A 56,788-nucleotide genomic window follows, 5' to 3' on the forward strand; every position below is an offset into this window, starting at 1 on the left:
GCCCCCCGCCCCCCCCACCAGCCGCGCTGCGCCCCCACGCCACCTCTTGATCATCTTTGGGCCATAGATGAGTTGATCTTGGATTGGAGATTTGAGCGTCACTCCCCGTAGAGAGAGGAACGCTCAAATGAAGCGAACGATCATTGGGACGGTGGCGCTCGGTCTGACGGGTCTCGTCCTGAGCGGGACACCGGCGCAGGCGGCGTCGTCGTACGTGTCGTACAAGAACAGCGCGACGCACAAGTGCCTGAGCGTCAACGGCAAGCGCCAGGCCTACGTCGCCCGCTGCACCAACGGCCGCGCCCAGAAGTGGACCCGCCTGGCCTTTCCGGGCGGTCACGCGATCCGCAACCAGGCGACCGGCTACTGCCTGACCATGGTCGACTCACGCGCGAAGACCAGGGCCGTGGTGGTCCGCCCGTGCGAGCACTTCACCTACCAGTACTGGGCGCCGAACGCCTCGCACGGGCAGCAGATCATGAACGAGTGGGGACCCGGCGGATACCTGCGCGCGACGGCGAAGGGCGCCGTGTACGTCGGCGGGTCCTCGACGGTGGCCCAGCGGAGCTGGACCCTCAGGTGAGGCCCCCGCAGCCCTGAGATCCGGTCGGAGCCGCCGCGGGCAGTCGGCCGCGTAGACGATCGGCGGCCACGCTCGCGCCAAGGTGACTGGTGGGCGTGGCCGTGGACGCGGTGGCTCCTCCGGACCGGGCACCACGGGCCCCGGCGAGCCGCTCAAGGAACGGATCTACGCGGCATCACCAGGCTTGCCGTGGTGGTCAGCTTAGAGAGTCTCGGTCACGGGACGGCGGCCGCCAAGGTGGGCGGGAACAGAGGTGAGCGCCGCCACCACGAGCACGGTTGCGAGCACCAGCCCGATCAGCTGCCAGGGCACGGGAAGCGTGGCCTTGTCGCTGTCGCCGCCGGTGATCGTGTTGATGGCGGCGAACAGCAGGAAGCCTCCCGGGAAGACACCCATGACGGCGCCAAGGAGCGCGGGCAGCACCTGCGCGGTCGCCAGGGCGACGGTCACTTCACGAGGGGTTGCGCCGAGGGCGCGTGCCAGCGCCGACGCATGCCGGTTGTCGAGCACCGTCGCCCAGGTGATGACGATGGCGTTGACCGCCGCCAGGGAGAGCAGGATGACCGTCCAGACGAGGAGCACGTGCCGCAGCACCGCCACCTGAGTTTCGGTGTATGCGCCGGTGCCTGGCTGGTCGCCGAGGAAGGCGTTGAGCACCATCAAGACGTAGTTCCCGCTGACCGTGATCGCGATGCTGACCACACCCAGTGCCACCCGTCGCGGCCGGCGGGCGGCGACCCGCAGAGCGAGCAGCAGCGGGACGGGCAGTCGCGCCGAGAGAGTGATCAGCCAACCGGTGCGGCGAGGTGGGCGTGCCGCGTCGGCCAGCGCGCTGACGGTGCTGGAGCGGGCCGCGCGCACGGCCGGAACAGCGGTCGCCACCACGGCGACGCCGAGTGCCACGGCGGTCACCAGACCGATCGTGGACCAGGTCAACGACGCCGTCCCCGCGCTGCCGACGAGGCCCGCGCTCGACTCGGTGAGCAACGGAGCGGTCAGCGCTCCGATCGTCAGCCCGGCCGCGGCCGCGACGACGGCCACCAGGAGATACTCCGCCAGCAGCACGGCAGCGACCAGACCCGGTGTGCCACCGACTGCCTTGAGGAGTCCGACGCGTCGAGTCTGATCGGCCATCCGGCCGCCGACCAGCACCGAAAGACTGGCCACAGCGAGCAGGCCGAGCAGCCAGGCGCCGATCAGCAACAGGATCTGGGAGTCCCGGGCCAGGTCGGTGGCGTCGGCGAGGATGCTCTCCCAGCTCTGCATCGGCATGGCGCCGCCATGATCGCCGCCGGTCCGGTCGACGAATGCCTGGGCTTTGTCCGGGTTGGCCAGCTTCAGGTTCATCACGTAGGACAGGGAGCTTCGGTCCGAGGCGAGGCTCCGCACATCCGCCTGGGTGAGCCAGACCAGCCCGGGATTGTGCAGCAACCCCGCCGGCAGGTCCCGGTCGTCGGGGATGGCGCCGTTGATGCAGCCGGCGGAGACGATGCAGGACGCGCCGGGATAGGGCGGCATGGCGGCGGTGACGGCGACGCCGACGACCTTGAACGACCTACCGCCCAGGGTGACCGAGTCGCCGACGCCCACATCGAGTGAGTCGGCGAAGGCGGCCTCGAGCACCACGCCGCCGTCGCTGACCCAACTGCCCTGCGTCACCTCGGGCTGGTCGACCGCCGCGATAGTGGCGTCACGCCCTTCGACCTGCACGTCCGACGTCCGGTCGGATACCTCGAGCTTCCCCGCGATGACGGAGTACGGTCCGCTGTGCTCGGTGACGCCGGAGGCGGTGGCCAGTTTCTCGAGGTCGGCGAGGTCGGTGACCCGGCCGACGTTGGCGACCACGTCAGGTCCCTTGGTCGCCGCCCGGGTGCTCTCGTACGGGTCGCTGGCCGCGTCGCGCAGGACGAGCCCGAGCGTCAGCGTCGTGGTGGCGGCCAGGATGGCGAGCAGCAGAAGCGCGGCCTCGGTGCGACGCCGCCGAAGGTCTCGCAGGGCGAGACGGAGCACGAGGAGGATGCTGCCCATTCGGTCAGTCCTCCAGCCCGGCGAGCGCGCCGTCGCGCATCGAGAACTTCCGGTCCGCGGTGGCCGCGATCCGCGCGTCGTGGGTGACGATGATCAGTGTCTGCCCGGCATCGTGCAGGTCCTTGAAGAGCTGGAGGACGTCCAGGGTGGCGGCGCTGTCCAGATTTCCGGTCGGTTCGTCGGCGAGGACGACCAGCGGCTCATTGCTCAGCGCCCGGGCGACCGCGACCCGCTGCCGCTGGCCGCCCGACAGCGCGGAGGGCAGGAACCGCGATCGGCCGGCGAGCCCGAGCTGATCCAGCAGCTCCTCCGCTCGCCGCCGGGCGGCCCGGGGCGAGCGTCCGGCCAGCAGCGCCGACAGCTCGACGTTCTCCACGGCGGTGAGCTCCTCCATCAGGTGGAAGGACTGGAAGACGTAGCTGACGTCGGTCCGCCGCATCCGGGCCAGGGCCTTCTCGCTGATGTCGTCGATGCGCCGGCCGTTCAGCCGCACCTCTCCACCCGAGGGCCGGTCCAGCCCGCCGAGCAGGTGCAGCAGCGTGGACTTTCCGCAGCCGCTCGGCCCCGTGATCGCCACCGTCTCTCCGTTGACGACGTCGAGATCGACCCCGTCGACGGCGCGCACCAATCCTTCCCCCTTGCCGTACTCCTTCCGCAGCCCGAGGGCACGAAGCACGGGCGTGTCGGCGGCGTTGCTCACGATCCACTCCTTCGATAGGTCCAGTTCTGCTTACGTGTCTCGAGCCGGCGCAGGTCCGCCTGAAGCCGGAACGATGCGCTCCGGCAACAGCGCTGCGGCCGAGCGGTCCGGCTCGGCCATGGCGGCGCGCCGGGTGTCGGCGAGGGTGAGGGGGCGGCCAGCCCGGCCGCTGCGGCAAGCGCGTCAAACAAGCGCAAGCGCCTTGGCCACGCCCGGGTCACGCCCGATGGCCAGGTCGAGCGCGGTCATGGGTGCATAGTGGTCGACCGGCACGCCGATCGTGTCGATGATTTCGCGGTCGGGCTGCGGGGTCGAGCTGCGATCCGCCCCGCTGGGCCGACACGCCCACGATGCCCGTTCCGGTTGACCCGCCCTCCGGCGGTGGCCCCGTGCTGGTGGTGCAGCCCCCGCCTGGGGTGGTGGCCGATGGGGACGCCGGCTTCGGCTGGGGCTTCGGGGCCGATGCAAGCGCGGACGCGGGTGCGGACATGGAGCAGGCCGTCGCCAGGGCGGCGGCGCAGAGGGCTTTGATCATGGCCGCCAGCGTGGCCTGAAGCGGGTTGCAGGATCGTGAACGGATCCGTTAACGCCGTTGTTACGCCGGTTCGGGTACGAACGTCGGCATGCGGGTTCTGGTGGCCGAAGACGAACGCGACCTGGCCGATCTCGTGGCGGTGGGGTTGCGCCGCCATGCCATGGCCGTTGACGTGGTGTACGACGGGGCCGCCGCGGTGGAGCGGCTGGCGGTGCACGACTACGACGTTCTCGTGCTGGATCGGGACCTGCCCGAGATGCACGGCGACCTCGTGTGCCGTGAGCTGGTGGCGCGCGGAAGCCGTACGCGGATCCTGATGATGACGGCGGCGGCGTCGGTGCCGGAGCGAGTCGCGGGTCTCGGGATGGGGGCCGACGACTACCTGCCCAAACCGTTCGACTACACCGAGCTGGTCGCACGGGTGCAGGCGCTGGGGCGGCGCAGCCAGTCGCAGGTACCGCCGGTGCTGACGCGTCACGGAATCGTGCTCGACACTCACCGGCTGCAAGCCTCGCGGGACGGGCGGCACCTGCGCCTGTCGCTCAAGGAGTTCGCCGTCCTTGAGGTGCTGATGAGGGCCGACGGCGCGGTCGTGAGCTCCGAACGGCTGCTTGAAGAGGCATGGGACGAGAACGCCGATCCGTTCACCACGGTGGTGCGGGTCCTGGTCAGCCGCCTGCGGGCCAAGCTGGGCGCCCCGCCGTGCATTCAGACGGTTCCCGGTGCGGGATACCTGCTGTGACGACGATCCGGGTACGGCTCACGCTGATCTACTCCGGACTGTTCCTGCTGACCTCGGTCGTGTTGCTGGTCACGGTCAACCTCCTGCTGCGCCAGACGCTGGACGCGCGGATCGCCCGGCTGCCAGGGGGAGCGGTGGCGCCGACGCGGGGGGTGCCGGGCGATCGGCCGCCGCCGCTGCCGCAGCTGCCCGAGCTAGTGAACGACGTGATCGGCTACCAGTGGCAGGTGACCGCGTTGACGGTCGGGATCCTGGCGCTGGTCTCGTTGGTCGTCGGATGGCTGGTCGCCGGGCGAATTCTGAGGCCCATCCACCGGATCACCGCCACCGCGCAGCGGCTGTCCCTGTCGACCCTGCACGAACGGATCGCGCTCGCCGGACCGAAGGACGAGCTGAAGGAACTGGCCGACACCTTCGACGCGATGCTCGACCGGCTCGAACGCTCCGTCGCGGGGCAGCGGCGGTTCATCGCGAACGCATCCCACGAGTTGCGGACCCCGCTGGCCGTCCAGCGGGCGGCGATCGAGATCGGGCTCCCCGAGGACGTCGGCGAGATCCGCGGCACGCTCCTGCTTCACAACCGCCGCGCGGAGAACCTCATCGACGCCTTGCTGGTCCTGGCCCAGGCGGAACACGGCCTGGACAACAGGAGTCCGGTGGCCTTGGACCAGGTGGTACGGCTCGTCCTGGCGGAGAGGGGTTCGGACGGCGTCACCGTGACACAGCGGGCAGAGCCGTTCGTCGTCGATGGGGACCCTGTCCTGCTGAATCGGCTCGTCACCAACCTCCTCGACAACGCGGTTCGCTACAACCATCCCGGCGGAACCGTTGGGGTAACGCTCTCCCGTGGAGTGTTGACGGTCCGTAACACCGGCCCGCACGTGCCCCAGGAACGTTTCGGCGATCTCTTCGAGCCCTTCCGGCGGCTGCAAACGACCCGTGGACAGGGCGCCGGCCTCGGGTTGTCGATCGTCGCGGCGATCGCGAAGGCTCACGGGGCCGACGTGCGAGCGAACCCCCACCCGGGTGGCGGGTTGGAGCTCGTCGTGGTTTTCCCGGGAGCTGACGATGCGGTGGATGCGGTGCCTGCACCGACGACCGTGGCCGGTGCTGATCCCCGAGCGCGAGCCTGATGATCGGGCAGTGTGGGGTGCCTGACTCGATCTCGGCCCACGGTCGGCGTGGCCGCGGAGCAAGAACCGGACGGCGCGGACCAAGCCGACCGGTCTGCCGGGCGTGGCCGTGACGCAGCGGCTCGCCCGGCTCTCCGGAGCGGAGTTCGACGCCTGCTGGGCGTCGGTCGAGACGCTGGATCCGCTGTGCTCGTTCGACCGGGCGCGGCGTACGAAGTTGAAAATTCCCTGAGAAGCCGAGCAACCTTGACGGCCCATCGAGCATCTCCACTCATGAGGCCAACGATCATGAGTGCTCACCGCGCTCATCGGAGCTCGGGGAGAGCCGATGGAGACCAAGAACCGGCACCGGTTGCCCGTACTGATCGCCGGGGCGGTCGTCGTGGGCGGCGTCGCCGTCGGCGTGACCGCCGTCGCGCCCTCCAGCCCCACGTCCACCGCCACGGCCGCCGCCGCTTCGAAGGTGACCGCCGCGGCACCGTCGCCGCGGCCGGCCGCCGTGAACGTGCCCGTCGTCCCGGCGAGAAACGCACCGGTGAGCGCCGGCCGCGACGCGCGGCTCTGCGCGTCCAAGCATGGCGAGTACCACGGCGCGGTGCTGAGGACCTTCCCCGTCGTCGGTGACATGGGGGCGTCGCGGGGCGAGCGCGGCGGCACCCTCACCGTCATGTGGTCCCGCGTGTGCCGCACCGCGTGGGTCCAGGTGACGAAGGACGCGCGGCACGACGGGCGGGCGTACGGCACCAACGCCTGGATCGCCACGTACGCCACAGCGCCCACGGATCACTCGAAGCAGGCCGAGGACTACCGAGAGGCCACCACCCGCGCGGTGCTCTCCACGAAGGCGGTGCCCCTCCTCGCGCACGGCCGGATCGAGGCAGAGGCCGGGTGGGCCGGGAACGACTTCAGCTTCAACACCGTCCACACCATCCTCTACTGACGCCGGAGGGCGGCCAACTCCCGTACGACGTGGGCGAAGCCGTGGACCAGCGGGTTGTCCGTGGCATCGGGCCAGGCGAGGGCGACCCGGAGCGGTTCGACGTCGGTGAGCGGCACCCAGGCCAGGTCGGGGCGGGCGTAGTAGCGGGCCATGCTGGCGGGCGCGAAGCAGATCGCGGCGCCCTCAGCGACCTGTTCCAGCATCTCCTCGACGTTGTCGTTGGTCGGTCCCCAGCGCGGGACCGAGCCGTCCGGCCTGGGGTTGACCGCCCACCAGTCGACCCACGCGCGCGGCGCGCGTTCGGTCCACATCAGCGGCTCGTCCTTGACGTCGAGGATCGACATCCCCGTACGGTCGGCGAGCGGGTGGCCGACGGGCAGGCCGACCACGCGGGCCTCGGTGTGGACGATCTCGCTGCGCATCCCGGACAGGTCGGCGGGCAGCCAGACGAACGCCACGTCGACGCGGCCGTCCCGCAGCGCCACCGCCTCCTCGCCCCAGTCGAACCGTTTGGGCTCGACCCGTACGCCGGGGTGGCGGCGGGCGAACTCCGCGCGAGCGCGCGTGGTCAGCTCACCCGCGCCGCTGGCCTCGAAGCCCACCCGCAGCACCCCGGTCGCGCCTCGGCGGTGGCGTTCGGCGGCGGCGGTGACGCGTTCGGCCTGCTGGAGCGTACGGCGGGCCTCGGTGATGATGTCGCGGCCGGCGGGGGTGGCGGTGACGCCCCCGGCGTGCCGGTCGAACAGCCGCACGCCGAACTCCGCCTCCAGGCTCTTGAGGGCGTACGAGAGGGCGGGCTGGCTGACGTACAGCCGCTCGGCGGTACGGCCGAGGTTCCCCTCGTCGTCGATCGCCACCAGGTAGCGCAACTGGCGTAGCTCCACGCTGCGATGATAAACGCTCTTTATGGCTCAAACGATCTTCTGTCTTGGACGGCCCGCGTCCCCCGCTGGCATAACGGAGGCATCCCACCTCGACAGGAGTTCGTGAGATGAGCATTGAGAGCACACGTACGGCGAGCGGCCGGGTCTGGTTGATCACCGGGGCCTCCTCCGGCTTCGGCCGGGCGATCGCCGAGGCGGCGCTGGCGGCCGGTGACACCGTCGTGGCCGCCGCCCGCAGGCCCGAATCGCTGGACGACCTGGTCGCCGCCCACCCCGACCGGGTGAACGCCGTCCGGCTGGACGTCACGGACACGGCGCGGGTCTCCGCCGTCGTCGCGGAGGTGATGCTCTGGTACGGCCGGATCGACGTCCTGGTCAACAACGCCGGCCGGGGCCTGGTCGGGGCCGCCGAGGAGACCACCGACACCGAACTGCGCGACCTGATGGACCTGCACTTCTTCGGCCCGGCGGCGCTCACCCGGGCGGTGCTGCCGCACATGCGCGACCAGGGGGCGGGCGCCATCGTGCAGATGAGCAGCATGGGCGGCCGGATGTCGTTCGCCGGCGTGCCCGCCTACTCGGCGACCAAGTTCGCGCTCGAGGGATTCACCGAGGCCCTCGCCCAGGAGGTCGCTCCGTTCGGCATCAAGACGATGATCGTCGAGCCGGGTGCGTTCCGGACCGCCTTCTCCGGCAGCGGCACGCTCCAGGAGTCGGCGGCCCTGCCCGCGTACGCCGACATCGTCGGCCCCGTCCGCAAGCTCCAGGCCGACCTCGACGGCCGGCAGCCGGGCGACCCCGCGAAGGCCGCCGCAGCCATTCTCGCCGCGCTCGACGCCGAGCAGACCCCGCTCCGCCTCGCGCTGGGCAACGACGCGGCCGACGCGATCACTGCCTCGCTCGACGCCGCCCGCGCGGAGTTCCTCGCATGGGAGCAGGTTTCGCGCGGCACCGACTTCGACGACGCCTGATCGCTCGTTGTCGACCTTGGGAGAATCGCCCTTCATCCGCCGGCGGAAACGGCGATTCTCCCAAGGTCAACACGCTCCTTCGCCGATGAGTTTCGGGTGGTCGGTGGGTCTGCATGTGAGGGGTCGTCCGTGCGGCGGCCTCGCACCGACCGAGCGAAGGAGTCTCGATGAGCCAGATGATCGACCTCGGGCCCGCCGCGAAGCGGATGTCCGAGCTGCTCGCGGCCGTTCCCGGCGACCGGCTGACCGCGCCGACGCCGTGCGCGGACTACACGCTCGCCGACCTGATCGACCATGTCGGCGGCCTGTCCATCGGCCTGGCTGCCAGCGCCCGCAAGGATCTCGGTCCGCTGACGTCCGGCGGCGGTTCCGGGGACGCGGCGCGGCTCGGCGCGGACTGGCGTGCCCGCATCCCCGAGGATCTCGCCGCCCTCGCCGAGGCGTGGCGGGACCCGGACGCGTGGCAGGGCATGACCCAGGCCGGCGGCGTGACGCTCCCGGCTGACGTCATGGGCGGCGTCGTCCTGGACGAACTCGTCGTCCACGGCTGGGACGTCGCGCGGTCGATCGGGCGACCGTACGACTGCGACGACCGGGAGGTCGACGCGTGCCTGCGGTTCGTCTCGACGGTCGCCACACCGGATCCGATCGCCGCGGCCAAGGGCCCGTTCGGGCCGGTCGCCGAGGTCCCGGCCGACGCTTCGCCGCTCGACCGTCTCCTCGGGCTGACCGGCCGCGACCCCTCATGGCGGTCGCCGGTGCATTAGCCGCCGGGCGGATGGGGACCGCGTCGGTCAGAACAGCGAGGGCGTCAGCATCCACAACAGCTCGGCGTCCTCGTCCGCAGACGGGTTGCGCCAGCTCTTCACGTTCTCCCGTCCGGTGAAGGTCAGGGAGTCCCCGGCCCTCAGCAGGAAGACCTCGCCGTCGAGGGTGATCTCGAACTCCCCCCGCGTGACGTGGATGAACTGCGCGTCCGAACGGGTGCGGTAGGGCGGATCCCCGTCGTCTTCGCTGTTCCCGCCCGGTGCCACGGTCGACTGAAGGACCTGGATGCTCCGGTTCGCGCGGGGGGTGAGCAGGAAGTCCCGCACTCCCGTGCCGCCGAAGTGCATCGCGGGCCTGTCGGCGGCCGGCACCAGCCCGGACTCCTCGTCGTCGAACAGGTCTCCCACCCGGACGCCGAGCACCTCGCAGATCCGCAGCAGCGAGGCGACCGACACGTTGGCCCGATCGCGCTCGACCTGGGACAGGAATCCCTTGGTCAGCCCGGTGGCCTGGGCGAGCTGTTCGATCGTCAGCTCCCGTCGCCGTCGCTCACGCCGCAACCGGGCTCCGATCCGCGGTCGGACGTCGGAGGCCGACCCGGAGTCACGGTCGCCGCGCGGCTCGGATTCGTCGGTGGCCATCACACCCCCAGAGATTTCTATTGGCAAACTTAGTTTAGTCACGACATACTTCCCCGGACGGTCCGCCGTCTCGTTCGGAGACGCCATGCTCTCGCAGACCACCCCGTCGCCACCGACGTGGAGCGTGGCGTGGCCGGACCGCCGCGCAGGCCGACCGATGTGAGACCCCGAGAAGGGAAGAGACATGGCACCGCGAACCACCCCCGAGGTCCGGATCGAGCCGTGGGGCGAGAGCGACCTCGACCTGCTCCGGTGCCTCAACGCGCCCGAGATGACGGAGCACCTCGGCGGCCCGGAGACCGAGGAGAAGGTCCTCGTCCGGCACCGGCGCTACCTGGAGCCGGGAGAAGAGGGCTCCGGGGCGATGTTCCGCGTCGTGGTGCTTCCTGAGCGAGAGGCCGTCGGGAACATCGGGTACTGGGAGCGCGAGTGGCGAGGCGAGACGGTGTACGAGACCGGCTGGGGCATCGTGCCGGAGTTCGGCGGGCGGGGCCTGGCCACGGCGGCGGGACGTCTCGTCGTCGAACGCGCCCGCGCCGAGGGCCGGCATCGGTTCCTGCACGCGTACCCGTCCGTCGACCATCCCGCCTCCAACGCGATCTGCCGGAAGCTCGGCTTCACCCTGCTCGGCGCGTGCGACTTCGAGTATCCGCCGGGTCGCCCGATGCGCTGCAACGACTGGCGTCTCGAACTCCGGCCCGAACGATGAGATCGAACAGACGTTTGAAAAAACCGCGTACACTCCTCGTATGACGGGCGCTTTCCAGGCGTCGCTGCTGGACTTCGACGACGAGATCGGCCTCGGCCCGCTCGGCTCGTCGGTGCACCGGACGCCGCTCGACCACGGGGCGTGGATCGATGTGCGCCGGGGCTGGGTGACCGGCGCCGACACGCTCTTCGAACGGCTGCGGGACACCGTGCCGTGGCACGCCGAACGGCGGCACATGTACGACCGGGTGGTCGACGTGCCCCGCCTGCTGAAGTTCTACGACGAGGGCGAGCGGCTGCCCGACCCGGCGCTCGACGACGCCAAGCGAGCACTCGACGCGCACTACGCCGCCGAACTCGGCGAGCCGTTCCGCACGGCCGGGCTGTGCTTCTACCGCGACGGGCGCGACAGCGTCGCCTGGCACGGCGACACGATCGGGCGCGGCAGCACGCACGACACCATGGTGGCGATCATCTCGATCGGCACGCCGCGCGCGCTGACGCTCCGCCCGCGCGGCGGCGGCACGGCCCTGCGGTTCGACCTCGGCCACGGCGACCTCATCGTCATGGGCGGCAGTTGCCAGCGCACCTGGGAGCACGCCATCCCGAAGACCGCCCGGCCCTGCGGGCCCCGCATCAGCATCCAGTTCCGTCCGCGCGGTGTCCGCTGACGGCGGCACCCGCTCGCGGTGTCCGCTGACCTAACATCGCGCATAGGCGGGCAAAAGCGGGACATACTCGGTGTGTCCCCAATCCTCCGGAGGAGCAATGGCCTGGCTGGGCGCCCTCGTTCTCTTCGTCGGCGCGGTCCTGACCTTCGCGGTCGGCGGTGACGTCGGAGGCCTCGACGCCACCACGATCGGCATCGTCGGGATGACCGTCGGCGGTGTCCTGCTCGTCATCGGCATCGTGCGGCTCCGCCGGCGCCCTCGGCCGTCCGGAGCACGATCTCCCTCCGGGGCGATCCGGGGCGGCGTGCAGGCGCGCGTACAGGACCAGGTGTACCGGACGAGCAAGGGCAAGATCATCGCGATGATCGCCGTCGTCATCTACATCCTGTCGCCCGTCGACCTCATCCCGGACGTCTTCCTGCCCGTCGGCATCATCGACGACGGCACGGCGTTCGCCTGGCTACTGTTCGCGATCGGCCAGGAGGTCTCCCGGAAGCGCCGGAGCGCGCTGCCGGCCCGTGAGCGATGACCGGCCGGTCGAGGAACCCGCGCGGTACCGGCCCGGCGCGGTCGCGAACTCCCGCTTGAACGCCCGGGCGAAGGCGAACTCCGACGTGTACCCGGTGCGTTCGGCCACCGAGCGCAGCGGCAGGTCGGTGTCGCGGAGGAGCCGCGCCGCGATCGTCATCCGCCACCACGTGAGGTAGGCCAGCGGCGGCGATCCGACCATCGCCGTGAAGCGCCGGGCGAAGGCCGCCCGCGACAGCCCCGCCCGGGCGGCGAGCGACTCGACGGTCCACGGCCAGGCGGGGTCCTCGTGGACGGCTCGCAGCGCGCCCGCGACGGCGGGATCGCGCAGCGCGGCGCCCCAGCCGGCGGTCACCTCGTCGGGCTGGTCCTCGTAGTACGCGCGAAGGATGTACAGCAGGAGCAGGTCCAGCAGCCCGGACAGCGCGGCGTCCCCGCCGGGGCGGGGGCGGGCGCCGAGTTCGTGGCCCAGCAGGTCGATCGCGGCGCGTAGCGCGGGATGCCGCCCGACACGGGCGGGCAGGTGAACGACGTCGGGCAGGTCCGTCAGCAGCGGGTGGGCGCGGGAGTGATCCAGGCGGTACGCGCCGCACAGCATCTCGGTCCGGGCGCCGGACCCGTCGCCCGCGTCCACGCCCAGGGCGAGGCCGTCGCCGTCGAGCGGCAGGTCGTCGTAGGCGAGGCGGACGTCGGCCAAGCGCCGCGACGGGGAGTCTGCGATCCCGTGACCGAGCTCGCGCGGCAGGAAGACCACGTCGCCGACGCTCAGCGCGATGGGCTCGCCGCGTGCCGGGATCAGCCAGCAGGAACCCTGCAGGATCACGTGGAACCCGGCGCCCTCCTGCGGCTGGAACCGGATCCCCCACGGGGCACGCAGCCGGGTCCGCGACGAGTGCGGCCGGCCCGTGCGCATCACCGCGACCGCGTCGCTCAGCACGTCCATGCACCAACCGTACGGCTCGCCCGATCTCGGCGAGACGATCGGACATGGAACGCGGACGCACGGGCATGGGATCGGTCTCTCGTGATTCCTACGGTGATTCCCGGGCGAGGTCGCGGACCGCCGCGGCCCGCCCGAGACCTTCAGGGAGAACGAGATGAGAATCGCCGTCTACGGGGCCAGTGGATTCACCGGCCGGCTCGCCGTCACCGAGGTACTTCGCAGGGGCATGACCCCCGTCCTGGTCGGCCGGAACGAGGAACGCCTGCGCAAGGCCACGGTGGAGGCCGGAGGCGGGGACGTCCGCGTCGCGGGCCTGGACGACCCCGCGGCACTGGCCGGCGCGTTCGGCGACTGCGACGCGGTGGTCAACTGCGCGGGGCCGTTCACCTCACAGGGCGAGCCCGTGGTGCGCGCCGCCATCGCCGCGGGCCGGCACTATGTCGACACCACCGGCGAGCAGCGGTACATCAACTGGATCCTGGCGGCGTACGACGCCGACGCCGAACGCGCCGGAGTCGCGGTCGTTCCGGGACTCGCCGACGACGGCGGCCCCGGCGACCTGATCGCGCACCTGACGGCCGAGCGGGTCTCACCGGTCGCGGAGCTGCTCATCGCCGACATGCGGCGTCCCGGTGCGGTCTCACGCGGGACCGCGCGAACGATGGCGGAGGTGTTCGCCGAAGGGCCGCTCGACTACGTCGACGGCGCCTGGGTCCCGGCCGGTGACGACGCGCCCGCGTCGCTCGCCGTACCCGGCGCGGACGAGGAGGTGCCGGTCACTTCGTTCCCGCTGCCGGGGGTCGCCACCGTGCCGCGCCACGTGACGGCGCGCCGAGTCCGGAGCGTCGTGGCGGCCGAGGTGGCCGCGGCGTTCCTGGCGCTGACGCCGGACGTCGTGGAAAGCATCCCCGAGACGCCGGACGAGGACGCCCGCCGCGCCGCCCGGTGGCTCATGGTCGCCCAGGCCGAGGACGGCCGGGGCGGCCGCGCTCGCGGCTGGGTCACCGGCCCGGATCCGTACAGGCTCACCGCGGTGATCGCCGTGGAGGGGGCCCGGCGGCTCGCCGCCGACGAGGGCCGGGTCTCCGGCGAGAGGCGGGCGGGAGCGCTGGCCCCGGCTCAGGCGTTCGACCCGGCGGATTTCCTCGACTTCCTCGCCCCGCACGACGTCACCTGGCAGGTCACCGGGTCGTGACGGTCAGAGCGTGACGACCCGGTAGTGAGTGGTCAGCCGCCCCTCGTCGTCCAGGACGTGGAAGGCGAGCGCGGGAGGGATGTCGAGGTCGACGAGGCCGTCCGTGTCCGTCCCCCACGTGCCCGTCTCCCAGGGCAGGCGGGTGGTGGAGACGACCCCGGGCGCGACCAGCAGCGGCCGGCCCGCGAACGCCGTCGCCGCCGGGGTGTGGGCGTGGCCGCACAGGACGGCGACGACGTCCGGGTGACGGCCGATGAGCCCGGCGAGCCGGTCCTCGCCGAACTGCCGGATCCCGTCGACGTACGGGGCGTGCAGGACGACGGGCGGGTGGTGGAAGACGACGAACACCGGCGTTCCGGGCGGTGTCTCGACGAGCACCCCCTCCAGCCAGGTCAGGGTCTCGTCGTCGAGACGGCCGTCGTCCCGCCCCGGGATCGACGAGTCGCACATCGCGAATACCGCCCCCGCGATGCGGTGCGCCTGGTTGACGGGTCCGTCGCCGACCGGCTCGTCGAGAAGCACCTGACGGTACGGGGCGCGGACGTCATGGTTGCCCGGGCAGGTCAGCACCGGATGCCGGGAGGCCAGGAGCCGCCGCGCCTCCTCGTACTCGGCGGGCAGTCCGTGGTCGGCGATGTCCCCGGTGACCAGGATGGCGTCCAGGTCGTACGGCAGCCGGTCGAGGTACGCGAGGACGGCGGCCGTCCGCGCGGTCGCGCGCGGCGTGCCGTCGAGGTGGGTGTCGCTGAGATGCGCAAAGACGATCACACGGCGACCGTACGTGGCGCGTGCGAGGGGTATGCAGCGCCACTATGGGTCAGAAGCCGGCGACCACTTAATAGAACCTACGGAATGGCCCGTGTATTCAGGTTCTGGGGTGGAGGCGGGAGGTCGGGGTGGTTCGGAATACCGGCGGTAGCGAGAGTTCCCTCTGGTCGCTGAGGCGCCGGCGCGGGGCCGGCCTGGCGTTCGTGTCGACCCGAGGTCGGCCACGGGCCGATCGTGGTGCGGGCCTTGATGGGCGCGGCCGCGGTGGTGCTGGCCGCCGCGACGCCAGCTGAACCATCGATGTCCGGGGACCAGCGGATGCTGGCCGCGCAGGTGGCCCGCCTCCAGCCGCGCGTCCAGGCCGAGGAGCTGGCCGTTTGCGCCAATACGTCGTTTCCGGACGATCTCAATGAGGCCACCCATCCAGGGCTGCCTCGGGCGCCTAAAGGCGCCACGACGATCGACACAAACAGGGAGTCAATAGCAATGCCCCAGGAAGAGAACACCAACAAGCAGCTCCCCTGCGGCTGCACCGGGACATGCACCTGCGCGTCGGACAAACTGGCGTGCGGCTGCCGGGGGACGTGCATCTGCTGGCTGGTAGGCGACTGGCCAGCTAGCTAGCCAACTAGTGCCGGCCCGCTCAACATGCCCCCGGCGCGCAGTGCGCGCGTCGGGGGTATCCGGAAGGGGGCCTCATCCGCCACAAGTCGGTGGTGTCGTGAGTTAGCCGCCGGTGATGTCTCCTTGCCGCCGGTGTGGACGGCGGATTGTCCCGGATCGGGCGGATCGGGCGGTCAACGACGGCGGCAACGTGGAGGGGGCGGCCCTGCGGCCCCCTCTCAGCCCGTTGCCGTTGTGTATGCCACTGGCGTATAGGCCGGGCCGCAGGAACTGGCGCAGGAGGACGGGAGGGAGAAGGAGTACACGCGGCCGCCGCCCACCGGCGCGTCGGAGGCGTCGACGACGCGGATCCGGTAGTCGCGGCCGGCGGTGGCCGTCGGGGCTATGACGTACGCCTGGCCCATGTCGCCGTCCATCGTGGCGTTCTTCCACGCGCTGCCGTCGTAGTACTGCACGCCGTGGATCCCGTTCGGCAGGTGGGAGACCGCGATGACCGGCCACCAGACCTGGGCGTTCTGCAGGAACCCGATCTTGATGTCGCCGGTGTATCCGGGCGCGGACACGAACTGCCAGCTGATGTGCCGGTTGTTCCAGTGGTTCGGGTACATGTCGCCGACCGGAGCGCCGTTCTTGACGAAGCGGTTGAGTGACCCCTGGGCGAGGTCGAGATGGTACGGATCGTCGCGGCACCAGGCGTTGCCGTCGGCGCAGCTGTCGGCGACCAGCATGGTCAGCGTCGCGCCGTCGTAGGCGTCGGCGGTCCAGGAGCCGTTCCGGCAGAACGGCTGGTTCGGCGCTCCGTCGTTGACGCCTGTGCAGTAGTCGCCGATGGTCACCTGGACGTACCGGCCGCAGTTCAGGCCGTTGGCGAAGATCCCCATCCGGGCCGCGTCCGACGCGGCGATCGGGCGGGGGTAGCCGTTGTAGTCGTGCGGCGTGTTGAAGACGTTGAGCGCGACGAAGTCCTGGCTGTCAATGTTCGCCTGCGGAAGGCCGCACCCGCCGTACGGGGAGCCGAGCCCGGTGAACCAGGTCGCGTTGCCGGTGACCGGGGACGACGCCGCCGGAGCCGCCCCGCCGACGCCCCCTGGGGCGACCGCTGCGCCGGACGACGCCCCGCCGGCCGCACCGCCGACGGTTCCGGGGGTGGCCGTCCCTCCGGAGGGTGTCCGGGCGGCCGGTGCGGCGAGGGCCGCGGTGTGCGATCCGGTCGCCATCGGGGACGTGCAGGCGAACATCAGCGCGCCCACGGCCGGCAGCCACCTACGCAGCCGGTAGCGCCTGCGGTTCCGCTCGGGCATCTGAGCCTCCGTCCAGGGGGTCGGTCAGTACACCGGGTTCCAGCCGTCCGATCCGGCCAGATACCGGGCCGGGGTGTAGGAGGGCGCTTGGGAAGCGCTCAGTTGCGGCCGGTTGGCGTTGACCGCCGCTCCGGCGCCCGTGTTCGTGTACTCGGAGAAGCGCGCGGTCTTCCACGAGAACCCGGACATGTCCGTCCAGGGGTCGTCACGGACGTGCGCGCCGAGCGTGCACTCGCGGAACAGCACCTGGCCCACCGCGTTGACGTCGCCGGACGGGTGCCAGGGGCGGCCGAGGTAGACGGACTTGGCGGAGGCGTTGCCGGTCAGCGTCGATCGGTAGAACAGGAAGCCGTACGGGTTGGTGTTGGTCGTGGCCGCCGCCGTGACGTACCCGTTGTTGGTGGACGAGCCGCGGCTGAGCGAGTGGATCTCCGAGCGGTCGAACACCGCGGTCCCCCGGCCGAAGATGAAGTCGACGTCGCCCTCGACGTAGGACGTGCGGATGTAGGACCGGCCGACCGTGCTCGTGCTCGCGGTCCACAGCAGCAGGGTGTCCTGGTTGCCGAGGACGCGCACGTTGTTGAGGACCGCGCGGTCCGCGTTGAGGTCGAGGGCCACCGCCTGCGAGCTCCCGTTCTTCGCCTCGTCGTAGTCGTTGGCGAAGGTCAGGTTCTCGGCGCGGAAGTCGCTGGCGGACACGGCCACCGTCGCGCTGCCCTGCGTGCCGTATGAGCTCGCCGCGTGGTTCTCGACGATGACGACCTGGTCCGCGGCCGACCCGAGGCCCTTGAGGGTGACGTGCGTCTTGGCGGACGCGACCGAGACGGTGCCCCGGTAGGTCCCCGGCTTGATGTCGACCTCGTACGTGCCGGAGCCGTTCGACGGGGCGGCGTCGACGGCGGCCTGGACGGTGGTGAAGTTCCCGCTGCCGTCCTTGGCCACGGTGACGACCGTGGCCGCCGACGCCGATCCGCCGAACGCCGTCACCGTCGTCAGTGCCAGCGACGACACGACGACCGCCACGGAACCGATGCGTGGTGTCCGGGGCATCCCGCCTCCCGAGGGGTCGACCGGGCGGGGCCACCCGGATCAGGAGCAGGTTCCGGCCAGTGGAACGCCGTGTCAAAAACTGGGTTCGCATCGGCGCTCACGACTCGGCGGTCTCCGGCCATCGCCTCAGGTCACCGGCCCGGTCGGCGGCGGGTCCGCGCTGAAGGTTTCACCGGCCGCCGCCCTGATCACTGAGCGGGGGGTCGGCGGTTCTTACGGAATGCGGACGGCTCGCCGTCGTTCCGGGCCGGGCCGCCTCCTCGCGGTTACCGTGCGGACATGCGCGTACTCGTGACCGGCTCCGCCGGGTTCATCGGATCCCACGTCGTCGAGGCGCTCCGGGAGCACGGCCATGACGTGCGCCCGTTCGACCTGCGGTCGGGCGAGGACGTCCGCGACGCCGCAACCGTCGCGCGGCGTCTCATCGGCGTCGACGCCGTCTGCCACCAGGCGGCCAAGGTCGGACTCGGCGTCGACGTCTCCGACCTCCCCGCGTACGCCTCCAGCAACGTCCTGGGCACGGCCGTCCTGCTCGCCGAGATGGCCGGGGCGGGCGTACCACGGCTCGTGCTGGCCTCCTCGATGGTCGTCTACGGCGAGGGCGCCTACGACTGTGCCGCGCACGGCCGGGTACGCCCCGGCCCGCGCGCGGAGAACGACCTGGCCGCCGGGCGGTTCGAGCCGCGCTGCCCGCTCTGCGGGGCGGTGCTGACGCCCGGCGCCGTCGGCGAGGACGCGCCCGTGGACCCCCGCAACGCCTACGCCGATTCCAAGCTCGCGCAGGAGCACCTCGCCGCGTCCTGGGCCCGTACGACCGGGGGAACCGTGATGGCGCTGCGCTACCACAACGTGTACGGGCCGCGGATGCCGCGCGACACCCCGTACGCGGGGGTCGCGGCGATCTTCCGGTCGGCCCTCGAACGCGGCGAGTCGCCCCGCGTCTTCGAGGACGGCGGGCAGCGTCGCGACTTCGTCCACGTGCGGGACGTCGCCCGTGCGAACCTCCTGGCGCTCGAGGCGGCCGGCCCGCGAACCGGGGAGCTGCGGGCGTACAACATCGCCAGCGGCGAGCCTCGCACGGTCGGGGAGATGGCCGGTGCCCTCGCCAAGGTGTACGGCGGGCCCGATCCCGTCGTGACCGGCGAATACCGGCTGGGCGACGTCCGTCACGTCGTCGCCTCCCCCGGCCGTGCCCGTACGGAGCTCGGCTTCCACTCCTCGGTCCCCTTCGAGGAGGGCATGACCGAGTTCGTCACCCGCCCCTGAGCCCCGTCGACGTCGACGAGCCGACACGGACGGGCTTCGACCCGGCCAGCACGGGCCGGTCGGCGCGGGCCGGTCGACGCGGGCCGGTCGACGCGGGCCGGTCGACGCGGGCTAGGCGGGCAGTCCGGCGCCGGCCGTTTACGTCAGAGGGTCGACCCTAGGCCGGTGGGCGAGCAGGATGCTCGGTGAACGTACAGACCGCAGGGTCTTCCGTCCGCTATGGGCTGGATCGGCCCGCCCTTTCCCGAGCCCTCCGCTCGGACGCGGGCGGGCGATCAGACGCCGATCCGACGCCGGACGACGAAGCGGCAGGCTGCTTCGGGTCAGACGCCGAGGGGGAGGCGGACCACGAAGCGGCAGCCGGAGCCCGCGTTCGACACGCCGATCTCCCCCGCGTGGGCCTCGACGATGCCGCGGGCGATGGCCAGGCCGAGCCCGGCTCCGCCGCCCGGCGTCCGCGCGGCCTCGCCGCGGAACGCCACGTCGAACAGGCGCGGCAGGTCCGCGTCCGGGATCCCGCCGCAGGCGTCGGACACCGTGACGTACGCCATGCCCTCCTCGGCTCCCGCGACGATCTCCACGCCGCCGTCCTCCGGGGTGTGCCGGATGGCGTTGACCACCAGGTTGCGCAGGGCCCGGCCGAGTTCGGCCGCGTCCACCTCGACGGGAAGGACGCCCTGCGCCTGCCCGCGCAGCCGTACGCCCTTGGCCCGCGCGAGGGGCTCCGTCCCCGCGACCGTCTCCGACACCAGGTCGCCGAGGCCCACCCGCTGCCGGGACAGCCGCAGCGCCCCGGCGTGGATCCGGGACAGCTCGAACAGGTCGTCGACCATCGTGGTGAGCCGGTCGGTCTCCGCCCGCATCTGCGCGTGGTACTGGCGGACGGTCCCCGCGTCGGCCACGACCTCGTCCTCCAGCGCCTCGGCCATGGCCCGCAGCCCGGCCAGCGGCGTGCGCAGGTCGTGGCTGACCCAGGCGACCAGCTCGCGGCGGCTGGACTCCAGGGCGCGTTCGCGGGCGCGGGCCGCGTCGAGGCGCTCGTACGCGGCGGACAGCTCGGTGCCGAGCTCGGCGAGTTCGGCGGGCAGCCGGCGCTCCGGCGGGCCGAACCTTCCGGTCTCCCCCGCCTGCCGCACGGACACCAGCAGCGAACGCGTGCCACCGATCAGCCGGTGGCCCAGCAGCAGCGACACCCCGAGCCCGACGAGTCCACCGATCACGGTGACCGTGAGCGCGACGGACCGGTCGTGGTCGCTGATCAGCATCTTCAGGGTGATCGCCACGATGCCGGCCACGGTGGCCAGGACGGTCGCGGCCGAGACGACGGCCAGCAGGGCGGCGATGGAACGCCCGCGCAGCGCGTACAACGCCGAGACGCCGACCGCCCCGACGAGCAGCGCGGCACCGGCGGCGTACGCCACCACCTCGACGAACGCGTTGAAAGGGATCATGTGAGCGGCTCGAATCGGTAGCCGACGCCCCAGACGGTGAGGATCCGCCGGGGCGCGGTGGGGTCTTGTTCGATCTTCTCTCTCAGCCGTCGGACGTGGACGGTGACCGTCGACGAGTCGCCGAACTCCCAGCCCCAGACCTTCTGGAGCAGGTCCAGGCGGGTGAACGCCTGCCGGGGATGTCGCATCAGGAACGCCAGCAGGTCGAACTCCCGTGCCGTCAGGGAGATCTCCTCGCCGCCGAGCCGCACCTCGTGGGCGGCGGCGTCCACGGTCAGGTCGCCGTCGGTGATCGTCTCACCGACCGGCGCGAGCGCGCCGCGCGCCCTGCGCAGGACGGACTTCACGCGCAGGGCCAGCTCACGCGGGCTGAACGGCTTCGTGACATAGTCATCGGCGCCCATCTCCAGCCCGATCAGCCGCTCGGTCTCCTCACCCAGCGCGGTCAGCATGACGATCGGCACCGGCCGGCGTTCGCGGAGCCGCCGGCACACCTCCAGCCCGTCGATGCCGGGCAGCATGAGGTCGAGGACGACGAGGTCCGGGGGCCGCTCCTCGGCGGCGCGCAGCGCGGCGTACCCGTCGGCGACGCAGACGACCTCGTGCCCGTCGCGGACGAGGTACCGGGACACCACGTCGGCGACGGTCGGATCGTCGTCGACGACGAGCACGCGCCCGGTCTCGGAACTCACCATGGGGACCACACCAATCCCTGGATCGTCAGCGCCGTCAGGGCCTGCGCGAGCAGCAGCGTACGGGCCGGCGGGCGGTGGACGGCGGGCGCGATCGTCATCCAGGCGGCGTACGGGATCCAGATCCGTTCCACCTCACCGCGCGTGACGCCGGACAGGTCCAGGGCGATCATCCCGGCGAGCGCGGCGGCGACCGGCCAGCCGAGCCGCCCGATCCACGAGGTGGCCTCCTCGGCCGGGCCGCCGGGGAGCATCGCCCGAGCGAGGGCGACGGCCCGCGGGAGGACGGCGGGCAGGGCCATCGCGGTCGCGGGGCCGATCAGCAGCGCCAGCACCGACAGGTCCCCGAGCAGGAAGTAGGCGTACGGCCGCGCGCGTGCTCCCCCGCCCGCGGCCCAGGCGACGTGCGTCCCGGCGACCCCGGCGAACCAGGAGAACCCCGCGATGGTGAAGGCTGCGGGGACGACCGCGCAGCCGGCGGCCAGCGCGACGAGGACCGGGCGCGGCGGCCGTGTCAGCACGAGGACGGCGAGCGGCAGCGCGAACATCGGCAGCAGCCCGTAGCTCAGGTACGGCAGGCAGCCGAGCAGCAGCCCGCCCGCGAACGCGTACGCGGGTGCGGGCGTCGGCGTGGACGCAGACATGGGCGCGGACGTGGACGCGGGCGCGGACGCGGACGCGGGCGTGGGCGTGGACGCGGGCGTGGACGCGGGCGTGGACGTCGGCGTGGACGTCGGCGCGGACGCGGGCGCGGGCGCGGGCGCGGGCGCGGGCGTGGGCCGCGTGGCGGCGAGGGCGACCAGGGCCACGGCCCAGGCCGCGACGCCGAGGAACAAGGCGTCGACGCTCGTGGCGACCCAGAGGGCGGTGGGCGCGAGGACGAGGAACGGCACCGCCCGGCGGGCCGCCTCGGCGCCGGCCAGCCTCCGCACGGTGAGCGCGATCGCGACCGAGGCCGAACTGCCCGCCGCGATCACCAGGGCCGCCGCCCAGCCCGCGCCGTGCAGGCCCGCACGCTGGAGCGCCCACAGGATCAGGGTCGGCAGGGGCGGGTGGCCCTTCACGTGCGTGGGGTACGCCTGCATGGCCCGCGTGAAGCCGCGCAGCCAGCGCAGCGGGTGGTCGCCGATCGCGGGCAGGCCCGCCAGGTACTCGGTCGGAGTGGTGAGCGGTCGGGCGAGGCCGTCCGGCAGCTGGAGCAGCACGGCCCACAGCGCGGATCCGAGCCACGCGACCGCGAGCAACGCCGCCCAGGGCAGCCGCCGGGCCGCGACCGGCAGGACGGCGACCGCGAGCAGGCCCACGGCCGCCGCGGGCAGCAGCGGGCCGATCAGCAGGCGGCGCACCGCGTGCAACGGCGGGAAGGGGTCCGCCGGCAGGTGCCCGGCGTCACGGAGGACGGCGCCCACCGCGAACCCGGCCAGGATGATCGCGAACCAGGCGGCGAGCGCCACCCGGCCGCGCCGGCCCGTAACCGGTCCGAAGCCGCGGACCGGCGCGCGGGCAGACCTGGAGGAACGCCCTCTCCGGCCGGGCGACCTCACCGGCACGCTGAAGCTGATCACCCCTTCACACTAGGGCTGACCAGTGCCGATGCGCCGGACACGTCATCACTCCGTAAGGGTTGGGCACGGGGTTCCCGGCGTAGCGTCAGGAACATGATCGACGTCGTACTGCCCTGCCTCGACGAGGCCGCCGCCCTGCCCTGGGTGCTGACGCGGATGCCCGAGGGCTTTCGCCCGATCGTGGTCGACAACGGATCGGCCGACGGCTCCGCCGAGGTCGCCGCCGCCCACGGCGCGCTGGTCGTCCACGAGCCGCGCCGCGGCTTCGGCGCCGCCTGCCATACCGGGCTGCTGGCCGCGACCGGCGACATCGTCTGCTTCATGGACGCGGACGCCTCCCTCGACCCCGCCGACCTGACCAGGGTCGTCGGTCTCCTGGCGAGCACCGCCGCGGAGAACGACGGCCCGGACGGGGCCGACCTCGTGCTCGGCCGGCGGCGCCCGGTGTCGCTCCGCGCGTGGCCGCCGCACGCCCGGCTCGGCAACGCCGTCGTCGCGCGCCGCGCGGGCCTGCGCGACCTCGGCCCGATGCGGGCGGCCCGGCGGACCCGCCTGCTCGACCTGGGCCTCACCGACCGGCGATCCGGGTATCCACTGGAGATGGTGCTGCGCGCCCGCTCCCGGGCCTGGCTGATCGCCGAGACGGACGTCGCCTACCACCCGCGTACGGGCCGTTCCAAGGTGACCGGCACCGTCCGGGGCACGCTGCGGGCCGTCCGCGACATGCGGCGCGTGCTGGAGACGGTATGACGACGCCCGTACGACCCGCTGACGACGCCGTCGGCGGTATGACGACGCTACTGGTCATCGCCAAGGAACCGGTGCCCGGCCGGGTCAAGACCCGGCTCACCCCGCCGTACACGCCCGCACAGGCGGCGGCGCTGGCGGAGGCGGCGCTGGCCGACACGCTCGCCGCCGTCGCGGCGACCCCGGCGGCACGGCGCGTGCTCGTCCTCGCCGGGCGCGCGGGGCGGTGGCTGCCGGAGGGGTTCGAAGTGATCCCGCAGCGGGGCGGCGGCCTGGACGAGCGGCTCGCGAACGCCTTCCACGACGCTGGCGGGCCCGCCGTCCTGGTCGGCATGGACACGCCCCAGGTCACCCCGGCGGCGCTCACCCGGGCGGCCCAGAGCCTCGACGACGGCGACGCGGTGTTCGGCCCGGCCGCCGACGGCGGGTTCTGGCTGCTGGGCCTGCGGGAGCCGGCTCCCCGCCTGTTCCTCGGCGTGCCGATGTCCCGCCCGGACACCGGTGCGCATCTGCGCGCCCGGCTGCGCGGCCTGCGGGTCACGACCCTCGGCACGCTGACCGACGTGGACACCGCCGCCGACGCCGTACGGGTGGCGGCGCAGGCGCCCGGCACCCGGTTCGCCGCCGCACTCGCCGGCATCGGCCGGGCCGAGGGCCCGCACGAACCAGTGGGCAGCGACCCGGCACAGGGAGGCGCGCGATGATCGGCGGGCTGTACGAAGGTTCGCTCGCCGGTCTCGGATCGGTGCGGATCGAGCACGCCGACGGACGGCGGGAACCCCTGCCGGTGGACCAGTGGTGCGACGGGCGGCCCGGTGACGACGCCCTGCTGGACCGCTGCGCCGGGCCGACGCTCGACGTGGGATCCGGCCCGGGGCGGCTCACCGTCGCGCTCGCCGAGCGCGGGCTGCCCGCGCTCGGCATCGACGTCACGCCGTACGCCGTCGAGATGACGCGGGCGGCGGGCGGTCTGGCGCTGCTCCGCGACGTGTTCGACCACGTCCCGGGCGCCGGGCGGTGGGAGACGGTGCTGCTGGCCGACGGCAACATCGGCATCGGCGGCGACCCTCCGGCGCTTCTGCGCCGCGTCGAGGCCCTGCTGCATCGGCGGGGCCGCGCGATCGTCGAACTCGGCGCGACGACGCGCACCGAGTGGGTGCGGCTCCGCGACGCACGGCAGGTGAGCGACTGGTTCCGCTGGTCGCACGTTGCCCGCGACGCGATCGGCGCGTACGCGGAGGAGGCCGGCCTGCGGGTGGCCGAGATCTGGACGGAGGCCGGGCGATGGTTCGCCGACCTGACCCCACCGGGCTGATCGCCGCTCTCCGAGAGTCGATCCCCGCCCGGCTGATCGCCGCTCTCGGACGGTCGATCCACCGCGAACGCGACGAGCGCGCGGAGCGGACCGCCGCGTGGCTCGGCGTGTGGCTCGGCATCAGCTTCACCGTGGCGTTCGTCACCGGGCTGATCAGCCATTTCATGCAGCATCCGCCGGGGTGGGCGGTCTGGCCGTCGCGGCCGGTCGGCCTCTACCGCCTCACCCAGGGCGTCCATGTGATCGGTGGCCTGGCCACGATCCCCCTCCTGCTCGCCAAACTGTGGACGGTCTACCCGAAGCTGTGGCAGTGGCCGCCGGTGCGCTCGGCCGGGCACGCGCTCGAACGGGCCCTGGTCCTCCCGCTGGTCGGCGGCGCGCTGTTCCAGCTCGTCACCGGCCTGTTCAACATCGCGTACTTCTATCCGTTCCCGTTCTTCTTCCCGGCGGCGCACTACTGGACGGCCTACATCGTCTACGGCGCGCTCGTCATCCACGTCGCCAACGAGTGGGCCAAGGTCCGTGGGCTGCGCAGGTCCGGATCCGCGGGCGGCGCGGCCGCCCGGCCCATGGGGCCGTCGCGCCGGGGTTTCCTCGCGACCGTCGCGGGGGCGTGCGGCCTGGTCGGGCTCACGACCGTCGGGGAGACGTTCACCCCGCTCGGCGGGCTCGCGCTCCTCGCTCCGCGCCGGCCGGGCGTGGGACCGCAACGGCTGCCGGTGAACAAGACGGCGGCGGCCGCCGGCATCACCCCGGATCCGGACTGGCGGCTCGCCGTCACCGGGGACGTCGCGCGTGAGCTGTCCCTCTCCCTCGCCGACCTGCGGGCCATGCCCCGCCACGTCGTACGGCTGCCGATCGCGTGCGTCGAGGGCTGGAGCGCGGAGGCGACCTGGGCCGGGGTACGGCTCCGCGACGTGCTCCACGCGGCGGGCGTCGACGCCGGCGTACGCGTCCGGGTGGAATCTCTCGAAGCAGGGGGGCGGTACCGGACCTCCGAGGTGGACCCGCCGCACTGGCACGACGAACTCACGCTCCTCGCCCTGGACCTGAACGGAGAGCCGCTGTCGCTCGACCACGGGTATCCCTGCCGGCTCATCGCCCCCGACCGCCCCGGCGTGCTGCAGACCAAGTGGATCGCCCGGCTGGTGGTGCACCGGCCGTGAGAGGACGACTGATCGCCTACGGCTTCGGCGCCACGTTGATCGGCGTCGGCGGCATCGGACTGCTGCGCGACGCCGCCGAAACGCGCCCGGCGGGCTGGCTGGTCTGGTTCGCGGGCGCGGCGCTCACGCACGACCTGCTGCTGGCCCCACTCGTGCTGGGCGCGGCGTTGCTGACCGGACGGCTGCCGGAACCGTACCGCCGGCCGGTCCGGGTGTCGCTGGTGCTCGCGGCCTGTGTCTCAGCGGTCGCGCTGCCGATGGTGCTCGGACTCGGCAACCGGGCCGGCGACCCGTCGCGGCTGCCCCGGGCGTACGGCGCCGACCTGGCGATCATCCTCGCCCTGATCGGCCTGGCGGGCGCCCTCGCCGTGGCGGTGAGCGCGGTACGGGTCAGACGAGGACGTTCCCGCCGTCCGCGGTGAGGACCGTGCCGGTGGCGGCGGCGACCCGTCACCGGCTCACTGCCGCGTCCCGGCGGGCTCAGTGCAACTGCGGGACGATCAGGTAGATGCCGTAACAGACGATCAGAGCGCACGCGAGGAAGCAGAGCCCCGCCGCCACGGTGGCGAGCGTCCCCGCCTGTCTCCGGTCGGCGCCCGCGGCCGGGCGTACCGACCAGGCGAGGACGCCCACTGCGAAGATCACAACGATCGCGACGCCGACGGCGAACGCGACGACGGCCACCTCTCCGAGAGCGGTCCACTTGATGTTCATCGCGCCACCTTTCACGCGGAGGCCTGGGAGGGCGACATGATCGGCGTCGTCGGGTGGTCGTTGACGTTGGCGGCGTGCACCGGATTCCGCCGGGACACCGCGTAGATCCCGGCCGCGACGGCGATCGCCGCGACGAAGACCACCGTGATCCCCACGGTGCCCTGCTCGGCGACCGCCGCGGCCACCCCGCCGACCGCCGCGGCGGCGGGCAGGGTGAACACCCACGCCAGTGCCATCCGGCCCGCGACGCTCCAGCGCACCTCCGCGAGCCGGCGGCCGATCCCGGCCCCGAGGATCGCGCCGGAGCACACCTGCGTCGTGGACAGCGCGAACCCGAGGTGGGAGGAGGCCAGGATCACCGTTGTCGCCGACGTCTCGGCCGCGAATCCCTGCGGCGACTCGATGTCGGTCAGCCCTTTGCCCATCGTGCGGATGATCCGCCACCCGCCGACGTACGTGCCGAGCGCGATCGCCGTGCCGGCCACCGTGACGACCCACCAGGGCGGCCCCGAGCCGTGCGACAGCACGCCCGCGGAGATCAGCGTGAGGGTGATGACGCCCATCGTCTTCTGCGCGTCGTTGGTGCCGTGCGCCAGCGACACGAGCGAGGCCGACGCGATCTGCCCGGCCCGGAACCCGCGGGTGACCTCCTGCCGGCGACCGCGCTGGGTGATGACGTACGCCAGGTAGGTCGCCGTCATCGCGACCACGCCCGCGATCAGCGGCGAGGCGACCGCGGGGATGAGGATCTTCTCCGTCACCACGCTGAAGTGGACGCCCTTGACCCCGGCGCCCACCCACGTCGCCCCGATGAGGCCACCGAACAGCGCGTGGGACGAGCTCGACGGCAGGCCGAGCACCCAGGTCACGAGGTTCCACACGATGGCGCCGACGAGCCCGGCGAAGATCATCGATGGCGTGACGAGGGTGTCATTGACGATCCCGCCGGAGATGGTCTTGGCCACCTCCGTGGACAGGAACGCGCCGACCAGGTTGAGCGCTCCCGAGATCGCCACCGCGATCCGGGGAGGCAGCGCGCCGGTCGCGATGGAGGTCGCCATCGCGTTGGCGGTGTCGTGGAAACCGTTGGTGAAGTCGAATGCCAGGGCCGTGATCACGACGGCCACGACCAGAAACGACCAGTTGCCCATCGATCCCGCCCTCTGCCTGCCCGGCGGCGTCTTTAGTCCAAGAGCCTACTTTGGCGCTCTTAACGGGCAGTGAATCGAACGCAACGCGGGAGTTGAGGTACGGCAATGACGCCGCAAGCGACGGCGGGGACGCGCCGCCGCCCCAGCGCCGACCGCCGGCGCCCTGGACGGCGTACGGGCCCGGGACATGGGTCCCGGGCCCGTACGGAGGATCGGCTTCGGCCGATCAGCGGATCACCGGCCGATGGCCGTCGGACGATCGGCCGGTGCCCTCGATCAGAGACGCTCAGCCGGCGCGAAGGAAGACCCCGTTGCCGGTCGGGTCGTCCGGGTCGCCATCGGGGAACGAACCGCCGGCCGACCAGACGGTCTTCGTGCCCGTGCGGTTCTCCAGCGTGGACAGGTTGATGTCGTGCCCGGCCGGACGCGGTGCGGCCGCGGAGGTGAACGTGTCGCCCGTGACGTGGACGATCGCCGCGTTCCACGCGCCCTGGAGGACCCACACGCCGCCCGACCCGTCGGCCGCCACCTTGGTGTAGCCGGTGCCCTTCGTGGCGACGAAGGACTTGGACTTCGTGCCGGTCAGCCGCAGCGCCAGCGGCTTGTAGCAGACGTCGTCGCCCTCCTCGCCGCACGACCACGACTGGGAGCCGACGGCCCAGACGTTCTTGCCCGACACGGTGATGTCGGCGAAGGACGTCGACTCGTCGTCGCTCTGCTTGGGCAGGGTGACGGTCTTCGCGACCTTCCAGGACTTGCCGTTCCAGTGGATGACCGCGGCCTTGGTGCCGCCGATGGAGCCGGCCGCCCAGATGTTCTTGGCGGACACCGCGTGGACCGTGCCGACCTGGGCGGGGAGCTTGACGCTCGCCCACTTCTTGCCGTTCCAGTGCCGGGCCGTGCCACCGCCCACCGCCCAGACGTCAGAGGCGCTGAGCGCCTCGGCGTCGGTCGGGTGGAAGCCGCCGGTGAACTTCGACGACGTCCACTTCTTGCCGTTCCAGCGCACGATCGAACCGTCTTCGCCGAACGCCCAGACGTTCTTGCTCGACGACGCGTCGACGACCTTCAGCTGCATCGACCAACTGGCGGGCAGCTTCACGTTCTTCCAGGTCGTCCCGGACAGGTGCTGGACGATCGGCCCCGGCTTCCCGCTGATGGACCGCTCACCCACCGCCCAGGTGCTCCCGGTCGACGCGACCGTGAGGTCGTTGATGAGATCGTCACCCGGCAGATTCGTGGTCTGGGTGACCCGCCACGCCGGAGTGGCCGCGTGCGCCGTACCGGCGCCCATTCCCAGGGCCAGCGCCACCGCGCCGGCCCCCACGAGCATTCGTCGCATCCTCACCCTTTCGGTGAACCGCTCAATGAGATTCGGGAAGGGACGGCCGACGCCGAGATCAGGTGCACCGCCGACGTCATGGAACCGTTTCCCGTGAGGTCGCCGGGCGGGTCCGGAGCGGTGCGCCCGCGCTGCCGTAATCGTCCCTTCGCAAAGAGGACGCCAGACATGATCGCTCGGTTCACACGATCGACACTTTTCGGTATTTCCTCTCTATCGAAACGAATCGGGTTCCTGGCCGGGGAACTCCGACAGCAACCGTTCCGCCGCCTCGCGGACGCCCGGGTCGGCGTCGTCCAGCAGGTCGGACACGACGGGGAGACACTCCTCGACCGTCGAGCGGGCGTGCTCGGCCCACGGCACGGCGTCCTCCCCCTCGCCGACCGGTCCCGGAACGGCCCGTGCGATCTCCAACAGCAGAGACAGCAGGGGGCCTCGGACACGGTTGTCCGGATCGGCGGCGAGGAGCGCGAGGTACGGGGCGGCCGCCACGGTCACCGGGAAGACCGTTCCGCCGTCGTACAGCACCGCGCGCAGGCCGGCCAGCGCGGCCGCGGCCGTCTCGGCGTCGGCGGACGCGGCCGCGAGGATCTGGTCCGGGATCTCGGGGGCCGGGCCCCGCGCGCCATCGAGCCGCTCCCATTCGAACCGGTGCACGAGCTCGGTGAGCGCCCGCCTCGGCCACAGGCGTTCGGTGTCGAGACGTACGGTGGCGGTCCCCGTGGCACCGCCGACGGTCAGGGTCCCCTCCGGGTTCAAGGCGATCGTCTCGATGCCGGACCCCAGGGTCAGCGTCGCGTCGAGACCCGAGCCGACGTCCCACAGCCGGACCGTACCGGTGCTCCAGGCGGCGGCGATCGCCGGACCGGTCTCCAGGCACTCGGCGCTGAGCGCGATCACCGTCCCGCCGTGGCGGCCGATCCCGGCCGGTCCCCAGTCACCGTCGTCGGGCAGCCACAGGTTCACCACCCCGGTCGAGTCCCCGCTGACCACGGTGGCGCCCAGGCCGTCGAACCGACGGCAGGCGATCGCGGTCACCGGCGCGTCGTGCGCCGTACGGCTGAGCGGAGCCGCCGTACCCTCCGGCTCCGGGGAGCCGTCCGGCCGGGCGGCCGGCCACAGGTGCAGGCCGCCGGCCTGGTCACCCGCGGCGACGTCCGCGTCCGGGTCGGTGACCCAGACGGTGAGACCGGCCGGCCGGCCGGCGCCGGTCAGCCGCGCCGGGGGCTCGGGCTCCAGCGACGACAGCGGCCGGTCGGAGACGTCCTCCACGGTCCACCGAGCGCCGGCGTCGGCCTGGCCGGCGCGCAGGGACAGCGGCTCGGGGCCCGCCGGCTCGGCCTCGTCCGGCGACTCCGGCTCGTCGGCCGGAGGGGACTCGATCTCGTCGCTCCAGTCGACGCCGAGCGTACGGGCGACCTCTTCGAGGGCCGTACGCGTCCGCGCGTGCACCAGGAAGGAGAAGTCGGCGTAGCCCCCGTCATCGAGGTAGATCAGTGCGTCGGGCGCGCCGTGGACGACGGCCCTGCTGCCGAGTTCGCGCCAGGGCAGCAGGCCCAGCTCCGGGAAGTCGCGCCGGACCCGGTCGACCACGCCGGGCTCGGCCTCGTACAGCCGCACGGTCCAGCCGAAGTGCGCGGGCAACCGCATCACGGCCAGTTGCAGGAAGAACTCCGAGATCGACCCGGCCTGTACCACCCAGCCGTCCTCGGAGCTGACCAGCACCCTCGGGTCGGGAAGTCCGGCCTCGGCGGCGAGATAACCCCACTCATTGCAGTACTGGTACTCCGCCTTGAACACGCAGACCCGGTGGTCGTCGTCCGGCGCGACGAAAGGGCTGTCCGGCGGCAGTCCGTCGGAGACGCCGTAGCCGCTGGGGTCCGGGCGCACCGTCGGCGGCCACTCCGGGTTGGTCCAGTACAGGCGCGGCCGGTAGGTGAAGGAGTTGAACGGCAGATCCCACCACTCGTCCAGCGCCGCCGGGACCGGCAGCGTCAGGTCGCAACGGGCGAACGCGTCCTCCTCCTCGCCGGTCCACTCGGCCCTGAGGCGGCGGACGTACGCCTCGTGTTCGGACTCCGACCAGCGCGGCCAGGCGGGTTCGCCGCCGGGCGGCTCGTACCCCCACTCCTCCTGGAACACGCGCAGCAGGTCCCAACGCGGGCCGGTGTCCGCCAGATGCTCGGCGAACTCTTCGGGCGCCATGCGGTCGCGGTCGCCCCATCGCGGCATCACCCGCCGCAGCCGCTCGGCGAACCGTCCGTAATCGATCTTCTCCGACACGGCGGTCAGCGTAGGGCACGCTTCGCCGATCACCGTTCATGGGACTTTCGGCCCTAGCGCTACCCGTTGCCGTCCGGCGACCATTCACTTACCAGGCGGAGACCGAGCCGTTGAACGGCGATCCGGCGCCCGTGCTCGTAGACGGGTCGTGCCAGGCTCCGCCGCTTCTGATGCAGGGGGAAGCATCAATGGCGGGAAAGCTGCTGACACATCCATCCGGGGTAACGACCATACGGGAAGACTGGGAGATACTCGCTCCGACACTCGACGTGGCCGTGCACATACGCTCCGGGGCGGCTCCCGTGGTAGCCGTGCACGGCGAGCTGGACCTCGCCGGCGCGGAAGCCTTCGAGCGCCTGGTGGCCGAGGTGATCCTCCGCCACGGGCCGGACGTCGTCATCGACGGGTCCGGCGTCACCTTCTGCGATGCCCGCGGGCTCGGGGCCCTGGTGCGATGCGCCAATGAGGCCCAGCGGTCCGGCGGCCGGCTGACGCTCTCGGATCCGGCGCAGAGGCTGCGGCGCCTGGTCCGGATCGTCGGCCTCGACCACCTCATGTGACCCATATCACAGGCATCGACGGTTTACGCGGAGGGGCGTAACAACGGCGAGACGCCTGAGCGACGCGGACGTCACGGCCCGCTGTTCGACATTGTCGGCAGCGGGCCGTTGACGTGCTCAGATACCCGCCATACGGTCTCAGAGGCCGTGAGAGAGGACCGATGGTTCCCGCTCTCGGCGGACATCGAGGTCCGCCACGCGCGTGTCCGCTCAGCGGCCCCTGTTCCCCTTCCCCCTGCAAACGGGCGGGGTGCTCCCCCGCACCCCGCCCGTAAGCGCTTCTCTCAGCTGAACAGGAAGTGGCCGCAGTTCGGCCACTGGCCCTGCCAGCGGCCGTTCACCCGGTTGTACAGGAGCTGGGCGCGGTAGGTCTGCTCGGCCGCCGGCGCCTGGCTGGGCAGCCCCGACCCGCCGACCGTCGCCCAGGACTGCCGGTTGAACTGGTACAGCCCGTAGTAGCCCGCCGGGTTGACCGCCGCCGGGTTGCCGCCCGACTCGCACTTGGCCAGCGCCGCCCAGTTGAGGCGGGCGGCCGCGCCACCGCCGCCGGACTGCGGTCCGAGTGAGACGATCCGCGACACCGGCTTCCGCTTGACCTTCTGGTCGATGACGGCCTTGACCTTCTTGCCGTGCCGCCGGACGTACGCGGTCGTGACCATCTTGAGGCCGGAGCGGCCCTCGCGGGTCACCTTGCGGCTGAAGGCGGGCAGCTTGCTGTCCTTCTTCTCGACCGTCGGCGGCGGGATCGTCACCTTGGTGGTCTTGGGCGCGGACAGCAGCCGCACCACCTTGATCGTCGCGGCGGGGGCCTGGTCGGCGGCGGGGGTCACCAGGTCGTACTTGCCCAGCGGGATGTGCACCTGGGCCAGCACCTCGCGAACCGTGCCCGCGATCGTCATGGTCTCGGCGAGCTTCTTGCGATCGACGAGGACGACGACCTTGTGCGGCGTCGCCGTGGGGCTCACCGCCACGTCGCGCGGTGCGACCGCCGCCGCGTTCTTCTTCCTGTCGTCCGCCTTGGAACCGCCACAGGCCGAGGCGGTGATCGCGAGCATCGTCAGACCAGTGACCAACAGGGAACGGCGCACATTTCCTCCGCATCGGCAGCCCCGGTACGGGCCAGACCTTAGCGGAGCATCGGGACACATCCGCACCAAGTGACGAATTTCGCACCATTACCGACCGGCCTTGCACGCCCCTCACTGATCACCGAGGTGTTCTGGCGGCGACTGAGCGCGCTGCCACCGCGGGAGCCCACACCGGAACGGCCGCGCGAGCGGGTGATCGCGGTGCTGGGCGGCCCGCTGCCGGACGCCGAGGCCCGCATCGTGCGCGCACTGGAGTTCGCCTACGCCGGCGCCCTCGTGCACGCGGGAATCGGCTCGCTGAACGGCGGCGCGGCCGGCCGTCGTACAGCCTGCTCAGCGCCCATCTCGGACCCCCGTCTCAACCTCGCCCGTGCCATGGGTGACGGCGGGGAGGGGCACCGTGACCTCGATGTAGGTGCCGGCTCCCGGACTCGAGTCGATCAGTACCGTGCCGCCGATCTCCGCGATCCGGCCGCGGATCGACTCGGCCAGGCCGATCCCCCGATGCTCGACCGACGGGTCGAAGCCCCGACCCTGGTCGACCACGCTGAGCGTGAGGACGCCCGGCTCGGCGCCGACCCGGAGCACGGCGCTCGACACGCCGGCGTGCTTGGCCACATTGGTCAGCGCCTCCTCGGCGGCCCCGGCCAGCGCCGCGCACACCGCGCCGTCGAGGGAACGCCACTCGGCGGGCGACTCCGTGAGCATGGTCCCGTTGAACTCGACGCGCAGGGCGTCACGGGCCTTGCGCGCGACGACGGCCCGCAACCGGCCGATCAGGTCCTCGTCGGCGTCGGCACCGCCTTCGACGAGGGCCCGGAGCCACGCGGTCTCCTCCGCGACCCGCATCCGGAACTCCCGGTCGGCGATCCAGGGACCGCGGGCGAGCGCCTCCATCGTCTGCAGGACCCGGTCATGGAGGATCCGGGCATGGCGGGCGCGCTCGCGGTCCCGGGCGAGTTCGGCCTCCCGGATCCGGCTCTCGTCGAGCTCTCGGGCCGTCGCACGCATCCGCCGGGAGACGACGAAGGCCACCAGGGTGTTCGGGGCATAGGTGAGAGCGTTCAACGTCACCTGCATCGCCGGGTCCCCATGCCAGTACGCGGAGGCGAACGCGTCCGTGACGGCCAGCAGGGCCGTCGCCCCGATGACCGTGCGCAGGCGGCGCAGGGCCACGCCGAACGCCACGGAGCTGATGATGGAGTACGGGTAGGCGAAGTACAGCCGCTCGTGCGGCCGGCCGGTGATCATCCCGCCGACCAGGAGCACCGCGACCGTGAACCACACGTCGGCCACGGCCCAGGCGGGCCGGATCCGCCCGGTCCGCAGGCACGCCGCGCACAGCACGATCCCCTCGACGAAGACGGCGGCCAGCAGGGCGACGGCCGCGCCGAGCCGGTCACCGTAATGCGCGCCGTCGAATCCCACGACGAGCGCGACCTCGGCGAGTCCGCCACACCGGAAGAGAACCGCCGCGCGGGCGAGCGTCGCCTCGTTCTGAGCGACGGCGCCGGCCGACGGGCGGGCATCCATTGATCACCGTCCGGGTCACAGCCGTCCCCGGCGGGGATCAGCGCCCAGAAGTTATCACGGAAAAGCCCGGTGAAAGCCCCGTCGGCCGGGTCCGTCACCGGCCGCACATTCGGCCGGAATGCGCCCGATCGAAAGGCGGCCCAGGACCCACGCCGTCACATGTCAAGCGAAGATCACCATCTCCTGCCGCAATCGCGGCGATGACCGCATCAGAAGCTAAGATAACGACTCGGAGCGGACGCGGAGATGGTCCGGATGTTCAGCCGATGGAAGTTGCCCCAGTTGTATTCCTCGACCTTGATGGTGCCATTGTTGTAAACGGCCGCGACATACGCCACATGGCCTTTGTCGCCCGCCTGATTGTGGTCGTCGTCCCATTGGGCGACGTCGCCGACGTGCGGGCTCGCGTCGACCGAGGCGCCGTGCCACATGTCGGCGTTGCCGAGCCAGTCGGGGGACTTGGTGTGGTGCAGCCCGTCCGAGCGGACCGCCCAGGCGGCGAAGGACGTGCATTCACCCTCGTAGTAGCCGTGCCCGTCGGCGACCCACGCGTCCTGCGCCGGCCACGGGTAGGCGTTCGGGTTCAGCGGCGAGCTCGGACTCTGGTCGCAGTGGCGGACCCCCGGCGACCAGCCGTTCGCGTCCTGGGCCGGCGTGGTGACGAAGTGGTCGTAGACCCAGCCGCCCGCCGTCGTGTAGTCCCACGTCCGGCTGAGGAGGTTGTCGTACGTATCGGTGCCGCCATCGTTGACCTGGCAGATCACGCCGACGGTGGCGCCCTCCTTGAGCGTTCCCTTGACGTTGCCGACCCTCGGCGCCGCCTGGACGGCGAGGGTGCCGTCGGTTCCGCTGATCTTGTAGTTGACGGGGGTCACACAGGCGCCGCTGTACGGATCGGCCGCCGCGCAGGCGCTCGCCGGCGTCGCCGCGCCGACGACGCCCAGCACCGGCGCCGACAACAGCGCGGCCACGGCCAGTTTCGCCAGGTTTCGCACCATGACTCTCCTCCAGAACTCGGGGACGGGTGGAGTCGAGACGAGTCTTGGACAGGCGGTGGATCACGTCATGTCAGGCGTTCTGGAGCGCCGTGCCGTCGTGCGAAAACACCTCACGGCCGCCGGTTGACGAGGCCGCCGGGGCCCACCAGGGTGGTGGGGAACGAAGGGCGGTAGGGCGTGGCGGCGACGCACGGCATCCGGGTCGGGGCCATCGACGACCATCCGGTGACGCTGCGCGGGATCGAACTCGTGCTCGCCGAGTTCCCCGAGATCCACGTCGTGGCCATGGCCGACACCCCGGCCGCGCTCCTCGAGGCCCCGGAGACCGGCCGTGACCTCGACGGGCTCGACGTGGTCCTCCTCGACCTCTATCTCGCCACCGACGTGCCCTCGCTCGACGTGGTCCAGGAGCTGGCACCCCGCGTACCGGTCCTGGTGATGTCGGCGTCGCGGCACCGGCATGACGTCGTGGCCGCCATCCGCGCCGGCGCTTCGGGATACCTCACCAAGGACAGCGCCGACGATCAGTTCGCGGCGGCCATCACCACCGTCGCGAGCGGCGGTTTCTTCCTCTCCTCGCAGCTGGCCGACATGGTCGGTGCGGTCCTGGCCGGCCGCGCCTCCGAGCCGGAGCTATCGCCCCGCGAGGAGGAGGCGCTCGGCTGGATCGCCCGCGGGTTCACCCACGCGCAGACCGCCCGGCGGATGGGCGTGACCAAGGCGACGGTCGACACCTACGTCGAGCGGATCCGCCGCAAGCTGCAGCTCGGCAATAAGGCGGAGCTGACCCGCGCGGCACTCAGACGTCACGGCGGGCACGGCGGGCACGGACCTCGCGCCTGAGCCGATGCGCGGTGAGCACAGGCCTCGTGCCCTGAGCCGGTCAGCAGCGAGCACAGCCCCCACGCCTTGGCCTCCCGGCGACACAGGTCCCACGCCTTGGCCTCCCGGCGAGCACGGACCTCGCGCCTGAGCCGACTCCCGGCAGGCACAGGCACAGGCCCCGGCCCCGGCCCCGGCCCCGGCCCTAAAGCCTCCCGGTGAACACCGGCTCGCGCCTGAGCCGACTCCCGGCGGGCCGTCCGCGCATTCGGGCGGCCGTTCGTTCCCGAAGCGATCCCCTGGAGTACGGCAGAGCCATCGCGTGGTGCGTTCACACCACACGTCGCCGTCATTGTTCTGCCGACCGCGGGGACGTGCATTCGCCTGGCATGACCAGCACCGTCGGCTCTGGTGACAATCGGCGCGTCCACAGATCCACGCACCGCGTGAAAGGCGAAATGAATGCCATCCAAACGACTCCTCCCGACCGCGTTGGCCGCTGCGGCATGTGCCGTGGCGGTCCTGATCCCCGGTATGTCGTCCGCGTCGGCCGCGGCCGTCGACCATGACGAGTGCGTGGAGAGCGCGAACCATTACTGCATCGCGCCCCACGTCGCCGCGACGGGTGACCAGTGCCCGGGCACCCAGTATTTCCCGGCGAACGACGCGTACGGCGTGCCGATGCATTGGACGTACTCCAACGACACGGTGGCCTGCGTTCGCGTCGACTACTCGTACGACATCTCGATAAGGAGCCAGAAGAGCTGCCAGTACTGGTTCTACGTTCCGGCGGGCCACGCGACCGCTCCCGTGGTGTTCGGGTACTGGACTCGGCCCTGGAGCATCAAGCACACCGTCCGCCTCGACGAGAACGCCCATGAGGGCTGGACCCACGTCTTCGACGCCGCGGAGGTCTTCGACATCCAGTTCCAGGACAACAACGGCACCAACGCGGGCGCCATCGGCTGGGGCGACGGGTCCCGCTACGGCTGGAGCGTCTGGTGCTGAGCGGGCGCGCGGCGGCGTGCAGGATCATCGTGGGCGTCACCGCGGTGACCGCCGTGCTGGGGTCGGGGGCCGGCGGGGCGTCCGCGGCGACCGGGCCGACGCCCGCTCCGCTGCGAGCGCCCCTCGCCAGGCCGGCGGCGGACGGCGCGACCGTTCCGGGCCTCGACGTCTCCAGTGGCCAGCCGAACGTCGACTGGTCGACGGTGTACGCGTCGGGGCGGCGATTCGCCTACGTCAGCGCGGCGGACGGCACGGCCAAGAACCCCTCCTTCACCGCCCAGACGAACGGTGCGAAGGCCGCCGGGCTGCTGGCCGGGGCGTACTTCTTCGCCGAGCCGGTGTTCGAGACGGGGACCACCCACGCCGACTGGTTCCTGGATCAGATCCACTACACGCCGGACGGGCGGACGCTGCCACCGGCCCTGGACGTGGAGCGCAACACCAACCAGCCCGCCTGTGACGGGGTCGGCGCGGGGACCTGGCAGACGTACGTCCGCGACTTCACCGCCGAGGTCAAGCGCCGCACCGGGGCCGACGCGATGATCTACGTCTCTCCCTCCTTCTGGGCGGACTGCGTGGGCGACACCCAGGCGTTCTCCCAGACCAACCCGCTCTGGGTGGCGCACTGGGGAGTGAGCAGGCCGGCCATGCCGGGCGGCTGGCCGTACTACACGCTCTGGCAGACCGGCGTCGGCTCCGTACCGGGGGTGTCCGGAACCGTCGACATCGACGTCTTCGGCGGCTCGATGGACCAGTTGCGCAAGTTCGCTCCCGGCCGCGCGGACGGCCTGCCGTACCAGGTGACCGGCGTCGACGCCCAAGGGCTCGCGGTGCAGAGCCAGCCCCACGTCGGCCATGTGGTCCGGTACGCCCCGGAGGGCGCGACGCTCTCCGTCGACTGCCAGACAGTCCACGGCGACCAGGTCGACGGCCGGGTCCGGAACGGCCGACCCTTCACCACGTGGGACCGGCTCACCGACGGCACCTGGGTCTACGACTGGTACCTGAACACCCCGGTCGTCGACACCGACGGCCACTCCCCCGGCATCCCCCACTGCGCGGGCGGCTGACGTACGACCGAGAGGGAAGGCGACGCCCGGCCGATCCGGCCGGGCGTCGCCGAGGCGTACGGGACGACCGCTCTTCCCGTCGACGTGAGAGTCCCGCTCCGGCACTCGCCAACGATCACTATCTGTGACAGAGTGACTACCGTTCTCCCCCAAGGAGGTCGGTGATGCGCGGACTGCCTCTTGCCGCACGGGCCTATGCCGGCGGCGTCATCGCACTGGCGATCGGCGTCATCGCCACGTCCTCGTTGACGGGCCTGTGCTGGCCGCGACTCGCCGTCCTCGCCGCCCTGTTCGTGGTCACCGAGTCGTCGGCGGCGACCCTCACCATCAAACGTGCCCGCGTGTCGATGAGCTTCGCGGCGGGCCTGGCCGCCGTGGTGCTGGCCGGCCCGGTCGGCGCCACGTTGATCGGCGTCACGGCGATCCTCACGGGCCGGCGCGACATCGGCCTCGTCAAACGCCTCTTCAACGCCGCCCAGTACGCCTTGAGCGGTTACGCGGCGGGTGCGGTCTTCCAGGCGCTCGGGGGCCACCCCTACCGCTGGGGCGAGGCCGACTGGACCCGGCATGTCCTGGGACCGTTCGTCGGCGCGCTCGTCACGTTCGTCACCGTGAACCTCGCGCTGATGGCCGCCGTCCTTCTCGCCAGCCGGCAGGCGACCTGGCGCGAGGTCCTGGCGACCGGGCGCCTGGTCGCCCCCGGGTGTCTCGCGTTCGGAATGATCGGGCTGCTCATCGCGGGCATGTGGCCGACGGCCGGCCCCCTGTCCGCCGTGCTCGTTCTGATGCCGCTGTTCACCGCCCGCTGGGCGTTCACCCAGATCGACGCCCAGCAGCGGGCCCACGCGGCGACCGTCGCCGCGCTGTGTCAGGCGGTCGAGACCAAGGACTACTACACCCGCGGCCACAGCGAACGCGTCGCGCACGGGTCGGTGATGATCGCCCGGCAGATCGGCATGCGACCCGACCGGATCAGGCGGATCCGCTACGCCGGCATGCTGCACGACGTCGGCAAGCTCGGCGTGCCGACCAAGGTCCTGCAGAAGGCCGACGATCTGACCGAGGAGGAGTACGCCGCCGTCCAGCTGCATCCCATGCGCGGCGAGGAGATCGTGCGGGGCATCGACTTCCTCGACGAGGCGCTGGGCGGCATCATGCACCACCACGAGCGGCTCGACGGCACCGGCTACCCCATGGGCCTGTCCGGAGAGGAGATCCCCGAGTTCGCGCGCATCATCGCGGTGGCCGACACCTTCGACGCGATGACCTCGACCCGTTCCTACCGTCCCGGCCTGCCGATCGAGACCGCCGTCGAGGAGCTTCGGCGTTTCGCCGGCACGCAGTTCGATCCGGTGCTGGTCGACGCCTTCATCGCGATCCTGCGCCGCGACGGCTGGATCAAGGCTGAGCCGGTCCCTCCGCCCGAAGGCGACGATGTGGAGACCACCCAGCAGGACCACGACGACCCGTCCATGCCGATCGGCCTGCCCAGCGCCTAGGCGGGCAGACCGCACCGGCGGGATCGGCCGCCGTGGACGTTCACGCGTCGGCTGAGCGGTCCGCCGCGTCGTCGGCCGCCCGCAGCGCCTCGGCGGCCTCCCGATAGGCGTCGGCGGCGCGGGAGAAGTAGTCGAAGAGCGCCTCGAGCTGCTCGGGCGAATAACCCGCGAGGATCTGGCCGATCTTCTGGCGGGCCGGGGCCATGACCTGGTCGAGTTCCGCGGGCTTGCCGACCGGTTCGACGATCACCTTGCGACGGTCGCCGGGCGCCGGGGACCGGCGCACGTACCCGGCCTGCTCGAGCCGGTCGATGAGTCGAGTGGTGGGCCCCGTCGTCAGCCCCGTACGCGCGGCCAGCTCCCCCGGCGTCATCGCGCCCGACAGCTCCAGGATGTTCAGCGCGTACAGATCGGTCGCGCCCAGGCCACAGGCCTTGGCACCCGCGTGACCGTGCAGCATCACGGCGCTGAGGTACCGGCGGTAGACGTGGCTCGCGTCCGATGGCATCGACGGTGTTGACACTCGATCATCCACTATCTAATCTCTTCTCCAACGCAGATAAATCCTCTAGGCAGTAACTGCTCGCTTGAAGATATCATCGAAGGGATCGACGCGTGGACACCAGCACCATCGCCCCGGCCCAGGCCGACCTCGCCGCCATCCGCACCCTGCTCCAGCAGAGCCAGGAGGCCTGGAACCGCGGTGACGGCACCGCCTACGGCGCCTGCTTCACCGACGACGCCACCGACGTCACCTACGTCGGCACGATCTACCACGGCGGATCCGAGATCGGCCGTGCCCACCAGGCCCTGTTCGACAGCTTCCTCAAGGACAGCCGGCTCCTCCTCGAGATCGTCGGCATCCGCCTCTACGGCACCGACACCGCCGTCGTCGTCACCCGCGGCGACGTCTCCAAGGGCAAGCCGAAGAAGCTCGGCAAACTCGCCACCTACACGCTCATCCGCCAGGCCGACGACCACTGCGACGCATCGCACCTGGACTACGCCGACAACCTCACCTCTACCCGGTCGGCGGCGACCTGGGCGCACAACAACGACCTGTGGATCGAGGCCGAGCTCGGAGAGATCGGCGGCAAGGACGGCGTGCACTCCCCGACCGCGCGCACCGACGCCGGCGAGGCGGCGGCCTACGTCGCCGACACCGGAGTCGACGCCCTCGCGGTCGCGGTCGGCAGCTCGCACGCCATGACCAGCAAGAGCGCGAGCCTCGACATCGAACTGGTCGGCGAACTGCGCGCCGCGGTGCCGGTCCCGCTCGTGCTGCACGGCTCCAGCGGCGTCCTCGATGGCGATCTACGGCGAGCGGTCGCCGCCGGGCTCACCAAGATCAACGTCGGCACGCAGCTCAACGAAGGACACGCCGAATCCCTCGTACGACCTTCGCGTCGCGGTCACGGAAACTGCGGTCATCTCCCGCCGGCCCGCCGTGCGCGTTCCGCACTCGCGGACGCACACGGCGGGCTTTCCGCGTTGCGGGCACCGATGTCGCGGCGGCCGGGAACGGCCGGGCCGTCACACGGCTTCGGCGGGGTCGGGGTGCTTCCTTGCATTGGTCGAGATGAGGAAGACCCGCAGGGCCGACGCGAGTAGGCCGCTGCCGGCGATGAACGCGATTCGGTGGCCTCCGCCGGCCGATTCAGCGATCAGGGAAAGATGACCTCGGTCGAGGAGACGACGCGAACCGACGTGACGGGGATCCCCTCGCGCCGGCAGCGGTCCAAGACGTAGTCCCGTAGCGACGGACTCAGGTCCTCCAGGTGGTTCCGGCTCTCGACAGGGCCGTTCTTTGATGTACGCGGTCTCTTAGAAGTCAACTCGGTGATCGCCTCAATGGCAGAAGGGATGATCCGGACGCTGTCATGAACAGTATCCGTGTAACTACGATGCCCCACCCGATTCATCGCCGCCCCACGTCAGTCCAAGATACCCGTCAGTAGAAGCGGCCGGCCAGAGGGGAAGGGTGCGGGCGCCACCGTGATCAGTCAAAGTTCTGATGCCCAGAATTGGGCGACCGAGTGGCGCCTCGGGTCCCTCGGCGGCAACCGGCCGATCGAGGTCTGCACCAACCCCAGCCTGCATCCCCAACATTCAGGCCCAGGTTTCTGAGCCAACATCTTCGGAGCGGTTCAGAGTGACGACCCGGAGCGGCAAGCTCTGGTCCAACGCGCATGCATGGGGTTTGGTGAAACCCTGATTTGCGTTTAGATCGCGAGTTCTGCGTAGTTGTCCCGCTGATGTGGGGGGTTTGGGTGAGATGGGGGTGCGAACCGTACGGTCATGGCCAGGCCGCCTTCGGGGCGTGCGCTGGTGGTGAGGGTGGCGTGGTGAGCTTGGGCGACGGCGTGGACGATGGCGAGGCCGAGGCCGTAGCCGTCGCGGCGGCTGTTACGGTCGGGCGCCAGTCTCTGGAAGGGTTGGAAGAGGCGCTGAATCTGGTTGTCGGGGATGACCGGCCCGCTGTTGACGATCGTCAGGGTCGCCTGCGCGCCAGAGGTCTGAGTGGTGATCTCGACGTGCCCGCCTCGGTGGTTGTGGCGGATGGCGTTGTCGATGAGGTTGGCGATGAGGCTTTCGATCAGTCTCGGGTCCCCGGCCGTCGCTGCGGGCGTTAGGTGCTCGGCGAGGGCGATGCCCTTTTCTGTTGCTCGGTCGCAGCGGGAGGCGAGCACTCCTTGGACGACTTGGCCGAGGTCGAGGATGTCCCAGCGGGTGACTCCGCGCTCGCTGGTGGCCAGGGCGAGCAGTGCTTGGACGAGCCGTTCTTGGTGTCCGCCGAGGGCGAGGGCCTCCTGGCAGGCCGAGCGCAGGGTGTCGACGCCGGCGTCGGGGTCGGCGAGGGCGACTTCGAGGAGGGTGCGCAGGCCGGCGAGGGGGGTGCGTAGCTCGTGGGAGGCGTTGGCGACGAAGTGTCGGTGGGCGTCGAAGGAGGCTTGGAGACGGGCGAAGAGGTCGTCGAGGATGTAGCCCAGTTCGGTCAGCTCGTCGGCGGGTTCGCCGAGGTTGAGGCGCTGGTGGAGGTTTCCGGCGGAGATGGCGGTGGCGGTGGCGGTAATGGCCCGCAGGGGCCCGAGGAAGCGGCCGGCGACGAACCAGCCGCCGGCGAGGGCGATGGGGATGAGGATGGCGAGCGCGACGGCGGAGCCGACGAGGAGCTGGTGCGGGCCGATCCCGTGCCCGGTGCCGGTGAGCGCGCCTGGCGCTGAGCTGTGAGCGGGATGGGTTGATCGGATGCCGACCAGGGGGACGGTGGCGACGGCGAGGACCACGATCCCGGCGGCGTAGATGCCTGCGGCGTAGAAGAGCGCGAGCCGGGCCCGCAGGGACCGTCTGGGGAGCGGTCGGGGGTTGGTCATGGTGGCCCGATTCGGTAGCCGCCTTCGCGGATGGTCTCGATCACTGGTGGGTCGCCGAGTTTGGCGCGCAGCCGGTGCATGGTGTGTTTGACCGCCGAGGTGAAGGGGTCGGCTGCTTCGTCCCAGACTCGTTCGAGTAGTTCCTCGGCGGGCAGGACCAGGCCTGGTGAGGCGAGCAGGCATTCAAGGAGCGCGAACTCCTTCGGGCTGAGCTCGAGGCGTCGGCCGGCGCGGAACGCCACCCGGCGGGCCGGGTCCAGGGTGATGTCTCCGCAGGAGAGGGTGGGAGGTAGCGGCGGGGTGGCCCGGCGGGCCAGGGCCCGGACGCGGGCGACCAGTTCGGCGAAGGCGAACGGCTTGGGCAGGTAGTCGTCGGCGCCGAGGCTGAGCCCGTCGACGCGGTCTTCGATCGTGTCGGCGGCGGTCAGCATGAGCACGCGGGTGTCGGAGCGGTCGCGTGCGAGTCGCCGGCAGATCTCGTCCCCGTGGACGCCGGGCAGGTCGCGGTCGAGGATCACCACCTCGTAGCGGGTGGTGGCCAGGCGGTCGAGGGCGTCGGTCCCGTCCAGGACAACGTCGACGGCCATGCCCTCGCGGCGCAGCCCGGTGCCGATCGAGCGGGCGAGCACCTCGAAGTCCTCGACCACCAGGACCCTCACCGCAGATCACCGCCGGTCGTAGGGGAAGGACGGCGGGGCGGGCCGCCGGTTCGAGGTGTCATGTGTTCAACGATGCCAGGTCGCAGGTCGCAGCCAGGTCGCAGCGGCTGAGACCGGGCGGGAACCAGGCGGCATGTACAAAAACCAGCATGAGACAACACCGAACCGGAAGCTCACCCCGATGAGCGCCGCAGAGATCGTCGTCGCCGGGCTGCGCAAGCGATACGGGGCGACCCGAGCCCTCGACGGCATGTCCTTCACCGTCCGTCCGGGGCTGGTGACCGGCTTCCTGGGGCCGAACGGGGCCGGGAAATCCACCACGATGCGGGTGATCCTCGGCCTTGACGCGGTCGATGCGGGCACCGCGCTCATCGAGGGCAAGCCGTACCACAGCCTTCGGCATCCGCTGAACCACGTCGGTTCACTGCTGGACGCGGCGGCGCTGCACCCCAGCCGGAGCGCTCGTGACCACCTGCTCTGGCTGGCGCATTCACAGGGCCTGGCCGCGCGGCGGGTGAACCAGGTGATCGAGCAGGTCGGCCTGACCTCGGCGGCCCGGCGCAAGGCCGGAGGCTACTCGCTCGGCATGCGGCAGCGGCTCGGGATCGCCGCGGCCCTGCTCGGGGACCCGCCGATCATCATGCTCGATGAGCCGTTCAACGGCATGGACCCCGACGGCATCATCTGGATGCGTGGCTTCCTGCGGTCGCTGGCCGCCCAGGGCCGCGCCGTCCTGGTGTCCAGCCACCTGATGAGCGAGGTGCAGGACACCGCCGACCACCTCGTCGTGGTCGGGCGCGGCAAGGCCATCGCCGACGCCGGCGTGGCCGACCTGATCGCGGCCGCCTCCGGGAACCGGGTGGCCCTGCGGACCACGGCCGGGACGCACGCGATGAGGGTACTCGGGCACGCAGGCGCTGCCGTGGCGGCCACCGGCCGCGACACCATCACCGTCTCCGGCCTGCCGGCGGATCGCATCGTGACGCTGCTCAACCAGAGCGCGGTCCCGTTCTCGGAGGTATCGGCGCACCGCGCCACCCTTGAGGACGTCTACCTGGAGCTCACCCGCGACGCGGTCGAGTTCCGCGCCGCGACGCAGTCGGAGGTGTCGCGGTGACCCCTACCGTTACGCCGTACCGGCCCAGCGAACGGGTCGGGCGAGACGGCTTCCTCCAGGTGCTGCACGCGGAATGGACCAAGTTCCGGACGGTCCGGGGCTGGACGGTCGGCATGATGGCGGCGGCACTGATGGTGGTGCTGTTCGCCCTGCTCGTCGGGGTCAGCAGCAACCAGAAGGGCTCACCACCCGTTCCGATCGGACCGGGTGGTGAGCCGGTCACCGACAGCTTCTACTTCGTGCACCAGCCGCTCGCCGGAGACGGCAGCATCACCGTCTCCGTCTCCGCGCTCAAGAGCAGCATCCCTAAGGCCCCCGGGGACCTGCGGCCCGGCACCGTGCCGTGGGCGAAGGCCGGGCTCATCATCAAGGACGGCACCCGCCAGGGATCACCCTACGCGGCGATCATGGCCACCGGCAGCCACGGCGTGCGGATGCAGGACAACTACGTCAACGACACGGCCGGCCCCACCGGTCCGGCCTCCGCCGAGTCCCCCCGCCGGCTGCGGCTGGACCGCTCGGGCGACACGATCACCGGCTACGCCTCCACCGACGGCACGAAATGGACCAAGGTAGGCACCACGCAGGTGAGCGGGCTCGGATCGACCGCGCAGGTCGGGCTGTTCGTCGCCTCTCCGCCTGCCGTGGGCGGCGGGGGCACGGCCGGCAGTGTGTCCACGGCCACCTTCGGGGATCTTCGAACCCAGGGGGGCTGGGCCGGTGGCAACTGGACAGGCAGTCAGGTGGGAGCCAAATCCCCCACCTTCGCCGGCTACCCGGAGAACGCCCCGGGTTCGTTCACGGGATCCGACGCCCGGTTCACGGTGACCGGTGCCGGCGACATAGCGCCCGCTGTCAGCGACAGCCTGCCGACCGGCGGCCACCTCCGGAACATCCTCACCGGCACGTTCGCCGCGCTGATCGCAGTGATCGTCGTGGGGGCGCTGTTCATCACCGCGGAGTACCGGAACAAGATGATCCACCTCACCCTGGCCGCGAGTCCGAGGCGGAGCCGGGTGCTGGTGGCCAAGGCGATCGTGTTGTGGGCCGTCACCTTCGTCGCCGGGTCGGTGGGGGCGATTCTCGCGACTCCGCTCGGTCTGGGGCTCGCACGGGGCAACGGCGTCTACATCTTCCCGGTGACGTCCTCGACCGAACTGCGGGTGGAGCTCGGGACCGCGGCGCTGCTCGCGACCGCCTCGGTCCTGGCCCTCTCCGTCGGCGCCATCTTCCGGCACAGTGCGGGCGCGGTCACCACCGCCATCGTGGCCATCGTGCTGCCCTACATCCTGATCGCCATCCCGTTCATGCCCGCGAGTGTGTCGAAGGGAGTGGCCACGGTGACACCAGGCGCAGCTTTCGCCGTCCAGCAGACGCTTGTGCCATATGACCAGGTCGCAAGCAATTACACGCCGTACTACGGCTACTACCCGCTGGCGCCATGGGCCGGGTTCGCCGTCCTGGCCGGCTACGCGGTGGCAAGCCTGGCCGTGGCCGCCGTCCTTCTCAACCGGAGGGACGCATGAGACTGGCATTGCACGCGGAATGGACGAAGATGCGGACCGTCGCCAGCCCTCTATGGCTGCTGCTCGGTACCGTCGCGGCGACGGTGGCCCTGAGCGCCGTGGCGACCTCGGTCGTGAACTGCACGGCCCGTGGCTGCGGCGGCGACACGACGAAGCTCAGCCTCATGGGCGTCTACCTCGGCCAGGCGCCGGTCGCCATCCTGGCAGTGCTGGTCATCAGCGGGGAGTACAGCTCGGGCATGATCCGCACCACCCTGACGGCGATGCCGCGGCGCGCCACCGCCTTCGCGGCCAAGGCCATCACTCTCACCGGAGTCGTGGCCGTCGGCGGAACGGTCGCCGTCCTCGGGGCGGTGCTCGCCGGGCGGCTCATCCTGCCCGACCTCGGCGACCAGGCCCTGTCCCTGGCCGACGGGCCGACGCTGCGCGCGGTCTTCGGGACGGTCCTCTACCTGATTCTGATCGGCCTTCTGAGCCTCGGTATCGCGACCGCCGTGCGGGACTCCGCCACCAGCATCGGGATCGTCCTCGGCCTGCTCTACATCTTCCCCATCATCTCCGGGACCATCAGCGATCCGGACTGGCAGCGCCTGCTCCAACAGATCGCGCCGATGAGCGCCGGGCTCGCCATCCAGGCCACCACCGATCTCCACAGCCTGCCCCTCAGCCCCTGGGCCGGTCTTGGCGTCACCGCCGGATGGGCCACCGCAGCGCTCCTGGCCGGCGGCCTACTGCTACGCGTACGCGACACCTAGAGAGGCTTGTGGACGAGCCTCTCGTTCTCAAATGTCGTGGCCGCCTCGGCGCCCATCGGCCTCAGGTGACGGAGACGGGGACGGTGATCCTCATCGGGGGAAGTTCGTCGAAGTCGACGCCGGCGTTCATTCTGCGGAGCAGGAGGTCTGCGGAGCGGCGGCCGATCTCGTCGGGATCGTAGGTCGCCAGGACGAGCCGGCGGTCGAACGATCAGCTCGAAGGTCAAGGACGCCGCCAAGGCGACCAAGTTCGCCGAGGCGTGGTCATTGGACCCGAACAACCTCAAGACCGAGACGACGACACGGCAGATGAGGCCACGGCCCGTTCCGGCACCCGCGGCGCGCAAGGAACCCTTCCCCCGGCCGTTGCTGCGGCGGCTGAGGGAGAGCGGCCTTTTCGGCCTCGCCGCGGTGGCCTTCGGCCTCTATGCGCTGTTCCTGATCGTTCCGATCTTCATGAGCGCGCGGAGCAGCCTGACCGACGAGAACCCGCTGCGCCCGCACAGCAAGTTCGTGGGGCTGGCCAACTACCGCGAGATGGTCCACGATGACCAGCTCGCGGCCGGCCTCGTCTTCACCTTCACGCTCGCGGTGGGCGTGACCCTCGCGGCGAACGTGACCGGCGTGGGGCTGGCCATGCTGCTCAACCGGTCGTCGCTGCCGTACCGGATGCTGCGGACCATCGCGTTCCTCCCGCAGGTGTTGTCCGGTGTCATCGTCGCCTTCATCTGGCGGGCCATCCTGACCCAGGACGGCCTGCTCAACACGCTGCTGACGAGCGTGGGGATCATCGACCGGCCCGTCGCGTGGCTCGGCAGCCCGCACAACGCGATGCTGTCGATCGGGATCGTGGTCACCTGGGTGCTGAGCGGCTTCACCACCGTCGTCCACCTCGCCGCGTTGCAGGGCATCCCGCTCGAGCTGTACGACGCGGCGGCGATCGACGGCGCGGGCCCCTGGCAGCGCTTCCGGCGGGTGACGGTGCCGATGATGGCGCCGGGCACCACGATCAGCGTCACGATCTCCCTGATCACCGTGCTCAAGCTCTACGACATCATCGCCGTCCTCACCGGCGGCGGACCGGCCGACTCGACGCGGTCGACCGCTCTTTACATCGTCTCGGTCGCCTTCACCGACAACCGGTTCGGCTACGCCTCGGCCGTGGCCATCCTGCTGCTGATCATCTCCGCGGTGGTGGCCATCGGCGTGACGACACTGCTCCGACGCAGGGAGGTCTCCGCTTGACGTCCTCCCCCGCCTGAAGACGGGGGATTCTAACCAGCTCTACCCGGAGGTGAGAACAGGTTGAGGTTCGCGGTTCACAGCCCCGCCCAGCGGCTGGAGGGCTCCCCGCGCTGTCACGGCACGTCCTGCCGCGATGTTCTTGGCCGCGTTCACATCCGCGTGATCGACATGCCCACAGGCGCGACAGCGAAAGACCGCTTGGCTCTCACGGTTCTCCGCTGCGCAGTGCCCGCAGGCGTGACAGATCTGGGAGGTGTACGCGGGGTTGATCTTTTCCACCCGGCCCGGTGCCTTGTGCTCCAGGCGGGTGACCAGATGGCCCCAGCCGGCTGCGTGGATGGATCGGTTGAGCCCGGCTTTGGCCCGCACGTTGCTGCCGGGTGCGGTGAGGGTGCCGCGCGCGGAGCGGACCATGTTCTTGATCAGGTTTTCGACCCGGATTACGTCGAACTCGGCGGCGAGGCGGGTGGAGGTCTTTTCAACCCAGTCCTTACGCCGGTCGGTCTCCCGCGCCTTGATCCGGGCGATCGCGGTCTTGACCCCCTTGCGGCGGTTCGATCCCGGCTTTGCGCGCGCCAGTCTGCGCTGCAGACGCCGCAGGCGTTCGGCCTCGGTATCGCGCAGGCCGGGCACGGACAGCCGTTCGCCGGTGGAGAGGGCGGCCGAGACGGCAACGCCACGGTCCACGCCGACGACCTCCCCGGTACCGGGCCCGTTGATCGGTGGCGGGATCACCGCGAAAGCCACATGCCAGCGACCTGCATGATCCCGCTTCACCCGGAACGACTTGGCCTCGTCGGGGAGCTGACGGGACCAGCGGAACCGGACCCAGCCGACCTTGGGGATCCACACCTGTCCCGTTTTGCGGGACAGGTGGCGCACGTCCCAGTGCCGGCCGCGCTGCCCGACGATCCGGAACCCCTCATGCACCCCCGCCTTACGCCACGTCGGCCGCCGATGCGTGCCCGCGAAGAAACCCGCCATGGCCTGGGCGAAGTCACGCAACGCCTGCTGCTGCACCGTCTGCGAACCCGCCGCCAACCAGGGGAACGCCTTCCTGGCTTCGGTCAGCTGACGGCACTGTTCGGCATAGCCCGGCGCGCTCTTCCGGCCCGGTTGCCAGTGCTGATGCTGCTCGACCGCGAGATTCCACACATATCGGGCCTGCGAACAGTGCTCCAGCAAACCCTGCTCTTGGGCGGGCGTAGGCGAAAGCCGGAACCGCATGTCCGCACACTAACCACCGCCACCGACATTCCGAGGAGGGAGCGGCGTTTCCTCCCCAGCCCGACGGCCGGAGTCTCCACGCCGCAAAGCCGATGAACACGGGCGTACGGCGCGTGGCCAGACTCGTCATCGCGGTGGCGCTGACACTGGCGTTCGTGGCGCCGGTCTACCTGACCCTCGTCAACGCGTTCAAGACACAGCCGCAGATCGAGCACAGCCCGGCCGCACCACCGATCCCGCCCACGTTCCACAACCTCAGCGTCGCGCTGCGGCGGCCCGACCATCTGATCCAGTCCGGGCTGCAGAACTCGGTGGTGGCCGTGCTCTGGTCGGTCGGGCTGCTCATCCCGCTCGGCTCGGCGCTGAGCTTCTACCTGACCCGCAGGAAGGGGCGTACCAGGGCGGTCGTCCTGGCGCTCCTGGCGATCGGGCTCATGGTGCCGCCGCAGGTCGTGCTGCTGCCGACCATCCAGATCCTCGGCCACCTCGGGCTGAACCACACCTATCCCGGGCTCATCCTGTCCAACCTCGGCGGTGGCTACATGTCGTTCGCGGTCTTCGTCTATGTCGGGTTCATGCGCTCGGTGCCCGAGGAGGTCATCGAGGCCGCGCGCCTGGAGGGCGCGTCCTGGCTGCGGATCTGGTGGCGGATCGTGATGCCGCTGGTCCGGCCCGCCACCGCGACCGTCGCGATCTTCCTGTCCCTGTGGATCTGGAACGACTTCCTCAACCCGCAGTTCATCCTCGGACCGGTGCAGGGGCAGACCATCACGACCGGGCTCTACCTGTCGATCGGCCAGTACTCGGTCGACTACGGGCAACTGTTCGGGATCATGTTCCTGGCGGCGGTGATCCCGGTGGTGGGTTACCTGGCCATGCAGCGGCACTTCGTGGCCGGTCTGACCTCCGGAGCGACCAAGTGAGCGTCCCGGAGCTGGACGAGCTGGCGGGCCCCTGGCTGTCACGTGACGACCTGGCGCATCTGCACTCGCTGCGCAACCAGTGGGGCCAGGCACATGTGAACGACGACCTGACCTCCCTGTCGTGGCTCACCTTCCCGCCGTACAGCGTCGGCTATCACACCGGTGCGCTGCGGATCGACGCGGTCCCGCTCGCCGCCGAACGGCTGCGCTGGTCGCCGTGGGGGGTGGAGCGCGAAGGCGCGACCGGCCGCCTCCACGTGCGCACCGACGTGCGCATGGGCTACGAGCGGTCGGACGTGCTGTGGCGGCTGACGCTGAGCAATCCCACCGATGTCACGGCCTCGGTCACGGTCGAACAGGACCTGCTGGCCTGCGCGGCGCGGTCGGAGGTGGACTGGGGCTGGCTGTACGGGACTCCCTGGACCGCCGGCCACCATCACGACTACTTCGCCACCGAGCGGATCCGGGCCGAGGTGACCGCTGTGAACCCACGGCAGCCCCATCTCGTCCCGCCCGACGCCCGGTCGATCCGGCTCGGCCGCCCCAGGATTCCCGGAATCCAGCGGGACGAGGACCAAGAGCCGATGCTCCTCGAGACGACGCTGCCCGACCACACCGCACCCGACGCCGTACGCGAGCGGCCGCCCGGGGTGCGCTGCCGGGTCCGGCGGGTCGTCCTGCACCACCCCGACGGCTCGCTCGAACCGGTGACCGACCGGGAGACGGAGATCGAGGCGGACACCGACGTACGGCTCGCGGCCGTCACGATCGGGGACGGTGCCGAGCTGCGGTTCGAGGTCATGTTCGATCACGCCGGTCAGTCCGGCGTCATCCTCACCCATGGCAACCATCCCGACTCCCTCCAGATCGGGTTGCGGGACGGGCACCTCACGATGGGCCTGGCCGGGGAACGGGTCACCGCCGCCGAACGGCTTCCCTCCGGGGTATGGCACCGGATCGCGGCCCGCATCGGTCTCGACGGCGCCGAGCTGCGGGCCGGTGATGTGCCGGTCGCCGCGACCGCTCCCTGGTGGGGGGATGCGCGCTGGCAGGCCCGGATCACCGACGACGCACAGGTGATCATCGCGGACTCCCGTACGACGGCGGTATCGGCGTACGCGTTCTCGCATGCACCGGACGAGCTCGGCCTGGACGGCTGCCGGGGCACCGCGCGGTGGGAACTGTCCCTGCCACCCGGCGGGCGTACGACGCTGGGCGTCGTGCTCGCGATCACCGACGACTCAGGCGAGGCGAGGCACACGGCCGCCACGCTCGCCGCGGACTTCGACGCGGCCTTCGAGGGCATCGCTCGCCGCTGGCGGCGGACCTGGCGGAGCGCGTTCGACCCGCAGGGCGATGAGTTCTCCGGCCATCTGCCCACGCTGCATACCGAGAACGCCGACCTGGGCCGCACGTACTATCTGGCCGCGTTGCTCGCGATCTATATGCGCAACACGAAGGTCAGCCCGCTCGGCCCGGTGTTCCTCACCGGCGGCCCGCGCCTCGGTCCCACCACCACGTTCTTCTGGGACCAGTCCGAATGGCCGCGCACGGCCGCCATGCTCGAGCCCGCCGGAACGCGCGCGTGGATCCTGGCCGCGCTCGCCCAGCCGTACGAGGAGTGCCACTCCTTCGACACCCGCAACCTGCTGCCGATCGGTAACCACTACACCGCCAACGACCACGCGCTGTTCCGCGTGGTCGAGGCCTACATCGGCGTCACCGGCGACCTGGCGCTCCTCGACGAGCCGGCACGCGGGGGCACCGTCCTCGACCACCTGCGCCACATGGCCTATCGGCCACGGCACCGGCGTGCGCGGTTCGGCGACGGGATCCTGGCCGACTTCGGGAACGACGCGTGGGAACTGCTGGAATGCGTCCCGAACTACCGGCACGCCGTCGTGTCCTTCAACGCGGGCTACGTCGGAATGCTCCGATCGCTGGGAGCCGTCCTGCGACTCCGCGGTGCCATCGACGAGGCCGAGCGGGCTGAGGCCGATGCCGCCGAACTGGCCAGAGCGGTCCTGGCCGCCTACGCCGGGAACGGGCGCTGGAGCATCGGCTTCCCCGATCACCGTGAGGCCATCGGGCACTGCCTGGACTTCCAGTTGGTCGCCGCCGAGATGCCGGACGTCCTACCCGAGAGCGTGCGGCGCGAGATGGCCGAGTTCGTCATCGGCAGCCTGCTCGACGGCGATTGGATGCGAGCACTCGACCCGGACGATCCGATCGCTCCGTACGCCGACCGCCCCGACCACGGTGCCGCCGGCGCCTTCGCGGCCTGGCCCGCCGACGTCGCGTACGGGCTGTGCCGGCTCGGCCGGCCGGAGGTCGCGGCCGAAGTCCTGGCCCGCGCCCACCGGACGACGTCAGGAGCGCTGTGGGGCCAGGCGATGGAGGTCACCCGGAGCCCGCACTACCGGGTCGCCGAACACGGCGTGTCCAACCGTGACAGCAGCGCGGCCGTGGCGTTCGCCGAGACGGTGCTCGCCGGGCTGTTCGGGATCGGTGCCGGCTTCGCCGGCCTCCTCCACCCCCAAGGCTCGGCGGCATCCGTGGCCGGTGAGCTGACCAATGTCCGCGCCGTCGGCTTCGACCTGGCCCCGGCCGGTGCGGAACCCCCCAAGGAGTGATCATGATCCGACCCCCTCGGCTCAGATCGCGAGCCATCGTGCTGGCGACCGTCCTACTGACCGTTCTCTCCCTCGCCGCCGCGCCGTCCGCCGGCGCCCGCACCGTGTCCCCGGGTGCCCGGTGGGCGGCGATGCGGGCGAAGCTAGCCGGCATCCAAGGTGTGTGGAACGACGACGCCTACAAGGGCTCGATCACCCCGCTGATGCCCGACACCGCGCTGCTGGGCAATGGCGACCTCGGCGTGACCTCGGGTGGCAGTCCTGGTGTCAAGTCGTTCTACATCTCCAAGAGCGACTTCTGGACCGAGAACCCCAACCCGCGGCCCGCGGCGGTCGGCGGAGTCACCCTCCAATCGCCTGACAAGCCGCCGAACACCGACCTGGCGTTCGGCTCGGTGGCCACCGCGAGCAGCGCACATGACTCCTTCACGCCCGACCGCGCCGTCAACGGCGGATGGACCGCCGGCTACGAAGGCTGGGTCTCCGAGATCGGCAAGCCCCAGTGGATCGCGCTGGACCTCGGCGCCCCACGGACCATCGGGCGCTTCGTGCTGTGGAACGACGAGGCCGCCCGGCCCGGCAATGCGGCCGGCACGGCCAAGGACCTCAGGCTGCAGACCAGCACCGACGGTCAGACCTGGACCGACGCCGACACCGTCACGGGAAACTCCGCGCCGGTCATCAACAAGACGATCACCCCGGTGACCAGCCGCTACGTGCGCTTCTACTTCACCGAGCCGACCCAGGGCACCACCGAGGACTCGATCCAGAACCCGCGCGCCAGAGTCGGACGGATCAGCCTGTACGCCCCGTCCGCCGACCCGAACCTGGCGATCGGTTCTCTCGCGCAGGCCGGCAGCACACACGACACGTTCACGCCCGACCGGGCCGTCAACGGCCGCTGGACCGCCGGCTACGAAGGCTGGGTCTCCGAGGTCGGCAAACCCCAGTGGATCACCCTGGACCTCGGAGCGGAGCAGTCCATCGCCCGCTACGTGATCAAGAACGACTCGGCCGCCCGTCCGGGCAACGACGACCACACCACCAGAGACGTCACCCTGCAGCGCAGCGACGACGGTAAGACCTGGACCGACGTCGACAGTGTCACGGACAACACCGCCGCGGTCATCGACCGGGACGTCCCGTCCTTCAAGACCCGCTATCTGCGGTTCTTCACCACCAAGCCCACGCAGGAGACGACCCAGGACTCGATCGACAATCCGCGCGCCCGGTTCGGGCAGATCTCGCTGTACCCGCTTCCCAAGACGCAACAGGACCCGGAGGCGCCACCGGCGAGCGGCCCGTTCCACGAGGAGGAGCACATCCTCGACGCGAAGGTCACCACCTCCATGACCATTGACGGTGCCGCACTCGACCTGACCACGTGGGTCGCGCCCGGTGCCGACTACCTGGTCACCTCGGTCACCTCGAAGGCCAAGGCTCCGGTCAAGCTGCAGTCGTCCACCTGGGCGGGTGCCGCGGGCAACGCCAACTCCTCCTACACCGGCACCGCGGGAGTGGAGAACGCGACGATGTGGGCCGCACGGGCGACCGCACCCGGTGCCCACTGGACCTCTCGCGCCGCGATGGCCACCCGGATCCTGGGCGCGCGGTCGGTCGATCCGCCGTCGGCCTCCGGCCCGACCGCGGCGACCACCTTCACCATCGCGCCCAGGCAGACGGTGCGCATCGTCACGGCGGTCACCGGCGGGGGCCAGAACGTCCAGGACCCGCAGGACGAGGCGGTCAAGCTGGCCGCTGGTCAGAACGGCCAGAGCGTCGACCGGCTGCGTGACCAGGACGTGTCCTGGTGGAAGACCTACTGGCAGCAGTCCGGAATCGACGTTCCCGACGCCGTCCTGGAGAAGTACTACTACGCGGCCCAGTACTTCATCGGCTCGGCCAGCCGCCCCGGGCACACCGCACCCGGCCTGTACGGCATCTGGACGACGACGGATTTCCCGTCGTTCAACGGCGACTATCACATGAACTACAACATGGCGGGCCCGTTCTACGGCGTCTACTCCAGCAACCGGCCCGAACTGGCACAGCCGTACTTCGACGCGATGCTGGCCTATGTCCCGGAAGCCCGGCGGCGGGCCCAGCACGATCTCACCCGGGTCAAGCCCGACTACATCGGCAAGCGGTTCCCCAGCGGCGGGGTTCCGGGTGGACTGCTGTTCCCCGTCGGCATCGGTCCGTTCGGCTCCACGACCGACGACCAGTATCTCCAGCAGGTCGTCGACTCGCTGTTCGCCGCCTCCCAGTTCGTGTCGTACTACGAGTACACGCAGGACCGCACGTTCCTGCGGGAGAAGGCGTACCCGTTCCTCTCGGAGGTCGCCGAGTTCTTCGAGAACTACCTGGAGTGGGACGACCAGGCCAAGCGGTACGTGCTCTGGAGCGGACCGCAGGAGAACGCGTGGGGACGCAATTCCTCCTCCGACATCGGGCTCCTGAAGTCCGTGCTGTCCACCCTGATCTCGGGCAGCCGGGGCCTCGGCGTCGACCCGGCCAAGCGGGCGAAGTGGCAGCACATCCTGGACCACCTGGCGCCTCCGCCCACGGCCGTGCACAACGGCACCACGGTGTACTCGCTGGTCGATGCGGGCACCATGCAGGGCGGTGACACCCGGGACATCCGGCCCGGCGACAACACCGTCAACCTGGAGTTCATCCACCCGGGCGGGGTGCTCGGCATCAACGGACCGGCCGCGGAGCGCAAGACCGCGATTGACACCATCGACGTGATGAACTCGTGGGGGCAGGCGAACAGCTTCGTCAAGATCTTCACCCAGGCGGCACAGGTCGGCTATCCGGCGCAGTCCCTGATCGACAAGCTGGACGCGCAGCTCCGCGAGAGCATGGCCGCCAACCTGCGCATCGCCGACCCGTACCACGGGATCGAGAAGTCCGGTACGACCGAGGCGGTCAACGACCTGCTGGTACAGACCGACCAGGGAATCACGGTTCTGTTCCCGGAGTGGCCGACCGGCAAGGACGCCGCCTTCTACCGGCTGCGACAGCCGGGCGCGTTCGAGATCACCAGTGCTCGGCGGCACGGCGTCGTCGAGACCACGGAGATCACCAGCGACGCGGGCCTGCCGTTCAAGCTCGCCAACCCCTGGCCGGGTGAACGGGTCTCGGTCACCGACGGACACGGAGGGCCGGTCCGGTTCACGATCACCGGCGGGATCATCTCCTTCGGCACCACCAAGGGCGGCGTCTATCGGATCTCGAGCCGGTAGACAGCCGGGAGGGCGCCGATGGTGGGTCCGCTGTAGCGGCTTTGCCGGCCGTGATGCAGCCGAATAGTGAGGTTGCGCAAGATCGCGCACCGCGGACG

53 protein-coding genes are annotated in these 56,788 nt (G+C 71.2%); 31 read left to right on the forward strand and 22 right to left on the reverse strand.

What is annotated here, in order from left to right; translation table 11 throughout:
* Window positions 1–127 precede the first annotated feature (127 nt).
* The gene (locus NE236_RS36535) at window positions 128–583 is read left to right on the forward strand and encodes an RICIN domain-containing protein (protein WP_252846829.1); all 456 of its coding nucleotides are present in this window, start codon (window positions 128–130) and stop codon (window positions 581–583) included.
* 201 nt (window positions 584–784) lie between these two features.
* Here NE236_RS36535 and NE236_RS36540 read toward each other — a convergent pair whose 3' ends face one another.
* Both NE236_RS36540 and NE236_RS36545 read right to left on the reverse strand, forming a co-directional pair.
* Window positions 785–2,611 (reverse strand): ABC transporter permease, encoded by a 1,827-nt coding sequence (locus NE236_RS36540; RefSeq protein ID WP_252846830.1) that lies wholly within the window; start codon window positions 2,609–2,611, stop codon window positions 785–787.
* Between the two features lie 4 nt (window positions 2,612–2,615).
* Complete coding sequence (locus NE236_RS36545) at window positions 2,616–3,311, reverse strand: ABC transporter ATP-binding protein (protein ID WP_252846831.1); 696 nt, start codon at window positions 3,309–3,311, stop codon at window positions 2,616–2,618.
* Between the two features lie 350 nt (window positions 3,312–3,661).
* Between NE236_RS36545 and NE236_RS36550 the strand changes: the two genes are divergently transcribed.
* From NE236_RS36550 to NE236_RS36565, 5 genes are all read left to right on the forward strand, one after another.
* Window positions 3,662–3,865 carry a hypothetical protein gene (locus NE236_RS36550; RefSeq protein WP_252846832.1) on the forward strand — a complete coding sequence of 68 codons (204 nt, stop codon included), beginning with the start codon at window positions 3,662–3,664 and terminating at the stop codon, window positions 3,863–3,865.
* 69 nt (window positions 3,866–3,934) lie between these two features.
* Entirely contained in the window at window positions 3,935–4,588 is a 654-nt protein-coding gene (locus tag NE236_RS36555) for a response regulator transcription factor (RefSeq protein ID WP_252846833.1), read from the forward strand.
* The gene (locus NE236_RS36560; protein WP_252846834.1) at window positions 4,585–5,721 is read left to right on the forward strand and encodes a HAMP domain-containing sensor histidine kinase; all 1,137 of its coding nucleotides are present in this window, start codon (window positions 4,585–4,587) and stop codon (window positions 5,719–5,721) included. Before NE236_RS36555 ends, NE236_RS36560 begins: the two co-directional genes overlap by 4 nt.
* 103 nt (window positions 5,722–5,824) lie before the next feature.
* Window positions 5,825–5,953, forward strand: coding sequence for a hypothetical protein (locus NE236_RS44075; RefSeq protein ID WP_289851346.1), 129 nt, complete (start codon window positions 5,825–5,827; stop codon window positions 5,951–5,953).
* A gap of 96 nt (window positions 5,954–6,049) precedes the next feature.
* A complete protein-coding gene (locus NE236_RS36565) occupies window positions 6,050–6,661 on the forward strand; it encodes a hypothetical protein (protein ID WP_252846835.1) in 612 nt (203 codons plus the stop codon).
* Here NE236_RS36565 and NE236_RS36570 read toward each other — a convergent pair.
* A complete protein-coding gene (locus NE236_RS36570; protein WP_252846836.1) occupies window positions 6,655–7,545 on the reverse strand; it encodes a LysR family transcriptional regulator in 891 nt (296 codons plus the stop codon). The two genes, NE236_RS36565 and NE236_RS36570, sit on opposite strands and share 7 nt — an antisense overlap.
* Before the next feature lie 107 nt (window positions 7,546–7,652).
* Here NE236_RS36570 and NE236_RS36575 point away from each other — a divergent pair, with 107 nt between their 5' ends.
* Both NE236_RS36575 and NE236_RS36580 read left to right on the forward strand, forming a co-directional pair.
* Window positions 7,653–8,516 carry an oxidoreductase gene (locus tag NE236_RS36575; RefSeq protein ID WP_252846837.1) on the forward strand — a complete coding sequence of 288 codons (864 nt, stop codon included), beginning with the start codon at window positions 7,653–7,655 and terminating at the stop codon, window positions 8,514–8,516.
* Window positions 8,517–8,683: 167 nt separating this feature from the next.
* Window positions 8,684–9,283: a TIGR03086 family metal-binding protein gene (locus NE236_RS36580; RefSeq protein ID WP_252846838.1), complete on the forward strand. Its 600-nt coding sequence runs from the start codon at window positions 8,684–8,686 to the stop codon at window positions 9,281–9,283.
* Window positions 9,284–9,310: 27 nt separating this feature from the next.
* Here NE236_RS36580 and NE236_RS36585 read toward each other — a convergent pair whose 3' ends face one another.
* The gene (locus NE236_RS36585; protein ID WP_252846840.1) at window positions 9,311–9,925 is read right to left on the reverse strand and encodes a helix-turn-helix domain-containing protein; all 615 of its coding nucleotides are present in this window, start codon (window positions 9,923–9,925) and stop codon (window positions 9,311–9,313) included.
* A gap of 184 nt (window positions 9,926–10,109) precedes the next feature.
* On the opposite strand from NE236_RS36585, the gene NE236_RS36590 reads away from it, so the two are divergent.
* From NE236_RS36590 to NE236_RS36600, 3 genes are all read left to right on the forward strand, one after another.
* Window positions 10,110–10,634, forward strand: coding sequence for a GNAT family N-acetyltransferase (locus tag NE236_RS36590; protein ID WP_252846841.1), 525 nt, complete (start codon window positions 10,110–10,112; stop codon window positions 10,632–10,634).
* A gap of 40 nt (window positions 10,635–10,674) precedes the next feature.
* Entirely contained in the window at window positions 10,675–11,304 is a 630-nt protein-coding gene (locus NE236_RS36595) for an alpha-ketoglutarate-dependent dioxygenase AlkB (protein WP_252846842.1), read from the forward strand.
* Window positions 11,305–11,401: 97 nt separating this feature from the next.
* Window positions 11,402–11,833 carry a YkvA family protein gene (locus NE236_RS36600; protein WP_252846844.1) on the forward strand — a complete coding sequence of 144 codons (432 nt, stop codon included), beginning with the start codon at window positions 11,402–11,404 and terminating at the stop codon, window positions 11,831–11,833.
* On the opposite strand, the gene NE236_RS36605 is transcribed toward NE236_RS36600, so the two are convergent.
* Window positions 11,765–12,775 carry an AraC family transcriptional regulator gene (locus NE236_RS36605; protein WP_252846846.1) on the reverse strand — a complete coding sequence of 337 codons (1,011 nt, stop codon included), beginning with the start codon at window positions 12,773–12,775 and terminating at the stop codon, window positions 11,765–11,767. The genes NE236_RS36600 and NE236_RS36605 overlap by 69 nt on opposite strands.
* Before the next feature lie 154 nt (window positions 12,776–12,929).
* Here NE236_RS36605 and NE236_RS36610 point away from each other — a divergent pair, with 154 nt between their 5' ends.
* Window positions 12,930–13,970: a saccharopine dehydrogenase family protein gene (locus NE236_RS36610; protein ID WP_252846848.1), complete on the forward strand. Its 1,041-nt coding sequence runs from the start codon at window positions 12,930–12,932 to the stop codon at window positions 13,968–13,970.
* Window positions 13,971–13,973: 3 nt separating this feature from the next.
* On the opposite strand, the gene NE236_RS36615 is transcribed toward NE236_RS36610, so the two are convergent.
* The 3 genes from NE236_RS36615 to NE236_RS36625 all read right to left on the reverse strand — a co-directional run bounded on the left by NE236_RS36615 (window position 13,974) and on the right by NE236_RS36625 (window position 17,713).
* A complete protein-coding gene (locus NE236_RS36615) occupies window positions 13,974–14,738 on the reverse strand; it encodes a metallophosphoesterase (protein WP_252846850.1) in 765 nt (254 codons plus the stop codon).
* An 842-nt stretch (window positions 14,739–15,580) separates the two neighbouring features.
* Complete coding sequence (locus NE236_RS36620) at window positions 15,581–16,663, reverse strand: RlpA-like double-psi beta-barrel domain-containing protein (RefSeq protein ID WP_252846851.1); 1,083 nt, start codon at window positions 16,661–16,663, stop codon at window positions 15,581–15,583.
* Window positions 16,664–16,687: 24 nt separating this feature from the next.
* Window positions 16,688–17,713, reverse strand: a complete 1,026-nt coding sequence (locus NE236_RS36625; RefSeq protein WP_252846856.1) for a pectinesterase family protein — start codon at window positions 17,711–17,713, stop codon at window positions 16,688–16,690.
* Window positions 17,714–17,992: 279 nt separating this feature from the next.
* On the opposite strand from NE236_RS36625, the gene NE236_RS36630 reads away from it, so the two are divergent.
* Window positions 17,993–18,979 carry an NAD-dependent epimerase/dehydratase family protein gene (locus tag NE236_RS36630; RefSeq protein WP_252846857.1) on the forward strand — a complete coding sequence of 329 codons (987 nt, stop codon included), beginning with the start codon at window positions 17,993–17,995 and terminating at the stop codon, window positions 18,977–18,979.
* Window positions 18,980–19,302: 323 nt separating this feature from the next.
* On the opposite strand, the gene NE236_RS36635 is transcribed toward NE236_RS36630, so the two are convergent.
* From NE236_RS36635 to NE236_RS36645, 3 genes are read right to left on the reverse strand one after another with little or no spacing between them, the layout of a single operon-like run.
* Entirely contained in the window at window positions 19,303–20,430 is a 1,128-nt protein-coding gene (locus tag NE236_RS36635; RefSeq protein WP_252846858.1) for a sensor histidine kinase, read from the reverse strand.
* Window positions 20,427–21,125: a response regulator gene (locus NE236_RS36640; protein WP_252846862.1), complete on the reverse strand. Its 699-nt coding sequence runs from the start codon at window positions 21,123–21,125 to the stop codon at window positions 20,427–20,429. Before NE236_RS36640 ends, NE236_RS36635 begins: the two co-directional genes overlap by 4 nt.
* The gene (locus NE236_RS36645; RefSeq protein WP_252846864.1) at window positions 21,119–22,576 is read right to left on the reverse strand and encodes a hypothetical protein; all 1,458 of its coding nucleotides are present in this window, start codon (window positions 22,574–22,576) and stop codon (window positions 21,119–21,121) included. The genes NE236_RS36640 and NE236_RS36645 overlap by 7 nt, the downstream gene beginning before the upstream one ends.
* A gap of 204 nt (window positions 22,577–22,780) precedes the next feature.
* Here NE236_RS36645 and NE236_RS36650 point away from each other — a divergent pair, with 204 nt between their 5' ends.
* From NE236_RS36650 to NE236_RS36670, 5 genes are read left to right on the forward strand one after another with little or no spacing between them, the layout of a single operon-like run.
* Window positions 22,781–23,437 (forward strand): glycosyltransferase family 2 protein, encoded by a 657-nt coding sequence (locus NE236_RS36650; RefSeq protein ID WP_252846865.1) that lies wholly within the window; start codon window positions 22,781–22,783, stop codon window positions 23,435–23,437.
* The gene (locus NE236_RS36655) at window positions 23,434–24,138 is read left to right on the forward strand and encodes a TIGR04282 family arsenosugar biosynthesis glycosyltransferase (protein WP_252846867.1); all 705 of its coding nucleotides are present in this window, start codon (window positions 23,434–23,436) and stop codon (window positions 24,136–24,138) included. The genes NE236_RS36650 and NE236_RS36655 overlap by 4 nt, the downstream gene beginning before the upstream one ends.
* Window positions 24,135–24,749, forward strand: a complete 615-nt coding sequence (locus tag NE236_RS36660) for a class I SAM-dependent methyltransferase (protein ID WP_252846868.1) — start codon at window positions 24,135–24,137, stop codon at window positions 24,747–24,749. Before NE236_RS36655 ends, NE236_RS36660 begins: the two co-directional genes overlap by 4 nt.
* Window positions 24,719–25,915: a molybdopterin-dependent oxidoreductase gene (locus tag NE236_RS36665; protein ID WP_252846869.1), complete on the forward strand. Its 1,197-nt coding sequence runs from the start codon at window positions 24,719–24,721 to the stop codon at window positions 25,913–25,915. The genes NE236_RS36660 and NE236_RS36665 overlap by 31 nt, the downstream gene beginning before the upstream one ends.
* The gene (locus NE236_RS36670; RefSeq protein WP_252846870.1) at window positions 25,912–26,337 is read left to right on the forward strand and encodes a hypothetical protein; all 426 of its coding nucleotides are present in this window, start codon (window positions 25,912–25,914) and stop codon (window positions 26,335–26,337) included. The genes NE236_RS36665 and NE236_RS36670 overlap by 4 nt, the downstream gene beginning before the upstream one ends.
* A gap of 58 nt (window positions 26,338–26,395) precedes the next feature.
* On the opposite strand, the gene NE236_RS36675 is transcribed toward NE236_RS36670, so the two are convergent.
* The 4 genes from NE236_RS36675 to NE236_RS36690 form a co-directional block, all read right to left on the reverse strand.
* On the reverse strand, window positions 26,396–26,629 hold the full coding sequence (locus tag NE236_RS36675) for a hypothetical protein (protein ID WP_252846871.1): 234 nt from the start codon (window positions 26,627–26,629) through the stop codon (window positions 26,396–26,398).
* Between the two features lie 11 nt (window positions 26,630–26,640).
* The gene (locus tag NE236_RS36680; RefSeq protein ID WP_289851347.1) at window positions 26,641–27,780 is read right to left on the reverse strand and encodes an inorganic phosphate transporter; all 1,140 of its coding nucleotides are present in this window, start codon (window positions 27,778–27,780) and stop codon (window positions 26,641–26,643) included.
* Between the two features lie 286 nt (window positions 27,781–28,066).
* Window positions 28,067–29,113, reverse strand: a complete 1,047-nt coding sequence (locus tag NE236_RS36685) for a hypothetical protein (protein WP_252846872.1) — start codon at window positions 29,111–29,113, stop codon at window positions 28,067–28,069.
* A 222-nt stretch (window positions 29,114–29,335) separates the two neighbouring features.
* Window positions 29,336–31,405, reverse strand: a complete 2,070-nt coding sequence (locus NE236_RS36690) for a WD40 repeat domain-containing protein (protein ID WP_252846873.1) — start codon at window positions 31,403–31,405, stop codon at window positions 29,336–29,338.
* Between the two features lie 188 nt (window positions 31,406–31,593).
* Between NE236_RS36690 and NE236_RS36695 the strand changes: the two genes are divergently transcribed.
* Window positions 31,594–31,965 (forward strand): STAS domain-containing protein, encoded by a 372-nt coding sequence (locus tag NE236_RS36695; RefSeq protein ID WP_289851348.1) that lies wholly within the window; start codon window positions 31,594–31,596, stop codon window positions 31,963–31,965.
* Between the two features lie 284 nt (window positions 31,966–32,249).
* Here NE236_RS36695 and NE236_RS36700 read toward each other — a convergent pair whose 3' ends face one another.
* From NE236_RS36700 to NE236_RS36710, 3 genes are all read right to left on the reverse strand, one after another.
* Entirely contained in the window at window positions 32,250–33,053 is an 804-nt protein-coding gene (locus NE236_RS36700) for a resuscitation-promoting factor (RefSeq protein ID WP_252846875.1), read from the reverse strand.
* A gap of 333 nt (window positions 33,054–33,386) precedes the next feature.
* A complete protein-coding gene (locus NE236_RS36705; protein ID WP_252846876.1) occupies window positions 33,387–34,586 on the reverse strand; it encodes a sensor histidine kinase in 1,200 nt (399 codons plus the stop codon).
* A gap of 209 nt (window positions 34,587–34,795) precedes the next feature.
* The gene (locus NE236_RS36710) at window positions 34,796–35,584 is read right to left on the reverse strand and encodes a CHAP domain-containing protein (RefSeq protein ID WP_252846877.1); all 789 of its coding nucleotides are present in this window, start codon (window positions 35,582–35,584) and stop codon (window positions 34,796–34,798) included.
* 177 nt (window positions 35,585–35,761) lie between these two features.
* Here NE236_RS36710 and NE236_RS44810 point away from each other — a divergent pair, with 177 nt between their 5' ends.
* From NE236_RS44810 to NE236_RS36730, 4 genes are all read left to right on the forward strand, one after another.
* A complete protein-coding gene (locus NE236_RS44810) occupies window positions 35,762–36,427 on the forward strand; it encodes a response regulator (protein ID WP_252846878.1) in 666 nt (221 codons plus the stop codon).
* Window positions 36,428–36,868: 441 nt separating this feature from the next.
* Window positions 36,869–37,414 carry a hypothetical protein gene (locus NE236_RS36720; protein ID WP_252846879.1) on the forward strand — a complete coding sequence of 182 codons (546 nt, stop codon included), beginning with the start codon at window positions 36,869–36,871 and terminating at the stop codon, window positions 37,412–37,414.
* Window positions 37,408–38,484, forward strand: a complete 1,077-nt coding sequence (locus NE236_RS36725; RefSeq protein WP_252846880.1) for a GH25 family lysozyme — start codon at window positions 37,408–37,410, stop codon at window positions 38,482–38,484. Before NE236_RS36720 ends, NE236_RS36725 begins: the two co-directional genes overlap by 7 nt.
* 164 nt (window positions 38,485–38,648) lie before the next feature.
* Window positions 38,649–39,983 (forward strand): HD-GYP domain-containing protein, encoded by a 1,335-nt coding sequence (locus tag NE236_RS36730; protein ID WP_252846881.1) that lies wholly within the window; start codon window positions 38,649–38,651, stop codon window positions 39,981–39,983.
* A gap of 40 nt (window positions 39,984–40,023) precedes the next feature.
* Here NE236_RS36730 and NE236_RS36735 read toward each other — a convergent pair whose 3' ends face one another.
* Entirely contained in the window at window positions 40,024–40,491 is a 468-nt protein-coding gene (locus NE236_RS36735) for a MarR family winged helix-turn-helix transcriptional regulator (protein ID WP_252846882.1), read from the reverse strand.
* A gap of 107 nt (window positions 40,492–40,598) precedes the next feature.
* Between NE236_RS36735 and NE236_RS36740 the strand changes: the two genes are divergently transcribed.
* Window positions 40,599–41,594 carry an SgcJ/EcaC family oxidoreductase gene (locus NE236_RS36740; protein ID WP_252846883.1) on the forward strand — a complete coding sequence of 332 codons (996 nt, stop codon included), beginning with the start codon at window positions 40,599–40,601 and terminating at the stop codon, window positions 41,592–41,594.
* A gap of 611 nt (window positions 41,595–42,205) precedes the next feature.
* Here NE236_RS36740 and NE236_RS44090 read toward each other — a convergent pair.
* Both NE236_RS44090 and NE236_RS36760 read right to left on the reverse strand, forming a co-directional pair.
* A complete protein-coding gene (locus NE236_RS44090; protein ID WP_289851349.1) occupies window positions 42,206–43,357 on the reverse strand; it encodes a sensor histidine kinase in 1,152 nt (383 codons plus the stop codon).
* Window positions 43,354–44,016 carry a response regulator transcription factor gene (locus NE236_RS36760; protein WP_252846884.1) on the reverse strand — a complete coding sequence of 221 codons (663 nt, stop codon included), beginning with the start codon at window positions 44,014–44,016 and terminating at the stop codon, window positions 43,354–43,356. Before NE236_RS36760 ends, NE236_RS44090 begins: the two co-directional genes overlap by 4 nt.
* Window positions 44,017–44,197: 181 nt before the next feature.
* Here NE236_RS36760 and NE236_RS36765 point away from each other — a divergent pair, with 181 nt between their 5' ends.
* From NE236_RS36765 to NE236_RS36780, 4 genes are all read left to right on the forward strand, one after another.
* A complete protein-coding gene (locus NE236_RS36765; protein ID WP_252846885.1) occupies window positions 44,198–45,133 on the forward strand; it encodes an ATP-binding cassette domain-containing protein in 936 nt (311 codons plus the stop codon).
* On the forward strand, window positions 45,130–46,659 hold the full coding sequence (locus NE236_RS36770; RefSeq protein WP_252846886.1) for an ABC transporter permease subunit: 1,530 nt from the start codon (window positions 45,130–45,132) through the stop codon (window positions 46,657–46,659). Before NE236_RS36765 ends, NE236_RS36770 begins: the two co-directional genes overlap by 4 nt.
* Window positions 46,656–47,414: an ABC transporter permease subunit gene (locus NE236_RS36775; RefSeq protein ID WP_252846887.1), complete on the forward strand. Its 759-nt coding sequence runs from the start codon at window positions 46,656–46,658 to the stop codon at window positions 47,412–47,414. The genes NE236_RS36770 and NE236_RS36775 overlap by 4 nt, the downstream gene beginning before the upstream one ends.
* 267 nt (window positions 47,415–47,681) lie before the next feature.
* Window positions 47,682–48,659: a carbohydrate ABC transporter permease gene (locus tag NE236_RS36780; RefSeq protein WP_252846888.1), complete on the forward strand. Its 978-nt coding sequence runs from the start codon at window positions 47,682–47,684 to the stop codon at window positions 48,657–48,659.
* A 39-nt stretch (window positions 48,660–48,698) separates the two neighbouring features.
* Here NE236_RS36780 and NE236_RS36785 read toward each other — a convergent pair whose 3' ends face one another.
* Window positions 48,699–49,886: an RNA-guided endonuclease InsQ/TnpB family protein gene (locus NE236_RS36785; RefSeq protein WP_252846889.1), complete on the reverse strand. Its 1,188-nt coding sequence runs from the start codon at window positions 49,884–49,886 to the stop codon at window positions 48,699–48,701.
* Between the two features lie 113 nt (window positions 49,887–49,999).
* On the opposite strand from NE236_RS36785, the gene NE236_RS36790 reads away from it, so the two are divergent.
* Genes NE236_RS36790 through NE236_RS36800 form a run of 3 tightly spaced genes read left to right on the forward strand, consistent with a single transcriptional unit; the run spans window position 50,000 to window position 56,690 of the window.
* Complete coding sequence (locus NE236_RS36790; protein WP_252846890.1) at window positions 50,000–50,809, forward strand: carbohydrate ABC transporter permease; 810 nt, start codon at window positions 50,000–50,002, stop codon at window positions 50,807–50,809.
* Entirely contained in the window at window positions 50,806–53,442 is a 2,637-nt protein-coding gene (locus tag NE236_RS36795; protein ID WP_252846891.1) for a hypothetical protein, read from the forward strand. The genes NE236_RS36790 and NE236_RS36795 overlap by 4 nt, the downstream gene beginning before the upstream one ends.
* Before the next feature lie 2 nt (window positions 53,443–53,444).
* Window positions 53,445–56,690, forward strand: a complete 3,246-nt coding sequence (locus NE236_RS36800) for a galactose-binding domain-containing protein (protein WP_252846892.1) — start codon at window positions 53,445–53,447, stop codon at window positions 56,688–56,690.
* Window positions 56,691–56,788 lie beyond the last annotated feature (98 nt).

The sequence above is a fragment of the Actinoallomurus purpureus genome, from assembly GCF_024055795.1.
GTDB lineage: Bacteria > Actinomycetota > Actinomycetes > Streptosporangiales > Streptosporangiaceae > Actinoallomurus > Actinoallomurus purpureus.

Bases quoted from the DNA above. Each gene is read 5' to 3' on its own strand.
- NE236_RS36555 (WP_252846833.1), top strand. From the start codon at position 3,935: ATGCGGGTTCTGGTGGCCGAAGACGAACGCGACCTGGCCGATCTCGTG.
- NE236_RS36635 (WP_252846858.1), bottom strand. From the start codon at position 20,430: ATGATCCCTTTCAACGCGTTCGTCGAGGTGGTGGCGTACGCCGCCGGT.
- NE236_RS36695 (WP_289851348.1), top strand. From the start codon at position 31,594: ATGGCGGGAAAGCTGCTGACACATCCATCCGGGGTAACGACCATACGG.
- NE236_RS36550 (WP_252846832.1), top strand. From the start codon at position 3,662: ATGCCCGTTCCGGTTGACCCGCCCTCCGGCGGTGGCCCCGTGCTGGTG.
- NE236_RS36705 (WP_252846876.1), bottom strand. From the start codon at position 34,586: ATGGATGCCCGCCCGTCGGCCGGCGCCGTCGCTCAGAACGAGGCGACG.
- NE236_RS36650 (WP_252846865.1), top strand. From the start codon at position 22,781: ATGATCGACGTCGTACTGCCCTGCCTCGACGAGGCCGCCGCCCTGCCC.
- NE236_RS36575 (WP_252846837.1), top strand. From the start codon at position 7,653: ATGAGCATTGAGAGCACACGTACGGCGAGCGGCCGGGTCTGGTTGATC.
- NE236_RS36680 (WP_289851347.1), bottom strand. From the start codon at position 27,780: ATGGGCAACTGGTCGTTTCTGGTCGTGGCCGTCGTGATCACGGCCCTG.
- NE236_RS36665 (WP_252846869.1), top strand. From the start codon at position 24,719: ATGGTTCGCCGACCTGACCCCACCGGGCTGATCGCCGCTCTCCGAGAG.
- NE236_RS36655 (WP_252846867.1), top strand. From the start codon at position 23,434: ATGACGACGCCCGTACGACCCGCTGACGACGCCGTCGGCGGTATGACG.
- NE236_RS36630 (WP_252846857.1), top strand. From the start codon at position 17,993: ATGCGCGTACTCGTGACCGGCTCCGCCGGGTTCATCGGATCCCACGTC.
- NE236_RS36675 (WP_252846871.1), bottom strand. From the start codon at position 26,629: ATGAACATCAAGTGGACCGCTCTCGGAGAGGTGGCCGTCGTCGCGTTC.
- NE236_RS36710 (WP_252846877.1), bottom strand. From the start codon at position 35,584: ATGGTGCGAAACCTGGCGAAACTGGCCGTGGCCGCGCTGTTGTCGGCG.
- NE236_RS36720 (WP_252846879.1), top strand. From the start codon at position 36,869: ATGCCATCCAAACGACTCCTCCCGACCGCGTTGGCCGCTGCGGCATGT.
- NE236_RS36535 (WP_252846829.1), top strand. From the start codon at position 128: ATGAAGCGAACGATCATTGGGACGGTGGCGCTCGGTCTGACGGGTCTC.
- NE236_RS36775 (WP_252846887.1), top strand. From the start codon at position 46,656: ATGAGACTGGCATTGCACGCGGAATGGACGAAGATGCGGACCGTCGCC.
- NE236_RS36620 (WP_252846851.1), bottom strand. From the start codon at position 16,663: ATGCCCGAGCGGAACCGCAGGCGCTACCGGCTGCGTAGGTGGCTGCCG.
- NE236_RS36585 (WP_252846840.1), bottom strand. From the start codon at position 9,925: ATGGCCACCGACGAATCCGAGCCGCGCGGCGACCGTGACTCCGGGTCG.
- NE236_RS36800 (WP_252846892.1), top strand. From the start codon at position 53,445: ATGATCCGACCCCCTCGGCTCAGATCGCGAGCCATCGTGCTGGCGACC.
- NE236_RS36660 (WP_252846868.1), top strand. From the start codon at position 24,135: ATGATCGGCGGGCTGTACGAAGGTTCGCTCGCCGGTCTCGGATCGGTG.
- NE236_RS36565 (WP_252846835.1), top strand. From the start codon at position 6,050: ATGGAGACCAAGAACCGGCACCGGTTGCCCGTACTGATCGCCGGGGCG.
- NE236_RS36785 (WP_252846889.1), bottom strand. From the start codon at position 49,886: ATGCGGTTCCGGCTTTCGCCTACGCCCGCCCAAGAGCAGGGTTTGCTG.
- NE236_RS36540 (WP_252846830.1), bottom strand. From the start codon at position 2,611: ATGGGCAGCATCCTCCTCGTGCTCCGTCTCGCCCTGCGAGACCTTCGG.
- NE236_RS44090 (WP_289851349.1), bottom strand. From the start codon at position 43,357: ATGACCAACCCCCGACCGCTCCCCAGACGGTCCCTGCGGGCCCGGCTC.
- NE236_RS36580 (WP_252846838.1), top strand. From the start codon at position 8,684: ATGAGCCAGATGATCGACCTCGGGCCCGCCGCGAAGCGGATGTCCGAG.
- NE236_RS36595 (WP_252846842.1), top strand. From the start codon at position 10,675: ATGACGGGCGCTTTCCAGGCGTCGCTGCTGGACTTCGACGACGAGATC.
- NE236_RS36605 (WP_252846846.1), bottom strand. From the start codon at position 12,775: ATGGACGTGCTGAGCGACGCGGTCGCGGTGATGCGCACGGGCCGGCCG.
- NE236_RS36610 (WP_252846848.1), top strand. From the start codon at position 12,930: ATGAGAATCGCCGTCTACGGGGCCAGTGGATTCACCGGCCGGCTCGCC.
- NE236_RS36625 (WP_252846856.1), bottom strand. From the start codon at position 17,713: ATGCCCCGGACACCACGCATCGGTTCCGTGGCGGTCGTCGTGTCGTCG.
- NE236_RS36730 (WP_252846881.1), top strand. From the start codon at position 38,649: ATGCGCGGACTGCCTCTTGCCGCACGGGCCTATGCCGGCGGCGTCATC.
- NE236_RS36600 (WP_252846844.1), top strand. From the start codon at position 11,402: ATGGCCTGGCTGGGCGCCCTCGTTCTCTTCGTCGGCGCGGTCCTGACC.
- NE236_RS36735 (WP_252846882.1), bottom strand. From the start codon at position 40,491: ATGCCATCGGACGCGAGCCACGTCTACCGCCGGTACCTCAGCGCCGTG.
- NE236_RS36685 (WP_252846872.1), bottom strand. From the start codon at position 29,113: ATGCTCGTGGGGGCCGGCGCGGTGGCGCTGGCCCTGGGAATGGGCGCC.
- NE236_RS36590 (WP_252846841.1), top strand. From the start codon at position 10,110: ATGGCACCGCGAACCACCCCCGAGGTCCGGATCGAGCCGTGGGGCGAG.
- NE236_RS36640 (WP_252846862.1), bottom strand. From the start codon at position 21,125: ATGGTGAGTTCCGAGACCGGGCGCGTGCTCGTCGTCGACGACGATCCG.
- NE236_RS36765 (WP_252846885.1), top strand. From the start codon at position 44,198: ATGAGCGCCGCAGAGATCGTCGTCGCCGGGCTGCGCAAGCGATACGGG.